Source organism: Nocardioides ginkgobilobae, from assembly GCF_054781275.1.
Genome location: NZ_BAAGUS010000008.1, coordinates 112174 through 168490, shown reverse-complemented (window position 1 = coordinate 168490; position 56317 = coordinate 112174). Strand labels below are relative to the sequence as shown.

Below are 56317 nucleotides of genomic sequence, written 5' to 3'. Positions count from 1 at the left end.
AGGCGGGGCACACGACACCGTCCTGGTGACCGACCTCCTCGGGCGTCGCGGCCTGGCAGGGCGCGTCCTCGCCCTGGACGTAGCGCTCGTAGTAGTTCTCGTTGTTGCTGTAGATCAGGTTGTCCTCGAACCAGCCGTGGTCCTGCGGCATGCCGGGGTGCCCGCCGAGGATCGACTCGACGATGAAGCCGAGCCCGTTGTGGTGGATCCGGTTGTCGTGGACGTAGACCGAGTTGCCCGCGGTGCCGGAGTAGCCCAGGGCGTTGTGGTGCATGTCGCAGCGGTAGACCTCGACCGCCCAGCGGTTCAGCGGGCCCGTGGTGGTGCTGGTGGAGTTCACGTCCGCCGAGGAGCCGGGGTAGACGCCGGAGTCGCCGTTGTGGTGGGTGTCGCAGCGCCGGATCACGCCGTGGTCGGAGGCGAAGGTCAGCACGCCGTAGAGGTCGTTGTACGCCGACTCGAAGTCCTCCAGCACGTAGCCGTCGGTCTCGTGCACGTAGAAGGCGTTCTCGCGGAAGAGCGTGGCCTTCATGTTGCCGAGGTAGAAGCCGTCGGCCCGGTCGGCCTTGATCCCGTTGTGCTTGAGCCAGTCGCCCTCCTCGGTGAAGCCGCCCTTGAGGTGCACGTCGCCGGGCCGCGCGCCGGTGCCGAGCAGCTGGAGGTCGCAGAGCTGGTTGTCGCACGTGATGTCGGGGTCAGCAGGGTCGTCGCCGGCGATGGTCACCAGGTTGAGGATCTCCCCGCACGACACGATCTGGTCGTACTCCACGATCCCGCCGTCGTAGCCCTCCATGCACGGGACGTCCCAGCTGGGCTGCTCGCGGTAGACGCCGGGCAGGACGTAGATGTTCGTGCGCTGCCTGCGCACCGCGTCGACGGCGGCCTGCATGTGCCGGTGCTCGCAGCGCTGGAGCAGTCGCTGGTTGAAGACGCGCAGCCTCCTGTCGCGGATCTTCGCGATCCGGCGGCCTGAGTCGGGCTTGCAGACCACGATCACGTCGGCGGCCTGCCTCAACGAGCGTTTCTCCGGCACGGTGCCGTCGCCGGCGGGGAACTGGGACTCGCGCTCCTCGTGCGCCGAGGCCGGGACGACCGGCAGCAGCAGCGCGAGGAGCAGGCCCAGGAGGGCGAGCAGTCCGGGGAGGGCGGGGGACAGGGCAGCGGGACGGCGCACGGGGACTCCAGGGGAGGAGGGAGCAGTGCTGCGACAATATGAGCGATGTTCACGTATGGGAAGAGGGGGCGCCCGCCGCGGTGAAGCCGACTGTCGGTGGTCCCTCGTAGGCTCGAGCCCATGCGTCCAGTCACCGATCTCGAGCGCCGCGTCGCCCCGTTCAAGGTGGTCTCGGACTACCAGCCCTCCGGCGACCAGCCGGCGGCGATCGCCGAGATCAGCAAGCGCATCCGGGGCGGGGAGAAGGACGTCGTGCTGCTGGGTGCCACCGGCACCGGCAAGACCGCGACCGTGGCGTGGGTGACCGAGCAGCTGCAGCGCCCGGTGCTGGTGCTCCAGCCCAACAAGACGCTGGCCGCGCAGTTCGCCAACGAGCTGCGCCAGCTCTTCCCCGACAACGCGGTGGAGTACTTCGTCTCCTACTACGACTACTACCAGCCCGAGGCCTACGTCCCCCAGACCGACACCTACATCGAGAAGGACTCCTCCATCAACGAGGAGGTCGAGCGGCTGCGGCACTCCGCGACCAACTCGCTGCTGACGCGCCGCGACGTGATCGTGGTCAGCACCGTGTCCTGCATCTACGGCCTGGGCACCCCGCAGGAGTACGTCGACCGGATGCTGCGGCTGCGGGTCGGGGAGGAGCACGACCGCGACTCGATCTTGCGCCGGCTGGTGGAGATCCAGTACACGCGCAACGACATGTCCTTCACCCGCGGCACCTTCCGGGTCCGCGGCGACACCCTCGAGATCTTCCCGGTCTACGAGGAGCACGCGGTGCGGATCGAGTTCTTCGGCGACGAGGTCGAGCGGCTGATGACCCTGCACGCGGTCACCGGCGAGGTGCTCACCGAGGACGAGGAGCTCTACGTCTTCCCCGCCACCCACTACGTCGCCGGCCCGGAGCGGATGGAGCGCGCGATCGCCGGGATCGAGAAGGAGCTGGAGGAGCAGCTGGCGGTCTTCGAGCGCGAGGGCAAGCTGCTGGAGGCCCAGCGGCTGCGGATGCGCACCACCTACGACATCGAGATGATGCGCCAGGTCGGCTCGTGCTCGGGCATCGAGAACTACTCGATGCACATGGACGGCCGCAGCCGGGGCAGCGCACCCAACACGCTCCTCGACTACTTCCCCGAGGACTTCGTGCTGGTGGTCGACGAGTCGCACGTCGCGGTCCCGCAGATCGGCGGCATGTACGAGGGCGACATGTCCCGCAAGCGCAACCTGGTCGAGCACGGCTTCCGGCTGCCCAGCGCGATGGACAACCGTCCGCTGCGCTGGGAGGAGTTCCTCGAGCGGATCGGCCAGACGATCTACCTCTCCGCCACGCCCGGTGACTACGAGCTCGACCTGGTGGGTGGCGACAAGCCGCCGCACGTGGTGGAGCAGATCATCCGGCCCACCGGCCTGATCGACCCCGAGGTCGTGGTGAAGCCGACCAAGGGCCAGATCGACGACCTCATCCACGAGATCAGGCTGCGCACCGAGAAGGACGAGCGGGTCCTGGTCACGACGCTGACCAAGAAGATGTCCGAGGACCTCACCGACTACCTCCTCGACGCCGGCATCAACACCCGCTACCTCCACTCCGAGGTCGACACCCTCAAGCGCATCGAGCTGCTGCGCGAGCTGCGGATGGGCGCCTACGACGTGCTGGTCGGCATCAACCTGCTCCGCGAGGGCCTCGACCTGCCCGAGGTCTCGCTCGTCTCGATCCTCGACGCCGACAAGGAGGGGTTCCTGCGCTCGGACAAGTCGCTGATCCAGACGATCGGTCGCGCGGCCCGCAACGTTTCCGGACAGGTGCACATGTACGCCGACAAGATCACGCCCTCCATGGAGGCCGCGATCGACGAGACCAACCGGCGGCGGGCCAAGCAGATCGCCTACAACACCGAGCACGGCATCGACCCGACGCCGCTGCGCAAGAAGATCGCCGACATCACCGACATGCTCGCCCGCGAGGACGAGAACACCCAGGCACTGCTGGAGACCTGGGCCGGCACCGAGGCCAAGGGCCGCGCCGGCAAGGTCGGCAAGCGCCAGCCGGTCCCTGTCCTGGCCTCCGGCGACGCCGGCAAGCACGCCAAGGACCTCGCCGGCATGCCCAGTGCGGACCTCGCCCAGCTCGTGCAGGACCTCACCGACCAGATGAAGGAGGCCGCCGCGGAGCTGCAGTTCGAGGTGGCCGCCCGCCTCCGCGACGAGATCCAGGAGCTGAAGAAGGAGCTCCGCCAGATGATCGAGGCGCAGAAGTAGCTCAGTCCTCCGGCCCCTCCTCGACCACCTTCATCGCCTGCCGGCTGACCACGAGCCCGACCAGGCGCGAGACCACCAGCGCGACGTACAGGACGCCGGCCACCATCTCGACCGCCACGATCGAGCGTGCGTGCGCGGCGACCGGCACGACGTCGGACAGCCCGACGCTGGTGAGGACCGAGAAGGAGAGGTAGAGCAGCTCGAACCAGCTGCGCTCCGCCGTCTCGCCGGTGCCGACGAAGGCGCCTGGGTCGAGGACCTGGACGGCGGCGTAGAGGTAGGCGAACGCCCAGGCGACCACGGTGAAGGCAGCGCCGGTGGCGTAGAGCTCGTCGCTGGTGACCCGGTCGTCGTGGAAGACGTAGCGGATCATCGAGTAGGAGACGTAGAAGTAGAACGGCGCGTGCAGTGCCGCACTGACCAGCAGCACCCACGCCGTGTCGCTGGCGAGGGCTTCGGCCACGCTGAACGCCGCTGCGGGGGCGCCCAGGGTCAGGGCGACCCAGGACAGGGCGGGCGTGCGTCGTACGGCGGCGACGGCCGCGCCCACCGCGAGGATCTGGAAGACCCCGAGGACGGCCCGACCGGCGGCGCTGTCCTCGAGGAACGGGTAGGCCAGGACGACCAGCAGCTGGGCACCCAGCAGGACCGCGGAGGGGTGCCGGCCGAGCAGGCCGTCGGGGTGCGGGCCGGGTGCGGGTCGGGTCACCCCGCGACCCTAGGACAGCGCGGAGGACAATGGGCGGCGTGACGCCCCCCGCCGACGCCGACGACGAGACGTCCCGCGGGGGCTGGCTCGTGTGGGGCAGCGCGCTCTCGCTCTACCTCCTGGCGGTCTTCCACCGCTCCTCCCTCGCGGTCGCCGGACTGGCCGCGGCCGAGCGCTTCGACATCACCGCCGCGCAGCTGGCGACCTTCACGATGCTGCAGCTGCTGGTGTACGCCGGGATGCAGGTGCCCGTGGGCCTGCTGGTCGACCGGTTCGGCCCGCGCAGCGTGATCCTGACCGGCGCGCTGCTGATGGCGGTGGCCCAGGTGGGCTTCGCGCTCGCGGAGACCTTCGTGCTGGCGCTGCTGGCCCGGACCCTGGTCGGGCTGGGGGACGCGATGACCTTCATCTGCCTGCTGCGGCTGGTCGCGACGTGGTTCCCGCCGCGGCGCATCCCGTTCCTCACCCAGCTCAGCGGCACCCTGGGCCAGAGCGGCGCCCTGCTCGCGGCCGCCCCGATGACCTGGGCGTTGGGCAGCCTGGGCTGGACGGGGGCCTACCTGTCCTCGGCGGCCATCGGCGTGGTGCTCAGCCTGGTCGCCGTCGTGGTGCTCCGCGACGGGCCGTCCGGGCGCCACCACCGCGGCGCCACGATGGCGTGGGCGTCGGTGCGCGCGAGCCTGCGCGCCTCCTGGGCGCACCCCGGCACTCGTCTGGGCTTCTGGATCCACTTCAGCACCCAGTTCAGCGCCACCGCGCTCGGCCTCCTGTGGGGCTACCCCTTCCTCGTGCGCGGCGAGGGGCGCAGCGCGGCCGAGGCGGGCCTGCTGCTCAGCCTGCTCGTCGTGGCGGTCGTCGTGGCGGGCCCGGTGCTCGGCTGGCTGGTCGGCCTGCACCCGTGGCACCGCTCGTCGATGGCGCTGGTCATCGTCGGGTCGATCGTCACGGTGTGGACGGTGGTCCTGCTGTGGCCGGGCGACGCGCCGACCTGGCTGCTGGTCCTGCTCGTCGTGGTCGTCGGCATCGGGGGACCGGCCTCGATGATCGGCTTCGACGTCGGCCGCACCGCCAACCCCGTCGAGCGGCTGGCCTCCTCCAGCGGCATCATCAACGTCGGCGGCTTCTCCGCCAGCCTGCTGCTGGTGATCGCCATCGGGCTCGTGCTCGACTGGCGCACCCCCGGCTCGGGCACCGACTACCCGCCGGAGGCGTTCCGGTGGGCGATGTCCACGCAGTACGTCCTGTGGGCGGTCGGGCTGACCCAGCTCGTGCGCTACCGCGTCCGCGCCCGCCGCGTCTTCGACCGCGCGGCGCTCCAGGCCGAGGTGCGCGCGCGGTGAGGGAGCCGGAGCGCACCCCCGACGGCAGGCACGTCGTCATCGACGGCCGCCGCTGGCGCGCCACCGACCCCGACGTCCCCGAGGAGCGGGCCGCCGAGCTGCGCAAGATCCTCATGGCCTGGCGCCGCGAGGTGCGTCGTACGAAGGGCACCGACGAGGAGCGGGCCGCACGCGACGGCGTCCAGGCGGCGAAGGTCGCGCTCGGCGAGCGGGGCACCCCGTGGTGGGAGCAGACCGACGCCGAGCGCCGGGCCCGCTGGGAGGCCGACGTCCCCGGTCCGGGCGAGCGCTCCTGACCGAGGCTGGCCGACCCGGAGGGTCAGCCCGAGCGACGGCGCCACAGCCGCCACCGGCGGGGCGCGCGCTCGGCACCGGATTCGTCGGGAGCCTCAGGCGGTGAGAGCCAGGCCGCGATCTCGGGTGCCGGGTGCCCCATCAGCGTGGTGCTCACCGACGTGTCGATCGCCGATCTCGGGGAGCGCACCATCGTCAGCAGGGGCGGGCCGAACGACCGGCGGGCGGGCGTGCTCGAGCGGACGCCCAGGACGTCGTTCCCAGCATGGTCACCGTCGTCCCAGCCCTGCACCCGGACCACGTCGGCGCGCGCGACCCGCGCGCGACCTCGCTCGGAGTCGTGGACGATCTCGGTCGCGGTGACCCAGAGCGCCTCGCGCCGGCAGCGCCCGGCAACCCTGATCGACCAGCGCGCAGCGAAGTACGTGAACGGCACGAGCGCCAAGCCGATCGAGAAGAGCCGGTCGATGGTGGCGTTCCACGCCAGGTAGACCCAGAAGCCGCTCAGGACGAGCAGTCCCAGGTCCAGTGCTGAGTTGAACCACCATCGCCACGGCCAGGTCGGGAGCAGCACCGCTGGCTGGCCCGCGAACCGCGCGGAGCGTGCGGTCGGGAACCGGCGCACGCACACCACGGCGAGGGAGTAGGCAAGGCAGAGGACCGCGGCACCGACGGAGTACCACACCACCGACCGGAACAGGAGCGCGTCGTCTGGGAGGTCTTGGCTGTGCAGCACGTAGGAACCGGTGAGGCCCGCGATGCCGGTGGCCAGGAAGGTCCCCGCCTCGCGCCTGCGCCACGACGGGTTGACCGGCTTGGCGGTCAGGCCCGGGACGGTGCTCATGTGGACCTCCGAGAATGGGCGAGCGGGGTCACGCTAACCGACGGCGCACCACGGTTTGCTGGGTCCTCCCGAGCCCCGGCACGATGGCCCGGACCGTGCACCCGACGACAGCGGCAGGTGGGGCGATGAAGCAGCCTAAGACCCAGCTGGGCGCAGGGGAGACCCTCCTGGAGCGCTGGGGCGCCAACCGCACCCAGAGCGACCAGCGGGCCGTGGGCGGGCACCTCTACCTCACCGACCAGCGCCTGCTCTTCGAGCCGCACCGCTTCGACGCCAGCCTGTCGGGGCGCGGCGCCTCGGTGCCGCTGCGCGACATCACCGACGTCGTCCGTGTGCCGCGCGACCTGAAGCATTTCTTCGGCGGGGGACTGCGCGCTCGGCTGGGTGTGGTGACCGCCCGAGGGACCCACCTGTTCGTCGTTAACGACCTCGCCGGCAAGGCGCGCAGGATCCTGGAGGAGCGCGACCGGTTGAGGAGCTCGGGCTAGAGGGGGCCAGCGGGTCGGGTCATCCGGGAAGGACCGCGCGCAGCACGCGCGAACGCACCGCGAGCAGGACGACCGCCACCACCGCGAGGGTGGCGAGCGCCCGCACCCAGCCGGTCGCCAGGTCCAGCGGCAGGGCTGCCAATGCGACCAGCAGCAGCACGTGCACCGCGAGCACGGTGGTGCCCGCGGAGCCGACGGGCGCCAGTACCGGCGCGAGCACCCGTGCGAGCGGGCGCCAGCAGGCGGTGAGGAGCAACCAGGCGACCAGGGCGACGAGGACCAGCGCGACGAGCCGTCCCGCGGGCAGGTCGCGACCGTCGGTCAGGTCCAGCAGGCGCTCGGCCGGTTCGCCGCCGGCCACGGCCGCTGCCGTGGTGACGCCGGCCCAGGCGAGCCCGAGCACGACCGCGACGGCGAGCAGGGCGCGGCGCAACCAGGCGCGGTCGAGCAGGGCACGGACCTCGCGCCGGTGGTGGGCCAGCACCAGGCCGTGGACGAAGACGACCTGCCACAGCAGCGGCGGGTACGCCGCCTCCCAGGTGCCCCGGGTCCAGTCGGGCGTCCACACCACGTCGGCGGCGTACGTCGCCCAGGAGCCGAGGAGCACCAGCCACCAGGCCCGCCGCCGCAGCAGCGCGACGAGCAGCGGCGTGACGAGGGCGAGCACCACGAGCAGGCCCAGCATCGACAGCGGCCAGGGGATGGTGCGCAGCACGAAGAGCTCGCGCACCGCCCACCAGGGCGGCGGGTACTCCAGCAGGGGAGCGGCATCGACGTACAGGTCGGTGCCGCCTGTGCGCCCGGCGCCGCCGGGGAGCCAGTGGGTGACCGCGCTGTCGGCGGTGCCGGGCAGGTAGCGCAGGCCCAGCACCACGAGGGCGACGACGACGGTCACCATCCACCAGGTGAGGGCGCGACGCCAGCGTGCCGACGCGGCCGCCAGCGCACCGCCGGCCTCGACGAGCGCCTCGTGGCGCAGGCCGACCGCGAGCCCGGCGACCAGGACGAACGCCTCGGGGCCGACCAGCCCGCCCATGAGGCGGGCGACCGGCCCGTCGGTGGTCGTCAGCAGCTCGACGTGCGCGGCGACCAGACCGACCAGCAGCACGCCGCGCACGACGTCGAGGCGCAGGTCCCGGTTTCCCGTGACGGCGTAGTCGTGGCCGTCGGCGGCGTAGCCCCAGTCGGGCCGGCGTCGGGCGGCGAGCGCGGCGAGACCGGCCAGCAGCAGCAGCGAGAGCGCGCTGCCGGCCAGCCACCAGGGGCGGGGGACCGGCAGGACGGCGGTGGCCAGGCCCGGGTCCGGGCTCGGGCCGGCCTGGTCCTCACCTCCGGTCCCCTCCACGCCGCCGCCCTCCACGTCCTCGGGGTCGAGCTCGACCACGGGCGTCACGGGGCCGAGGTCGACCTCGCCCACGAGGTCGCGCAGGAGCGCGGCAGCCAGGTCCGGGTCGCGGGTGGCCCGCCAGTCGACGACGCGGTCGCGGGCCTCCGCCTCGCGGCGGCGCTCCTCCAGCCAGAGGATGCCCGCGATCCGCGGCCAGTCCCCGTCCGCCCGGAGCACCTGACGCCACCACGCCCGCTTGATCTCGTCCTCCGGGTCGCCGCGACGGTCGGCGATCCACAGGGCACCCGTGTCCATGAGGAAGGGCTTGTCGAAGCCGTCGGCGAACCGGTCGTAGAAGGGCCGGGTCGGGGCCTGCTGACCGTAGTTGTAGACCTCGTTGAGGCGCGCCCGCAGCGCGCCCTCGCCGGGGACCCGGTCGATGTCGAACCCGGTCGCGGACTCCTCCTCACCGGTCTCGCCGCCGGTGCCCGGGTCCTCGAGCTCGTTGTCGACGCGTCCGCGGTCGGGCCCGTAGTGGTAGAGCGTGAGCCCGACCCAGTCCACGGCCTCGGGCCCGGGCCAGTACGGGCCGTAGGGGTCGTCACCGCTGCCCAAGCGGCCGTCGCCGTCGGTGTCGAGGGTCTCGACGTCGGCGTTCCGCTCGGGGTCCACGTCGCCGAACGCCGCGCCGTAGGGGTAGCCGGCACCGTAGACCGGCGACCAGACCATGGCCGCCGAGGGCAGCCGGTCGTGGACGACGTCGGCGAGCTCGCGGAAGGCCTCGACGTAGGCGCCGGGCTGCTGGCCCCAGGAGTACCAGGTGCCGTTCATCTCGGGGGCGAAGCGCAGCAGGTAGCGGGTGCCGAGCTCCTCCTGCAGCGCCGACAGCTCGTCGGTCAGCGCCGTCGCGTCCTCGGTGTCCAGGTCGTCGAGGGCGACGCTGGGCTCGAGGCTGAGCACCGGCACGGCGCCCTGCGCGGCCGACTCGGTGACGAGGCGGCGCAGGAAGAACGTGGAGTCCTGGGTCAGGGGGTAGGCCACGCGCTGGCCGTAGAGCGCGGCGCTGCTGCCCAGCCGCTTGCGGTAGTCCTCCGCGGAGTCGGTCAGCCAGTCCAGCTGCGGGCCGAACCAGGGGCGGCCGGGTGTCGGGAGGGGGAAGTCGCCCTCGCCCCCGTCCTCACCCGACGCGGCCGCCCCGGGCGCCAGCCACACGAGGGGGGCGATCACGCCGAGGAGGGCCAGCAGCACCCCGATCGTCCGCCCCACGACGTACGCCGGGACGCGGGTCATCCCAGGTTGCACGCGAGGCACCAGTGGTTGCGACCCTCGACCCGCTCGAACCACAGCGTGTCGAGGGCGGAGGCGGCCAGGGCCAGGCCGCGGCCGGACTCGGCGAGCTCGTCGGGCATGGACAGGTCGCCGAGGTCGAGGCTCACCGGCATGCCGTTGTCGCTGAGGGTGGCGACGACCTCGCGGTCGGTGGCCAGCAGCTGGATCTCGAAGCGGCGCGCCTCGGACGGGTCCACGGCAGGCAGCGCTGAGTCGTGCGCGTAGGCGTGCTCGACGATGTTGCCGAGGATCTCGATGACCGACATCTCGAACTTCATCCGGACCGGGTCGGTGACCTGGGGGTGGTGCGCGAAGAGGTGCTCGAGCAACGAGTGGACCAGGTCCATCACCTCCGGGTCGGCTGCCGCCGAGAGCACCAGGCGGTGCGGCGCAGCAGCGAGCTCGTCGAGGACGGCGGGACGGCCCGCCTCCCCGCCTCGCCCGGCTGCGCTCTCAGGCATCGAAGGCCGTCTCGACGCTCTCGCGCGCCCGCAGCACCCGGTCGAGGTTGGTCAGCTCGAAGACCGAGACCACCGCCGGGGTGGGCCGGGCCACGCGCAGGTCGCCACCGGCCTGGCGAGCGGCCTTGAGCCCACCGATGAGCGCGCCGAGCCCGGAGGAGTCCAGGAAGGTCGTCTCCCCGAGGTCGACGACGATCCGGGCGCTGCCTCCCGCCACGAGGTCGGAGAGGGTTTCCTTGAGCTGGCGTGCCGAGACCATGTTGAGCCGGCCGCGCGGGACGACCACGGCGATGCCGTCGTCGCGGGTGGAGACGTCGAGTTCCATCAGGTTGCTCCTTCACGGGCGGGTGCCGCGATGTCGGTCGGTGGATCGGTCTGGGGATCGGACGAGGACTCCGCGGGCTCGAAGCCGCGGTAGCGGGCGGCCTTGATGATGACGGAGAAGATGAGCAGGTCGAAGGCGACCCACACCATGTTGAACAGCGCTCCAGCGGTGTTCGCCTGGCCGGCGAGGATCCGGATGGTGCCGACGACCATGGCCGCCAGGAGCAGCCCGATCGCCCACAGCTGGGGGCGGACGAGGTGCCAGGCCGGCCCGGTGGGTTCCTGCTTGGTCTTGGGGGTGACCGCGAAGTCGAGGGGGCGGTTGAGGAAGACGTTGCCGAAGGCGGAGGTGAAGGACTTGATCCACACCGGGAAGAGCGCCAGGGAGTACTGCTGGCCGCGCCAGGTCGGTCTCCCGTCGGCCACGAGCCAGAACAGCAGCTGGTTGACCACGAGGAACGGCACGAGTCGCAGGAAGAACTCGGTGGAGAGCGCCTGGACCGGCAGCACGCCGATCATGAGGTAGACCACGGGGGCGCCTATGTAGACGATCGCGGCGAAGCCGGAGAGGTAGCTCCACATCGTCGCGAAGTACATGAGCCGCTGCGCCAGCGTGAGGCCCTTCTGCACCAGCGGGTTCTCCCGGAACATCACCTGCACGGTGCCCTGGGCCCAGCGCAGCCGCTGGACCAGCATCGTCTGCAGGTCCTCCGGCGCCAGGCCGTGGGCCAGCACCTCGTCGTGGTACGCCGAGTGCCAGCCCATCGTGTGCAGCCGCATGCAGGTCGCCATGTCCTCGGTGACCGAGATCGTGGCCAGCGGCATGATCGGCTGCGCCTCGCCCCCGCGGTCGACGTCGATGGCGCGCACCAGGGTCTCGACGGCCTCGACCGCCGCGAGGGGCGAGAGGTCGCGGGCCAGCACCTGGCCCAGCTCGCCGGCGTCCATGGAGCCGAGGTGGATGTCGGGGTCCTCGGCGATCTCCTCGAGCTCGGCCAGGACGGCGAGGTCCTCCTGGAGCGTGGCCAGGTCCTCGGCCACCAGCGACGCGCGCACGGCGGCGACCCGCTGCTGGAAGGCGAAGGTGACGTCGAAGAGCGGGACGTCCCGGGCGAGGTCGCGCCGTGCTCCCTCGATGTCGGCCAGGATCGTGTCCAGCGCCGCCCGGACCTCGTGCTCCTCCGGGCCGAGGCCGGCACGCGAGCGGCGCACGACGCTGCGGGCGGTGCGCAGGGCCCGCTCGACGCCGGTCTCGACCTCCTGGACGTAGCGGCTGATGCCGAGCTGCATCAGGGCCTCGCGCCGGATCACGGCGTTGGAGCCGCAGAAGAACGCGGAGTTCCAGCCGTCCTTGCCTTGCTGGATCGGCCCGTAGAACAGCGGCGCCTGGCTGCCGAGCGGGTCGTCGTCCGGCACGTTCACGAACCACTGCGGCGTCTGGACGAGGGCCATCTTCTCGTCGGTGAAGTAGCCCAGGGTCCGGTCGAGGATCTCCGGCATCGGGATCTGGTCGGCGTCGAGGATCAGCATGAACTCGCCGTCGGTGTTGAGCAGCGCGTTGTTGAGGTTGCCGGCCTTGGCGTGCCGCGGCATCCCGACCCAGTCCGCGGAGCGGGTGAGCCAGCCGATGCCCTCGGCCTCGGCGGCCGCCCGCATCTCGGGCCGGTTGCCGTCGTCGAGCACCCACGTGCGGTGGGGGTAGGTGATCGCCTTGGCCGCCCGCGCGGTGGTCATCACCAGGTCGATCGGCTCGTTGTACGTCGCGATGAACACGTCGACCGTCAGGTCGGGCGGGGCCGGGGGCGGCTCGCCGCGCTCCCGCAGCCTCCACATGCCCAGCCCGAAGAGCAGCGAGTCGATGAGGCTGTAGGTCTCGGCCAGCACGAGCGGCACGCCGATCCACCAGGCGTCCCAGTTGACCGAGAACAGCCAGCGCCAGGTGACGTAGTTGAGGCCCAGCAGCGCGGTCAGCACCACGACGATGCGGATCTGCAGCAGCCGGTGCCGCCGGCGCCGCTCGGCGGCCTCGGGGGAGAGGGCGGCCAGGTCGGCCCGGCGACGCCTCACCCGATCTCCTCCACGCCCTGGCGGAACACCGCCACGACCGTGATGTCGTCGAGCGGAGTCTCCTCGGTCGCGTGGCGCGCCATCGCGGTCAGGAAGGAAGGCAGGTCGTCGGCCTCGGCGACCCAGGCGCCGACCGCGCGCGGCCAGTCATCGGGGTCCTCGAGCAGGTCCAGGACGCCGTCGCTGAACAGCACGAGGCGGTCGCCGGTCCCCAGCTCGACCTCGACCTCCTCCCAGTGGTCGTCGGGAAGGATGCCGAGCGGCCGGTCGCGACCCGACAGCCGTACGGGCGTGCCGTCGGCGCGGACGAGCAGGAGCAGGCCGGAGCCGGCGTCGACGTACCGGGCGACGCCCGACTCCAGGTCGAGGGCGAGGTCGATGAGGGTGACGAAGGACTCCGCGCGCTCCAGGTCGTCGAGCATCGAGCGGGCCACGTGGGTGACCGTGACGCCCAGGTCGACGCCTGCGGACACCGCGGAGGACGTGCCCCGGAGCGCGGTCCGGGTGGCGGCGCCGATGAGCGCGGCGCCGGTGCCCTTGCCCATGACGTCGCCGAGGCTGACGTGCAGGACCCCGCCGCTGACCTCGTAGTCGTAGAAGTCGCCACCGACAGCGAGCGCCGGCAGGCACAGCCCGTCGACGTCCCACTCGCCGACCCGCACCGGGCGGGAGGGCAGCAAAGAGGCCTGCACCCGGCTCGCCTGCTGCATCTCGGTGGAGGCGACGAGCTCGCGCTCGGCCCAGGCGGCGAGGTCCTCGAAGGCCTCGCGCTGCTCGGGGGTCAGCTCGCGCGGCTGGGTGTCGAAGACGCAGAAGGTCGCCACCGCCGTGCCGGTGTGGTCGCGCAGCGGCAGCCCGACATAGGCGTTGACCCCCTCGTGGACGACGGGCAGGTCCTGGAACCGGGGATCGGCATGGGCGTCGACGACCGCCAACGGCTCGTCGCCGTCCTCGGCCAGCGTGGTCGAGCAGAAGGTGTCCTCGGCAGGCATCGGGCTCGGCTCGAACCCGGCGGCACTGGGGAACCACGCGCGGCCGCGGTCCAGCACCGTCACGGCGGACATCGGGACGTCGAGCGCCAGGCAGGCCAGCCGCGTGATCCGGTCCAGGCGTGGGTGGCTGCCCACCTCGGCCAGCCCGAGACCGTCGACCGCCCGCTGGCGGCGCTCGTCCTCGACCCCCCCGACCACTCGCAACCTCCCCAATCGGCGCGTCTCGTCCACTTGGTGGCTGGACGCTACCGCTTCGACCGCTAGTTTGTGGGCGACCGCCCGGGTGTGCCGCGGCGGTGCGTCGAGAGGCCGCGCCGAGAGCCGCGGTCGGGAGGTGGCAGACGTGACCCAGGTGCGGCACCGGGCCCTGGTGGTCGACGACGACCCCGACATCGCCGACCTCGTGGTCATGGTGCTGGAGGCCCTCGACCTGGACGTCGTCGTCGCCCCGACCGGCGCGGCGGCGCTGACCCTGGCCCGCGAGCGCCAGCCCGACCTGGTGACCCTCGACCTCACGCTGCCGGACATGGACGGCACCGAGGTCTGCGAGCAGCTGCGCGCCTTCACCGACGCCTACATCATCATGATCACCGGCCGCGACGCCGAGATCGACCGGCTGGTCGGCCTGGAGGTCGGCGCCGACGAGTACCTCTCCAAGCCGTTCTCCCCGCGGGAGCTGCGGGCCCGCGCCGCGGCGCTGCTCCGGCGCCCGCGGATGGGCCTGCCCGGTGCGGGCGAGGGCGAGGAGCAGGACCGCACGACCGTGCGTGCCTCCGGCGTCGCCATGACCGACCTCGGCCACGGCCTGCTGCTCGACCCGCTCACCGGCGCGACGCGCTACCGCGACGAGTCGGTGCCGCTCACCCCCACGGAGGGTCGCCTCCTCATGACGCTGGCCCGGCACGTCGGCGAACCGTTGGAGCGCGGCGCCCTGGTCAAGGAGGTCTGGCAGGGCGAGTTCATCGAGTCCGACTTCCTCGTCGACGTCCAGGTGGCCGGGCTGAGGCGCAAGCTGCGCAGCACCACCGGGCGCGACTGGATCGCGGTCGTCGGCGGCACGGCGTACCGGCTCAGGACGGCCCAGGAGGCCTGAACCGCTCGTTGAACCGGCGTACGACGTCCTGCTCGACGGTGCGCGCCGCCTCCCTTGCCTTGCGCCGGGCCAGCTCGGAGGCCGCCTGCAGCGCCTGGGGGTCCAGCCGCTCGCGCGCTGCGGACTCCTTGGCCAGCGCCTTGGCCTCCTTGGCCCGCTTCTTCTCCAGCGCGGCGAGCTCGGAGGCCACGATGTCCTCGCGGGCGACGTGCACCCGCACGACGTTGAGGAAGGTGACCACCGTGACGATGAGGGGCCACGGCAGCTGCCACTCGCCCGGGGACTCGCCCCAGGCGAGGGTCGCGTAGACCGCCCAACAGATGAGGCTGGGCGCCAGGAACCCGAGCACCGCCTGGCGCCGGTCGCTGGCCCACTCCTGCTCGGCGCGGGTCCGCAGCTCGGCGGGGGTGGCTCGCACGAGCCCGCGGCCCTGCGGCGCCGTGAGCCGGGGGACCAGGTCCTCGAGCAGCGGCACGAGGTCGCCGAGCACCCGGGCCCCGCGGGCGTGCTCGGTCCGCTCGTCGTGCTCCTCCAGGTCCAGACGTCCCTCGGCGTAGGCCTCGCCCAGCAGGTGCGTGGCGGTGAAGCGGTCGGCGTCGCTGGCGCGCAGTCGGGCGTGGGCGGGGTCGCGCGGGTCGTGCTGGAACGCGCTCCAGGCATCGGCGTCGAGTCCCACGGGCCCTCCTCCGCTCCTGGCCGGTCGCTCGTCGGTCGCTGGTGGTCCCAGCCTATGTCCCGCGGCGGAGCGCAGCGCGCGGACCGGGTGGGTCGGTGGCGCCGGACAACTAGAACACGTTACAGTTCCGACGCGGTCACCGCCCGGTGGGCGCACGACGAGACGGACCCTGGCGGGGCCGCTCGGGGGAGGGGAGGATCACCCGCTGTGACCACACCCTCACCCCCGTCGCCCGCGGGCCAGGACGTCGAGGTCGACGTCGTCGTCGTCGGCGCGGGCCCCACCGGCCTGTTCGCCGCCTACTACGCCGGCTTCCGCGGCCACCGCATCGCCGTCGTCGACTCGCTGCCCGAGCTCGGCGGCCAGGTGACCGCGATGTACCCCGAGAAGCAGATCCTCGACGTGGCCGGCTTCCCGTCGGTCAAGGGCCGCGACCTGGTCGCCGGCCTGGTCGCGCAGGCCGCGACCGCCGACCCGGTCTACCTCCTGGGTCGCACGGCCACCGACCTGGAGCACTCCGAGGACGGGGTCGTGCTCAGCCTCGACGACGGGACGGTCGTGCGGGCCGGCGCCATGCTCATCACCGCCGGCATCGGCAAGTTCAGCCCCCGGCCGCTGCCCGCCGGGCACGAGTTCCTCGGCCGCGGCCTGGAGTTCTTCGTCCCCTCCTTCGCCCCGTACGCCGGCAAGGACGTCGTCATCGTCGGCGGCGGCGACTCCGCGTTCGACTGGGCGGTCCACCTCGAGCCGGTCGCCCGCTCGGTCACCCTCGTGCACCGCCGCGACGCCTTCCGCGCCCACGAGCGCACCGTGGAGCAGGTCCGCGCCTCGTCGGTCCGGATCGTCACCAAGGCCGAGCTGACCGCCCTGCGCCCCGGCCCGGACGGTCACCTCGGCGAGGTCGACATCACCGACCCCGACGGCGTGACGACGTACCCCTGCCAGGCCGTGGTGGCCGCGCTCGGCTTCGTCGCCGACCTCGGACCGATCCAGCAGTGGGGCGTGGAGGTGCAGAAGCGGCACGTCGTCGTGGACTCCTCGATGCGCACCAACCTGTCCCGGGTCTTCGCCGCCGGCGACATCACCGAGTACCCCGGCAAGGTGCGGCTCATCGCCGTCGGCTTCGGCGAGGCGGCCACGGCCGTCAACAACGCGACCGTGGCGATCGACCCGACCGCCAAGGTCTTCCCTGGACACTCCTCGGAAGGTGGCTGACATGGGTGGCGGACGCGACGGCGTGAAGATGAGCGACGCGGAGGTGCAGGCGCTGCTGGGGGAGAACCTCAAGGTGCAGATCGCCAGCAACGGCCACGACGGGTTCCCGCACCTCTCGACGCTCTTCTACGTCCTGCACGAGGGCAACATCGCCTTCTGGACCTACGGCCGCAGCCAGAAGATCCGCAACCTCGAGCGCGACCCGCGGGTCAGCGCCCTGGTCGAGGACGGCGTGGACTACTTCGAGCTGCGCGGCGCCTCCATCACCGGGCGGGCGGAGATCATCCGCGACCGCGAGGGGATCCTCGAGATCGGCTCGGCCGTCGCCACCCGGATGCTCGCCGCCGAGTCCTTCGAGGCGCTGGGCGACTTCGGTCGAGAGACCGTCGAGAAGCAGGCCACCAAGCGGGTCGCCGTGGTGGTCCATCCCGAGCACGTCGCGACCTGGGACCACCGCAAGATGGTCTGACCCGAGCACCCACCGAACCCCACCGACCCCCTCCGAGGAGAGTCACGATGAAGATCAAGGTCGACTTCGACCTGTGCGAGTCCAACGCCCTGTGCGAGGCCATGGCCCCCGAGGTGTTCGAGCTCGACGACGACGACTACCTGGTGGTCAAGACCGACCAGACGACCGACGAGAACATCGAGGACGTGAAGCGCGCCGTGGCGGCCTGCCCGCGCGCCGCCATCACCCTCGTCGAGGACTGATCCGGTGGCCGAGAGCACGAGCACGTCCCTCGACGGCAAGGTCGCCGTCGTCACCGGTGCGGGCGCGGGACTGGGTCGCGCCGAGGCGCTGGCCCTGGCCGACGCCGGGGCCCGCCTGGTCCTCAACGACCTCCCGGGTGCCGCCGACGCCGTCGCCGAGGAGATCCGCGGCCGGGGCGGGGAGGCGGTCGTGGCCGCGGGTGACGTCTCCGAGCGGTCGACCGCCGACGCCATGGTCGCCGCGGCCGTCGACGGCTTCGGCTCCCTCGACGTCGTGGTCAACAACGCGGGCATGACCCGCGACCGGATGCTCTTCAACCTCTCCGACGAGGAGTGGGACGACATCATCCGGGTCCACCTGCGCGGGCACTTCCTGCTCTCGCGCAACGCCTCGGCCTACTGGCGCGCCAAGGCCAAGGAGACCGGTGCGCCGGTCGACGCCGCGGTCGTCAACACCGCCTCCGAGGCGTTCCTGTCCGGGCCTCCGGGCCAGGCCAACTACGCCGCCGCCAAGGCCGGCATCGCGGCCCTCACCGTGAGCACCGCGCGGGCCATGGCCTCCTCCGGTGTCCGTGCCAACGCGATCTGCCCGCGCGCTCGCACCGCGATGACCGCCCAGGTCTTCGGCGAGGACACCTCCGGGCAGGAGGTCGACCCCTACTCGCCCGAGCACGTCGCGCCGGTCGTGGCCTACCTCGCCAGCCCGGCGGCAGCACGGATCACCGGCCAGGTGTTCGTGGTCTACGGCGGGATGGTCGCGCTGGTCGCGGCGCCGGTGCTCGAGGAGCGCTTCGACAAGAGCGGCACGCTCTGGACGCCCGAGGACCTCGACAAGCAGCTCGGGAGCTACTTCGCCGACCGGGACCCGTCCGTCGGCTTCGCGGCCGACTCGATCATGAAGCTGAGCGCACAGTGATGGCCGGGACCACCGGGGCCGCGGCCACGCCCGGCACCGGCCGGCTCCAGGGCAAGGTCGCCATCGTGACCGGCGCGGCCATGGGCCAGGGCGCGGCCATCGCCCGCGCGTTCGTCGAGGAGGGTGCCCTTACCGTCCTGGCCGACGTCGCGAAGGACGAGGGCCAGGCGCTCGCCGCCGAGCTGGAGTCCAGCCACCCCGGGATGGCGGTCTTCGCCCACCACGACGTCTCCGACGAGGGCGCGTGGGCCACCCTGGTCGAGGAGACGAACGAGCGGTTCGGTCCCGTGAGCGTGCTGGCCAACAACGCCGGCATCCTGCGCTTCGGCCAGGTCGGGCGCCTGGACCTCTCCGACGTGGAGCTGATGTACCGCGTCAACCAGCTCGGCACCCTGCTCGGGATGAACGCCGTCACCAAGACCATGCGCAAGAACGGCGGGGGCTCCATCATCAACGCCTCCTCCACCGAGGGCCTCGGCGGGATGTCGGGCTGCGTGGCCTACGGCGGCACGAAGTTCGCGATCCGCGGCATGACCAAGGGCGCGGCGCACGAGCTCGGCCCGATGGGCATCCGGGTCAACTCCGTGCACCCCGGGATGATCGACACCCCGATGACCCGGGTGCACGGGGGAGACGCGGCGATGGAGTACGGCGCGTCCAAGGTCCCGCTGCGGCGGGTCGGCCACCCGCACGACGTCGCCCCGCTCTACGTCTTCCTGGCCAGCGACGAGTCGTCGTACATCAACGGCGCGGAGATCGCCGTCGACGGTGGCGTGACCGCCACCCACGGCTTCGGCGGCTGAGCGGACCGCTCGGCACAGCGGCTCACCAGCACGGCCGTCGGGCAGGACCCGGCGGCCGTGCTGCGCGTCAGTCGCGGAGCAGGAGCTTGACGGCGACCTCGATCTGCTGCCCGGTCTCCGCCGCCGTGGAGCGGCCGGTGACCCACCCCATGAGGGCGGAGAGCCACACGTCGCCGATCACTCTGGCGATGGCGACGTCCTGGTCGTCGAACTCGGTGCGCCCGGGGTGCATCGCCCGGGTGACCATCGAGGTCATGTACATCCCGACCTGGTTGATCTCGGTCTGGACCGAGGAGTCGGCGAACATGAACGCCCGCGTGAGGGCCTCGGTGAGGTGCGGGTCGCCCTGCAGGCCGCGGCTGGTGAGCTTGAGGACCTCGATGACCCGCTCGGCGGGGGTCTGGCCGGTGAGCTGGCGCGCACGCAGCGCCGACTCGGTCTTCTCGAACTCGCGGCCCAGCGCGGAGACCAGCAGGTGGATCTTGGAGGGGAAGTAGCGGTAGAGGGTGCCCAGGGCGACCTCCGCCTGGTCGGCCACGGCGCGCATCTGCACGGCGTCGAACCCGCCCTGCGAGGCGAGGTCGATCGTGGCGTCGAGGATGCGCTTGCGGCGCTCGCGCTGCGCGGAGGAGCCCAGCTCCTCGGTCGCCAGGCTGTGTGCGGTGCTCATGTGGCCCCCATGGTCGGGTGGTGGAACGTTCCAACGGTAACGGTCCGCGGCGCCCGTCCAGGTGAGCGACCCGGCAGCGTGACCGGGCCTCCTGCGTCTAGGCTGGTGCCGCGTGGTCCATAATAGGAACACGTTTCACTTCTTCGGCTCGTCGCCGCGCCCAGCGGTGTCGACCAGCAGTCCGGCCCAGCAGTCCGGGGGAAGTGCTTCCGGACCGTCGTACGACCCGTCGAAGGAGATCCAGCAGGTGCGCATCGCAATGCTGTCCTACCGCTCCAAACCGCACTGCGGGGGGCAGGGGATCTACCTGCGCCACCTCAGTCGCGAGCTAGTGGCCCTGGGGCACGAGGTCGAGGTCTTCTCCGGCCAGCCCTACCCCGAGCTCGACGAGGGCGTGCGGTTGACGAAGGTGCCGAGCCTGGACCTCTACCGCGAGCCCGACCCCTTCCGCGTCCCGAGGCTGCGCGAGTTCCGCGACCGGGTCGACGTGGAGGAGTTCGCGACCATGTGCGCGGCGGGCTTCCCCGAGCCCAAGACCTTCGGCACCCGCGTGGCCCGGCTGCTGCGCGAGCGTGCCGGTGAGTTCGACATCGCCCACGACAACCAGGTGCTGGCCTACGGCATGCTCGACATCGAGCAGCAGATGCCGCTGATCACCACGCTGCACCACCCGATCACCTTCGACCGGCGCATCGACATCGCCCAGACCCGCAACCCGTGGCGCAAGTTCACCCTCAGCCGGTGGTACGGCTTCCTGCGGATGCAGGGCCGCGTGGCCCGCTCGATGCGGCACATCATGACGCCCTCGGAGACCTCCAAGCGCGACATCGCCACCGACTTCGGCGTCGACCCGGCGCGCATGCAGGTGATCCTGCTCGGTGTCGACGACGGGTTCGTGCCGCCGACGGTGCCGCGGGTGCCCGGCCGGATCCTGGCCATGGCCAGCGCCGACGCCCCCATGAAGGGCATCGCGACCCTGCTGGAGGCCTTCGCCAAGCTTCGCACCGAGCGCGACGCCGAGCTGGTCCTGGTGACCAAGCCCAAGCCGGGCGGGCGCACCGAGAAGCTCATCGAGAAGCTCTCCATCGGCGACGCGGTCCGCTTCGTCCACGGCGTCTCCGAGGAGGAGCTGGTGGCGCTGATGGGCTCGGCCGAGGTCGCGTGCGTGCCGTCGTTCTACGAGGGCTTCTCCCTCCCGACCGCCGAGCTGATGGCCTGCGGCACCCCGCTCGTCGTCTCCCGTGCCGGTGCGATCCCCGAGGTCACCGGCCCCGACGGGGAGTGCGCCGACCTGGTCACGCCCGGCGACGTCGGCGAGCTCGAGCAGGCGCTCGCCGCGCTGCTCGACGACCCGGAGCGCCGCGAGCGGATGGGCCGCGCGGGTCGCCGGCGGGTCGAGGAGATGTTCAGCTGGCGGGCCGTGGCCGTGAAGGTCGCCGCCGCCTACGAGCAGGTCGTCGCCGAGTGGCACGAGCAGGGTCCGATGCCCGTCCAGGGGCGCAAGGGCCGGCGTACGAAGAAGTGGAGTGCCTAAACCATGCTGACCGTTGACTTCGACCGCCTGGGTCTGCGCCCCGGTGAGCGCATCCTCGACATGGGCGCCGGCGCGGGCCGCCACGCCTTCGAGGCCTACCGCCGCGGCGGCGACGTGATCGCCTTCGACATGGACGCCGAGGAGCTGGGCCGCGTCCGCGACCTGTTCGTGGCGATGAAGGAGGCCGGCGAGGCACCGGCCGGTGCCGAGGCCGACGTGAAGGAGGGCAACGCGCTGGCGCTGCCCTTCGCCGACGGCGAGTTCGACCGGATCGTCTGCGCCGAGGTGCTCGAGCACATCCACGAGGACGTCGCCGCGATCAAGGAGCTGGTCCGCGTCCTGCGTCCCGGGGGCACCATGGCGATCTCGGTGCCGCGCTGGCTGCCCGAGGTGGTGAACTGGAAGCTCTCGCCGGACTACCACCACGCCGAGGGCGGGCACATCCGGATCTACACCGACCACGAGCTCATCGACAAGGTCACCAAGGCCGGCCGGTTCAACGACGGCACCCCCGGCGACGCGATGGTCTACGAGGGCCGCGGCTACGCGCACGGCCTGCACACGCCGTACTGGTGGATCAAGTGCGCCGTGGGCGTGGAGAACGACGAGCACCCCGCGGTCAAGGCGTGGCACAAGCTGCTGGTCTGGGAGATCATGAAGCAGCCGACCGCCCTCAAGCTGGCCGGCAAGGTGCTCGACCCGCTGATCGGCAAGAGCCTGGTGCTCTACTTCCGCAAGCCGGAGGCCGGCGGCTCGTCCGGGGCCACCGCGTGAGCGTGCCGTACGTCGAGGGGCTGCTCACCGCGGACCAGGTCGCCGACACGGCTGCGGCGATCGCGGCGATGCAGGAGCCCTGCGGTGCCGTGCCCTGGACCACCGGCGAGCACGTCGACATCTGGAACCACGTCGAGGCCGCCATGGCCATGCTGGTCGGCGGCGAGGTGGAGGCCGCGGAGCGGGCCTACGCCTGGGTCCCCACGATGCAGCGCGCCGACGGCTCGTGGCCGATGAAGATCGTGGCGAACACCGTCGAGGACGACCGCGGCGAGTCCAACATGTCCGCCTACCTCGCCGTCGGCGTGTGGCACCACTGGCTGGTGCGCCGCGACCTCGACTTCGTGCGCACCTACTGGCCCTCGGTCCGGGCGGGCCTGGACTTCGTGGTCTCGCTGCAGACCGCGTGGGGCGGCATCGCCTGGACCCCCGTCGACGACTTCTGCCTCCTCACCGGCTCCTCGAGCATCTACCACTCGCTGCGCGCCGGCGTCGCGATCGCCGAGCTGCTCGACGAGCCCCAGCCGGGGTGGGAGCTGGCCGGGGGGCGGCTGGGTCACGCCGTCCGGGAGCACCAGGACCTCTTCGCCGACAAGTCGACCTACTCCATGGACTGGTACTACCCGGTCCTCGGCGGCGCCGTGCGCGGCCCGGCCGCGTCCGACCGCCTGGCCGAGCGCTGGGACGACTTCGTGGTGCCCGGCCTCGGGATCCACTGCGTCGACACCAACCCGTGGGTCACCGGTGCGGAGACCTGCGAGCTGGCGATGGCCCTCGACGCGGTCGGCGACCACGCCCGCGCGCTGGCGCTGGTGCGCGACATGCAGCACCTGCGCGAGTCCGACGGCCGCTACTGGACCGGCTGGGTCTACGACACCGGCCGCACCGACGAGCCGTCCGACGTCTACTGGCCGCACGAGCACACGACGTACACCGCCGCCGCGGTCGTGCTGGCCGTCGACGCGCTGGGGGAGACCCACGGGCACGCGACCCCGGGCTCGGGGATCATGCGCGGGACCTCGCTGGCCCCGCACTTCGCCGAGATCGCGCTGGAGTGCGGCTGCGCGTCCGCCGACGTCTCAGCCGACCGGCTCTCCCGCTGAGCCGGAGGTCCGCCGCAGCACCCGCATGGACCCCAGCGCCTCCTCCTCGGTGAAGGCGCCGGAGGCCAGCGCCCGCTGGAAGACGTGGTACGGCGCCTGCCCGCCGTCCTCGGGGTGCTCGAAGACGTCGTGGATGACGAGCAGGCCGTCGCGCTCCACGTGGTGCGCCCAGCCTGAGTAGTCGTTCTGGGCGTGCACCTCGGCGTGCCCACCGTCGATGAAGAGCAGCGACAGCGGCGTGCGCCAGTGGGCGGCGACGGTGGTGGACTGGCCGATGACGGCGACCACGACGTCCTCGAGGCCGGCGTCCTCGATCGTGCGGCGGAAGACCGGCAGGGTGTCCATCCGGCCGGTGCGCTGGTCGACGAGGCTGGCGTCGTGGTGCTCCCAGCCGGCCTGGTTCTCCTCCGACCCGTGGTGGTGGTCGACGGTGAAGACGACCGCCTGGGGGCCGCCGACGGCGCGGGCCGCGGCGCCGAGGTAGACCCCGGACTTGCCGCAGTAGCTGCCCACCTCCAGGACCGGGCCGTGCGCGAGCCGCTCCAGGGCGCGGCGGTGCAGCAGCATCCCCTCGTCCTCGGGCATGAAGCCCTTCGCGGCCAGGGCGTGGCTGATCCAGTCGTCACTCACGGCGGCAGCCTATAGAGTGAGAACACGTTCTAGTTTTTGCGGTCAGGCACCCGCCGTCGCTGGAAGGGACACGCATGTCGATCGGCATCTCCGAGGAGCACACCGAGCTCGCCGCCAGCCTGCGCGGCTGGGCCGCCGACGCCGGGGGGCTAGCGGCCGCCCGGGCCGCGGAGGGCGACCCCGGCGCGCGGTTCGACGACGCCTGGAAGGCCAGCGTTGAGATGGGCCTGGTGACGATCGCGGTGCCCGAGTCCCAGGGCGGCGGGGGCGGCACGACCCTCGACCTGGCCGTCGCCCTCGAGGCCTGCGCGGAGGAGCTGGTCGCCGGCCCGCTGCTCGGGCCCGCGGTCGTGGCCGGGGTGCTGACCCGGTGCGGTGCCGGTTCGGCGGTCGAGGCCGGTCTCGCTGAGCTCGCCAGCGGGTCCGTGGTGTCGATCGCGCTGCCGACCGCCTCGGCGGACGTCCTGCTCGACGCGCCGTCGGTGGAGCACGCGCTGGTGCGGGGTGGTGACGGCTGGCTGCTGCTGCCCTCCTCCGCGCTGGGGTTCGAGGCGGTCACCGGGCTGGACCTCTCGCGCCGTGCCGCTGCGCTGGTCTCGTGCGAGGAGTCGGCGGGGGAGCGCGTCGACGTCGACGACGCTCTCGTCCGTCGCGTCGCGGTCACCCTGGCCGCTGCCGAGGCCTCGGGGATCGCCCGCTGGTGCCTGCGCACGGCCGTGGCGTACGCCGGGGTGCGCGAGCAGTTCGGGCGCAAGATCGGCTCGTTCCAGGCCGTGAAGCACCTGTGCGCCGAGATGCTGGAGACCGCCGAGGCGGTCACCGCCGCGGCCTGGGACGCCGCGGCCGCGGCCGACGCGACCGGACCCGACGCCGAGGCCCAGTGGGCCTTCGCCTGCGACGTGGCCGAGGCAACCTGCTTCGAGGGGGCTGTCGAGGTGGCCAAGACCTGCATCCAGGTGCTCGGCGGCATCGGCTTCACCTTCGAGCACGACGCCCACCTCTACCTGCGCCGGGCACTGTCGCTGCGGGCCGCGCACGCCCGGCCCGAGGCCGCCGCGGAGCGGCTGGCCGCCCAGGCCGTCGACGGTCGCCGCCGGCGGGTCGAGGTCGACCTCGAGGGTCGCGACGAGGCGGTCCGCCCCGGCCTGCGCGCCGACGTCGAGGCGGTCGCGGCCCGGCCCGCCGCCGAGCGCCGGGCCGCCCTCGTGGACACCGGCCTGCTCATGCCGCACTGGCCGACGCCGTACGGGCGGGACGCGGACGCGGTGACCCAGGTCGTCATCGACGAGGAGCTGGCCCGGGCCGGCATCGAGCGGCCCGACATCGTCATCGCGGCGTGGGCGCTGCCGACGATCCTGCAGCACGGCACCGAGGCCCAGCGCGAGCGCTTCGTGCGGCCCTCGCTGCTGGGGGAGCTGGTGTGGTGCCAGCTCTTCTCCGAGCCCGGTTCGGGCTCCGACCTGGCCTCGCTGCGCACCAAGGCCGTGCGGGTCGAGGGCGGCTGGCGGCTGACCGGGCAGAAGGTGTGGACCTCGGTGGCCGACCAGGCCGACTGGGCGATCTGCCTGGCCCGCACCGACGCGGACGTGCCGCAGCACAAGGGGATCACCTACTTCCTCGTCGACATGCGCAGCGAGGGCATCGACGTGCGGCCGCTGCGCGAGATCACCGGCGAGGCGCTCTTCAACGAGGTCTTCCTCGACGACGTGTTCGTGCCCGACGACTGCGTCGTGGCCGAGCCCGGCGACGGGTGGAAGCTGGCCCGCACCACGCTGGCCAACGAGCGGGTCGCGATGGCCACCACCCGCCTCTCCGCCGCCACCGAGCGGGCCGTCGAGCTGGCCGCCGACGGCCTCGACCCGGCACAGCGGGTGGCCGTCGGGCGGGCCGTCGCGCTGTCGACGGTCTGCACGCTGCTGGGGGTCCGCTCGACCCTGCGGTCGCTGGCCGGTCAGGGCCCGGGCGCGGAGTCGAGCGTCGCCAAGCTGCTGGGGGTGCGCAACCGCCAGGACGCCGCCGAGCTGGTCGTCACCCTCCAGCAGGAGCGGCTGCTGCTCGTCGACACCACGGCCCGCGGCGAGGACCGCTTCGCCGCGGACGTCTGGGAGATGCTCAACACCCGCTGCCTGTCGATCGCTGGCGGCACCACCCAGATCCTGCGCAACATCGCGGGCGAGCGGATCCTGGGGCTGCCCCGATAGGGGTCACCGCTTGCGGTACTGGTTCCAGTGCCAGTGCAGGTAGCGGTCGATCGCGCGGACGATGTGGGCGCTGCGGATCGAGGGGAAGACGTCGAAGGCGTGCTGGGCGCCGGGGAGCTCGGCGTAGACCACCGAGCGCTTGGAGGTGCGGCGCAGCTCCTCGACGAAGAGCCGTCCCTGCTCCACCGGCACCAGCGTGTCGCGCTGCCCGTGGAGCACGAAGAAGTCGGGGGCGTCCTCGGTGACCTGCAGGATGGGGGAGGCCGCCTCGAAGGCCTCGGGGTCCTCCGACCAGCGCCGCTGGAGCACGCGCGGCCCGAGGAACCGGTCGCGCATGAGCTCGGCCGAGCGCAGTCCGGTGGAGCCGGCGAAGTCGTAGACGCCGTAGTGGGGGACCGCGACCTGCACCGAGGTGTCGACGTCCTCGAAGCCAGGCTGCCACTCGCGGCGGTCCGGGGTGAGCGCGGCGAGCGCGCAGAGGTGGCCGCCCGCGGAGCCACCCGTGATGGCGACGTAGTCGGGGTTCCCGCCGTACGCCGCGATGTGCTCGCGGATCCAGGCGATCGACTTCTTCACGTCGATGACGTGGGCCGGGAACGGGTCGCGGGGCGCGAGCCGGTAGTTGATCGCCACGCAGACCCAGCCCTTGGCGGCCAGGTGCTGCATCAGGGGGATGCCCTGCTGGTCCTTGTTGCCGATGGTCCAGCCACCGCCGTGCACCTGGAGCAGGACGGGTGCGCCCTCCAGCGGGGTGTCGGCCGGGACGTACACGTCGAGCAGGCCGCGACGGCCGGTCTCGTCGTCGTAGGCGATGTCCTTGTGCACCGTGACCCGCGGCTCGCGCATCCGGAACGGGTAGACCAGCTTGCGCCAGGGCACCGCGAGGTCGGCTGGCGTGGGGACGCTGTCGAGCTGCTCGACGTAGTCGGCACCGAGCGCGTCCGCCAGCGCCTCCTCGGCCGCGACGCCGACCCGGCGGCTCTGGTCGATGAGGTAGGCCAGCCCGGCAGCGCTGCCGGCGGCGAGCGCGAGGCCGCGCAGGTCGCGCTTCTCGCTGCGAGCATTGGCCAACGCGTCGGCGGTCGTGGCCGCCAGGACGTGCGGGGCCAGCTCGCCGGTGAGCCAGCCGGCGAAGAACGCCGGGATGCCGGCGCGGAAGCCGGGGACCGGGCGGATGGCGTTGGCGGTGAGGGCCGTGGTGATGACCTGGCGGCGCAGGAACGACATGCCGCGATCGTAGGGGCACGCACCGGTCGCCGTGTCCGAGCCGTCCACCCGAGGCCGTCGCCTCCGGGTCCGTCGCTCGTTGAGAGGGCGACCCCGCAGCGCCACCCCTTCGGAGATTGACAGTGGACCGACTCTCAGGGCTCGACGCGAGCTTCCTCTACCTCGAGACCCCCGAGCAGCTGATGCACGTGTGCGCGCTGTTCGTGCTGGACCCGAGCACGATGCCCGAGCCGTACTCCTTCCGCCGGCTCCAGCAGCAGATCGAGGACGCCGTCAGCGACGTGCCGACCTTCACCCGCAAGCTGCGCCGCGTGCCGCTCGGCCTCGACCACCCGATCTGGGTGCGGGACGCGCGCTTCGACATCGAGCGGCACGTGCACCGCCTCGCCGTGCCGCCTCCCGGCGGCTACGAGGAGCTGACCGCCCTGACCTCGCACCTGGCCGGCCTGCCGCTGGACCGCTCGCGGCCGCTGTGGGAGATGTGGGTCATCGAGGGGTACGCCGACGAGGACGGCGAGAAGGTCGTGGTCTTCTCCAAGATGCACCACGCGACGGTCGACGGCGTGTCCGGCTCCAACCTCGTCAGCGCCCTGTGCAGCCTCTCGCCGACCGACCCGCCGCTGCGCCTGGAGGAGGTCGGCACCCACGGGCGCGAGCCCGGGCGCCGCGAGCTGCTGGGTCGCGCGGTCCTGACGAACCTCACGCGCCCGGTCGCGGCCGCCCGCCTGGTCCAGCCGACGACGCAGATGATCACCCGCACGGTGGCACGGGCCCGCGCCGGCACCGCGATGGCCGCGCCGCTCACCGCCCCGCGAACCTCGTTCAACGGCACCATCACCGGGCACCGCAGCATCGGCTTCCTCGACCTGGACCTCGAGGAGGTGCGCGCGGTCAAGAACGCCACCGGGACGACGGTCAACGACGTCGTGCTGGCCATCGCCGGGGGAGCCCTGCGGGCCTACCTCGCCGAGCACGACGACCTCCCGGAGGAGTCGCTGCTGGCGACCGTCCCGGTCTCGGTGCACGCCTCGACGCGGCACTCGACCGGCGCCAACAAGGTCTCGGCTCTCTTCACCAAGCTCGCCACGCACCTCGACGACCCGCTCGAGCGGCTGGCCGACCTCGCGGAGCGCAACCGGCACGCCAAGGAGCACCAGCAGGCGATCAGCGCCGACGCCCTCCAGGACTGGGCGGAGTTCGCGGCCCCGCGGACCTTCGGGCTCGCCGTCCGGGCCTACGCCGGTCTCGGGCTGGCCGACCGGCTCCCGGTCGCGCACAACCTGGTGATCTCCAACGTCCCCGGGCCGCCGATCCCGCTGTACCTGGCCGGCGCCCGGATCCAGGCGCTCTACCCGCTCGGCCCGGTCTTCCATGGCGCCGGGCTGAACGTCACGGTGCTGTCCAACGCCGGTCGTCTGCACGTGGGCGTCATCGCCTGCCGCGAGTCGGTGCCGGACCCGGACGTCCTGGTGGGCCACTTCCCGAACGAGCTCGCGCGGCTGCGGGCCGCCGTGGAGGCCCAGCACGTCTGACCCGCGGCACGCCCTCCCGCGGCGAGGTAGAACACGTTACAGTTTCGGGTGACGACCCCGCCCCAGAGCAGCAGGAGGCACCCGTGACGAACGGCTACGACCCGCAGGAGCACGCCGAGCAGACCGAGGCGGTCCGCTCGGTGGTCCGCGAGGCGCTGGACCGCGACGCCGACTGGGCCGCCCTGGCCCAGGCAGGCCTGCTCGGCCTCGGCATCCCCGAGGAGCACGGCGGCGACGGCCTTGGGCTGCTCGAGGTCGGGGTGCTGCTGCGCGAGGCCGCTTCCCGGGCCCGCCACCTGCCGCTCTGGGAGACGCTGGTCTGCGGCGGGCTCGTGCTCACCGCCCACGGCACCGACGCCCAGCGCAAGGAGCTGCTCCCGGGCATCGCCTCCGGCGAGGTCCTGCTCACGCCGGCCCTGCGGGAGGTCGGTCGGGGCCTGGGCGCCACGCCCTCCACGACGTACGCCGAGGGGCGGGTGACCGGCCGCAAGATCGCCGTCACCCATGCCGCCGACGCGACGCGCCTGCTCGTGACCGCCGTGGACGGCGACCTCCCGGTCGTGGCCCTGGTCGACCCGCACGGTCCCGGTGTGGAGCTGCACGTCTCCCCGTCCTCCGCGCGGATCGACCGCCACACGGTGGTGCTCGACGGCGCGCCCGCCGACCTGCTCGAGGGCGACGCCGCGCAGGCGCTGCTCGACCACGCCGTCGCCGGGCTGTGCCTGGTGGGTGCGGGCGCCCTGGCCGGTGCGCGCGACCTGACCGCGGGCTACGTCAAGGGCCGCACCCAGTTCGGCCGCACCCTGGCGGAGTTCCAGGCGGTCGCCATGCAGGTCGCCGACGTCTACATCGCCGCGCGCACCACCGACCTGGCCGCCGACAACGCGGCCTGGCGGGTCGCGGCGGGCCTCGACGCCGGCGACGACCTCGCGGTGGCGGCGTACTGGCTGTGCCAGGAGGGGCCGCGAACGCTGCGCACCTGCCACCACCTGCACGGCGGCATGGGCGTCGACGAGACCTACCCGCTGCACCACTACTTCTCGCTCGTCACCGACCTCGTCCACGACCTCGACGTCGCCGCCGCCCAGGTGCCGGTCGAGACCGCCGCGGCCAAGAACCTCGAGCTCACCGCCGACCAGCGCGCGCTCAAGGAGGAGGTGCGTGCGTACTTCACCGGCCTCGCGGCCGAGAACGAGCACCGCGACTCCACCGACGAGGGCGCACGGGACCGGCACGGCGAGACCTACCAGCGCGTCATCCGGCAGATGGGTGCCGACGGCTGGATGGGTGTCGGCTGGCCGACGGAGTACGGCGGTCGCGGGCTCGGCGAGGTCGAGCAGACGATCTTCGCCAACGAGGCGCAGTGGGCCGACGTGCACCTGCCGGCGGTGACGCTGCAGACCGTGGGCCCGACGCTGATCCGCTACGGCACGCCAGTGCAGAAGGAGATGTTCCTCGAGCGGATCCTGGCCGGCGACGTGCACTTCGCGATCGGCTACTCCGAGCCCGATGCCGGCACGGACCTGGCCTCGCTGCGCACCACCGCGCGCCGCGACGGCGACCACTACGTCGTCAACGGCCAGAAGCTGTGGACCACCGGCGGCCACCAGGCCGACTACGTGTGGCTCGCGGTGCGCACCGACCTCGACGCGCCCAAGCACAAGGGCATCTCGATCCTCATCGTCGACACCACGGACCCGGGCTACTCCTGGACCCCGATCATCACCGCCGACGGCTCGCACCACGTCAACGCCACCTACTACAACGACGTGCGCGTGCCCGTCGACATGCTGGTCGGCGAGGAGAACCAGGGCTGGAAGCTCATCACCACCCAGCTCAACCACGAGCGCGTCATGCTCGGCCCGGCCGGCCGGATCGAGGGCCTGCGCGACAAGGTCGCCGCGTGGCTCGGCGAGCGGGACCTGCTGGACCGTCCCGACGTTGCCGACGTCCTGGGTCGCGTGACCGCGGCCTTCCGCGTCAACGAGCTGCTCAACTGGGAGGTCGCGCGGGCCGCGGCCACCGGCGAGCTGTCCGTCGCCGACGCCTCGTCCTCCAAGGTCTTCGCCGCCGACCAGGTCCAGCACCTGCTGGCCGACCTGGTCTCCCTGGTGCACCGCCACGGCGACCCGGGGGAGCCCGCGACGCGTCAGCTCCTCACCTACCTCGACGCCCAGGCCAAGCGGAACCTCGTGCTGACCTTCGGTGGTGGCGTGCAGGAGGTGCAGCGCGAGCTGATCGGCATGTTCGGCCTCGGGATGCCCCGGGTGCCCCGATGAGCGCCGGCACCGACGAGCTGTTCGGCGTCGACGAGGCCGTCCACGCGGAGGTCATGGCCGAGGCCGAGCGGATCAAGGCGCTGGGCGAGGCCGCGGAGCGCGAGGCCCGCGACCCGGTCAACCAGCCGACGATCAACAACTGGCTCGAGGCCATGGGCTACGACGACCCTCGCTGGAAGGCGGGCGAGGCGCCGCCCTCGATGGCGCAGGTGTGGACGATGTACGGCCTGGGCGGCAGGCCGCCAGCTGACGACCCGCTGCACGGGATGATGCGTGTGCTCACCGACGCCGGCTTCACCGCCGTGCTGGGCACCAACTGCGAGCAGGAGTACGTCCGCACGCTCAGGGTCGGCGAGCAAGTCCGTGTCACGACCGCCCTGGACTCGGTCGTCGGACCCAAGCGCACCGGGATGGGCGTGGGCTACTTCGTGACCTCGCGCAACACCTGGTACGTGGGAGACGAGGTCGTCGCCACCATGCTGTTCCGGGTGCTCAAGTTCGTCCCGCGCGCCCGCGAGACCCGGGCGGCCACCGCGTGAGCGGCGTCCTGCGCCCGCAGCAGAACCGCGACACGGCGTACTTCTGGGAGGGGACCGCGGCCGGAGAGCTGCGCCTGCAGCAGTGCAACGCCTGCGGAGCCCTGCGGCACCCGCCCGGTCCGGCCTGTCCCGAGTGCGGCGCGCTCGACCGCGGCCACGTGCGGGCCTCCGGGGACGGCGAGATCTTCTCGTGGGTCGTCCACCGCCACCCGCAGGTGCCGGGCCGGCAGACCCCGTTCGTCATCGCGCTCGTGACCCTCGCCGAGGGTCCGCGGGTGCTGGGCGAGCTGCTCGGGGTCGACCCGGACACCACGGACGACCTGATCGGCGCCCCCGTGCGCATCGACTTCCAGCGCGTCGACGACGAGCTGACCTTGCCCGTGTGGAGGCTGGCGTGACCACGACCCTTCTCGAGCCCGGCACAACCCTCCCGGAGTGGGCCGTGCCGCTGACCCCGACGCTCATCGTCTCGACGGCGATCGCGACCCGCGACTTCCAGGACGTCCACCACGACCGCGACATCGCGCAGGCGGCCGGGTCGAAGGACGTGTTCATGAACATCCTGACCTCGACCGCGTTCGTCGAGCGGTACGTCAACGACTGGGTCCGCTCGTCCACGGGCGATGGCGCCGTGGTCAAGGGCATCGCGATCCGGCTCGGCGCCCCGGCGTACCCCTACGACACGCTCACCTTCACCGGCTCGGTCGAGTCGGTCGAGGACGGCGTCGCGGTGCTCAAGGTGACCGGCGCGGTGTCCCTGGGCGACCACGTGATCGGCACCGTGAAGGTGGCGCTGGCCGACGGAGGACGGGGATGACCCTGTCCGGCAAGGCGGCCATCGTCGGCATCGGCGCCACCGAGTTCTCCAAGGAGTCCGGCCGCTCCGAGCTCCAGCTCGCGGTCGAGGCGGTCGGGCACGCGTTGCGCGACTGCGGCATCGCGCCCTCCGAGGTGGACGGCCTGACGACGTTCACGATGGACAACAACTCCGAGATCGCGGTCGCCCGCGAGCTCGGCATGGGCGAGCTGCGCTTCTTCAGCCGCATCAACTACGGCGGCGGCGCCGCCTGCGGCACCATCCAGCAGGCGGCGATGGCGGTGGCGACCGGGGTGGCCGACGTCGTGGTCGCCTACCGCGCGTTCAACGAGCGCTCGGGCATGCGCTTCGGCCAGGTCTCCTCGTGGGCCAACGCCCAGGTCAACACCAACGGCCTCGACAACGCGTGGTCCTACCCGATGGGTCTCTCGACACCCGCGGGCACGGTGGCGATGCAGGCGCGGCGCTACATGCACGAGTACGGCGCCACCTCCGAGGACTTCGGCCGGGTCGCCGTCGCCGACCGCCGGCACGCGGCGACCAACCCGGAGGCGTTCTTCCACGGCAAGCCGATCACCCTCGAGGACCACCAGGCCTCGCGGATGATCGTCGACCCGCTGCACCTGCTCGACTGCTGCCAGGAGACCGACGGCGGGCAGGCCTTCGTCATCGTCTCGGCGGAGCGCGCCAAGGACCTGCCGCAGGTGCCGGCGTACATCACGGCGGCGGCCCAGGGCTCGGGCACCGACCAGTTCGTCATGACGTCGTACTACCGCGACGACATCGGCATCCCCGAGATCGGCGTCGTGGGTCGCGAGCTGTGGCGGCAGAGCGGGCTGCGTCCCGACGACATGCCGATGGCGGTCCTCTACGACCACTTCACGCCCTACGTCCTCATGCAGCTGGAGGAGCTCGGCTTCTGCGGGCGCGGGGAGGCGAAGGACTTCGTCAAGGACGGCGCGATCCTGGTCGGTGGGCGCCTGCCGCTCAACACGCACGGCGGGCAGCTCGGCGAGGCCTACCTCCACGGCATGAACGGCATCGCCGAGGCGGTGCGCCAGGTGCGCGGCACGTCGGTGAACCCGGTGTCGCTGGACGAGAAGCCGCACGTGCTGGTCACCGCGGGCACCGGCGTCCCCACGTCGGGCTGCATCCTCTCGCGTCACGGCGGTTGAGGAGGTTGCTCTGCAACCGTCTCGAAACCCCGTGATGTCCGCCGTCCGCACCCCCGACGAGCGGTTCGCCGACCTGGCGGGGTGGAGCCGGGAACCGTCGTACGCCGAGGTCGAGGCCGGCGACGGCTCCGGCCCGCTCCGCATGGCGTACGTCGACGCCGGTCCGTCCGACGGGCCGACCGTCCTGCTGCTGCACGGCCAGCCGACCTGGTCCTACCTCTACCGGCACGTCATCGACGTCCTGGTCGCCGGCGGCGCGCGCGTCGTCGCGCCCGACAACATCGGGTTCGGACGCTCCGACAAGCCGGTCTTGCCCTACGACTACACGCTGGCCCGGCACGTCGGTTGGACCCGCTCGCTCGTCGCCGGGCTCGACCTGCGCGACGTGACGCTGGTCTGCCAGGACTGGGGCGGCCCGATCGGGCTGTCCGCGCTGGCGGCCGATCCCTCGCGCTACCGGGCCGTGGTCGCCGCCAACACCATCCTGCACACCGCCTCGCCCGACCTGGCCGGTCGGCTCACCTGGGCCGTCCACGGCGAGGGCGAGTCGCGGGTGGTCATCGAGGAGTGGCTGCTGGACTACCTCCTGCACACCCAGCGGGCCGCGCGCCTGCGCGCCTCCGACTTCGTCGCGGGTGGGACGGCGGTCCGGCCGTCGAAGGAGGTGCTGGCGGCGTACGACGCCCCGTTCCCCTCGGAGGAGCACTCGGCGGGGCTGCGGCAGATGACGGCGCTGCTGCCGCTGACCCGCAACGACGTGGGCGCCGAGATCGGTCGCCGCACGATGGCGTTCCTGGGGGAGTGGGAGCGACCGTTCCTGACCTGCTACTCCGACGGCGACCCGGCGACCCGTGGTTGGGAGACGGTGTTCCGCGACCACGTCCCGGGAGCGGCCGGGCTGCCGCACCGGGTCCTGGAGGGAGCCGGGCACTTCCTGCAGGAGGACGCCGGCCCGGAGTTCGCGCGGAACGTGCTGGACCTGCTCGGCTGAGGTGTGCCTGGATGGGCGCATGACCGGTGTGCGGACCGTCCAGGTGACCTTCGACTGCGCCGACCCCCGCGGGGTCGGGGAGTTCTGGCAGGAGGCGCTGGGCTACGTCACGCCGCCCGTGCCGCCCGGCTTCGACAGCTGGGACGACCTCGACGCCTCGCATGGTCGAGGGTCAACCCGGCGCTGCTCGTCGAACGGCTGCATGAAGCCGACCGTACCCAGACGCGGCAGCAGCGGACGTTCCTGGACGCGGACACCGTGGAGCGGCATGCTGGATGGGCGGCACTGGTGGCCGCATCTCGGATCCAGCGCACGCTCGGAGGCGTGATGAGTTTCGACATCTCGCTCACAGGCGACACCGGTCAGCGGTCTCGCTGCGAGCAATGTGGAGCAACGGGCTCATGCTCGTACACCCCCATGGGACGCCTGCTGTGCGGCTCCTGCCAATCAGCGTTTTCCGCTGGAGTCGTCACCGCGGGAATGACCGGTGGCTCCGGGGCGTCAAGCGACATCGGTGAAGCCGTCGTTGTCGAAGGATTCTTCCGGCGGCTCACGGCGCGGTTCCGCAAGCGCTGAGGCCAGACTGCGGCACAAGGGCGCGCGGGCAGCGCACGTGAGGCGGCATCTGCGGATCCAAGCCGTCGGTCGTAGCCAAACGGTCATAAGGGCTCGCTCGTCGCCGAGGTGAGGCGTTCCCAAGCGGCGGGTGCGTGGCCAGCCGCGCGGTATGACCGTCTGGCTACGTCAGCGACCGCGCTCTCCACGGCATGAGAGTGCCCTCCGGTGGCGTCCAGCGACTGTCCCTGTGAGGTCTCAGGAGACCGGTGACAGTTGTGGATCGGGACATCGGTGACAGTTGATGTCTCAGGACTTCGGTGACAGTTCGGGCGGTCGGGTTCGTTGGCCTGGTCGGCGGCCGTTGCCGACGTAGCGGACCCCGACTGGTGGGCGGGTGAGTTCGGCGAGGATCTGGCCACCGAGGTCGGTGACGGTCAGGGTGTCACCGGGATCGGTCCCGTTGGTGATGACCAGGACCTGCTTGAAGGCATGGGTGACGTCGAGTTTGTAGACGACCCGGTCCACGCCGATGGTGCCGCCGCTGTTGACGGTGCGGATCTTGGTGTCCGGGTCCAGGTTCTCGGGAACTGTGGGCCGCGGGCGGCGCACCGGCTTTGAAGGCTCGAAGATCGGCCGGTCGGGCTTCGGGCGAGGCGGTCTGCTTTGAGGGTGGCCCGCCAGGCCGTTTCGGGTGTCACGCGCCCCGGGAGCCCTTGGTGGGGGCGTTCGGTGTTGTAGATGACGTCGAAGGCGTCGACCTGGGCCTGTAGTTCGGCTAGGTCCTCGGCGAGGGGTTGTTTGTCGAGGTAGCGGAACAGGGTCTGGTGGAACCGTTCGTTCTTGCCCTGGGTGGTCGGATTGTAGGGCTTGCCGGTGATCGCATCGACGCCGAGTTCGGCCACGTGCGCCACGAGCTGGCCCAGGAAGCCGCGTCGCGTGGGGTTCAGGGCGCTGCCGTTGTCTGAGAGCAACCGCTGCGGCACCCCGTGGGCCGCTACGGCCTTATCGAAGACCGCGATCGCGTCCTTGGCCTTCTCGCCCCAGGCGACGTGGGAGGCGACTGCGTAGCGGGAGTGGTCATCGATGAGCTGGAAGATCACGCACGTGCGTCCCCGAGTCAGCACGTACTCGGTGGCGTCGAGCTGCCAGCAAGCGTTCGGGGCGGGGTAGACGAAGCGGCGCCACGAGGAGCGGGGCTTCTTCTTCGGCTCTGCGCGTGCGACACCTGCTTCGCGGAAGATCCGACCCAACGCAGCGATCGAGGGCACCACCGGCATCCCCATCGCTCGCATCTTGTCGTGCACGCTGATCGGGCCGTGGTCGAGCCCGGAGGCCTCGAGCGCGGCCCGCACTGCGACCGCCTGCTTCTTCACCTCCTCGGTCAGCTTGGTCGGCGATGTGGCCGGTCGTTTCGACTTCGGCTCCAGCACCGCAGCCGGCCCTTCCTCGCGAGCGCGTCGCCGCAGCTCGTAGAACGACTTGCGACTGATGCCGTGCTCGGAGCAGAACGTGGACACCGCGCCGCGTGGAGCATCAGCCGGCGACTGGGAGATAGCGAGGCGGACACGGGGATCGATGGGTGCGTTGGCTGCCACCACCGCAGCCTGAGGACCGAAGTGTCACCACCAAGATCCTTCGAAGTGTCACCGATGTCCCGATCCACAACTGTCACCGGTCTCCTGAGACATCACACCAGCGACTGTCCCCAAACTCTTGCGATTCGAACGGATGTTCGAATAGAATGGAGCATGGACTCGACCACCAGTCTGCAGGGCCTGCGGGAGCAGGTGCTCAGTCGCGCACGGGCGGTAGGAGACACGGATCTGGTCGACCGGGACGTCGCGGCGGTAGAGCTCTTGAGTGAGCTGGAGTCGTTGAAGAACACGATCGCTGCGGCCCAGGCGTCGCTAGCGGTGACTCTCAAGGAGTCGCGGATCGCTGGGCGTGCGCACCAGCCGGCCGCTACCCGGGAGCGGGGGATCGGCGCGGAGGTCGCGCTGGCGAGGCGGGAGTCGCCGCACCGGGGCGGCATCCACCTGGGGTTGGCGGTGGTGCTGTGCGCCGAGCTGCCGCACACGTTGGCGGCGATGGAGGCGGGCTGGTGCTCGGAGTGGCGAGCGGTGCAGGTCGCGCAGGGCACGGCGTGCCTGTCGCTGGCCGACCGCACGAGCATCGACACGGAGCTGATGGCGGACCCGGCGACGACGCAGGGTTGGGGTGATCGGCGGTTCCGGGCGGAGGTGGACCGGCTCGCGTACGCCGCGGACCCGGTCGCGGCTGTCGAGCGCCGCGCCAAGGCGGTCGCTGAGCGGCACACCAGCCTGCGCCCGGCACCGGACGGGATGACCCGGTTCAGCGCGGTGCTGCCGCTGGAGCAGGGTGTCGCGGTCCACGCCACCCTGGGCCGGGCCGCGGACACCGCACGTGTGGCGGGGGACGAGCGCGCACGTGGTCAGGTGATGGCTGACGCGCTGGTCGCGGCCGTCCTCGGGAACCGGGAGGGAGCAACCGACCAGCGCGCCGGCTCGGTCGCGGAGTCGGTCGCGGCCCGGGCCGGCACCTGGAACACGACGGTCGCCCCGACCGCACCGCGGGCGCCGGTGGTGCCGGTCGCGGTGCAGGTGACGCTCTCGGACGCCACCCTGTTGAACCTGCCCGGCGAGGCGGGTGACGAGCCCGGCTGGGTCGCCGCACCCGGCGTAGCCCCGGTCCCGCTGCCGGCCGAGGACGTCCGCGACCTGGTCGCCTGCGCGAGCAAAGCGGGCTTGGCCAGCCTGCGGCGCCTGTACACCGACCCCGGCGGGCAGCTGGTCACCATGGAGTCCCGCTCCCGGACGTTCCCCGCCGGCTTGGCCCAGTTCCTGGCCGTGCGCGACCGGTCGTGCCGCACGCCGTACTGCGACGCACCCGTCCGCCACCGCGACCACGTCACTCCGTGGGCCGACGGCGGCGCCACCACCGCGGAGAACGGCCAGGGGCTGTGCGAGGCCTGCAACCAGGCCAAGGAAGCCACCGGCTGGATCGCCCAGGTCACCGACACCGACCCCCACGAGGTCGAGACCACGTCGCCCAGCGGCCACCGCCACCGGTCCCGGGCGCCAGGACTCCCGCCACCACGTGCGCACCTGAACCGGCTCGAGATCTACCTCGCCGACATCGTCCTCGCCGCCTGAGCACGCCTTCCCGCGCCCTCCTAGGCTCTCCGTCGTGCCCACCGTGAGCGCCCTGCACGTCGCGAAGGCGACCCGCCTCCCCATGCGCGCCGTCGAGAGCGTCGAGATCGAGGCGGGCAAGGGGATCGTGGGCGACCGCTACCACGGGACGAAGCACCGCCACGTCACCGTGCAGAGCCAGGACGACCTCGACACCGCCAGCGGCATCCACGGCGCGGAGGTGCGCGCCGAGCTGACCCGGCGCAACATGACGATCAGCGACGGGCCCGTGCCCCGCGAGCCGGGCGCCCGCATCCGGATCGGCGAGGTCCTGCTGGAGGTCGTCCGCGTCGCCGCACCCTGCAAGCTGCTCGACGACACCATCGGCCGCGGCGCCCAGGAGGCCCTGCGGCGGCGCGGCGGGTCGGTCTGCCGCGTGCTGGAGGGCGGGGCGGTCTCGCTCGGGGACCCGGTCGAGCTCGTCGCGCGACCCGCGTCCGGGTGACGTGACGAGCCGGACCCGGGTGCCAGGATCGGCCGCATGGCGATCGACCCGCGAGGCACGGACCTCAAGCGCTACCTGGCCGAGGACCCCGGCGGCCCGGTGGTGATGCTCAACCTGCTCCGCTTCACCGAGGACGGACGCGCCTCCTACGAGCAGTACGCCGCCGCCCTGGAGGAGACCTTCCTGCCGCGCTACGGCGCCGAGGTGCTGTACGCCGGTGACGGCTCGACCACGCTGGTGGCTGAGCCCGGCCAGGACTGGGACGTGGTGCTGCTCGTGCGCTACCCCTCGCGGCAGGCGTTCAGCCAGATGGTGGCCGACCCGGAGTACCAGCAGGTCACGGCGCTGCGCAGCGGGGCACTGACCGAGGCGGTGCTGCAGGCGACCGTCCCCTGGACCTGAGGCAGGGCGGCGTCACGCCTCCGCGTGCAGCCGCTCCCCGAAGAACTCCAGCACGCGGTCGACGGCCACCTGGGAGCGCTGCTCGGTCACGACCGAGTGCCCCTTGCCCGGCAGGTCGACGCGGATGAAGCCGTCGCCCAGCTCGCGGTCGAGGGTGTCGAAGCGGGTGCCCGTGAGCGGGTCCGAGGCGTACTGGATGCCGAGGACCGCGCAGCCGCCCGCCGCCCGGCGGCGTACGACCTCGAGGTCGGCGGGGGAGAGGTTCACGTCGGCCGAGCGCGCCTTGCCGACCGTGAAGGGCACCGACGGCTGGCACAGCACGGGCGCGGCGACCGAGTCGTCGACCATCATCGCGAGCGCGAACCCACCGGTGAAGCACATGCCGAGCGCGCCGACGCCGGGCCCGCCGAGCTCGGCGTGCAGGTCACGGGCGAGCGAGCGCAGCCAGCCGGCGATCGGCGTCGTGACCCCGGTGGCGAGCTTGGTGAACTCCGAGCTGATGCAGACCTGCGCCATCGCGCGGGCCACGTTGACGCCGTTCCAGTCGCCGCCCGCCTTCCCGAACAGGTGCGGCAGGACCACGGTGTAGCCCGCGTCCACGAGCTCCTGGCCGAACCCGATCACCGACGGCGTCGGTCCGGGGATCTCGTGGATGACCACGACGCCCGGGCCGCTGCCCTTGCGGTACGTCGGGTGGCTGGTGCCCTCCCAGGTGTGCTCGCCCCGGGTCCAGCTGTCGAGGATCGTCATGCCCGCACCCTAGGGCCCCGCACCCCAGGGGTGGCCGGGTTCCGCGGACGGGGTGCCTACGCTCGCGAGGTGGCAGCCTCCCGGGTCCGACTGGTCCTCCCGCACCAGCTCTTCGAGCAGCACCTCTCCGCCGCCGACGGCACCGTCTTCGTGCTCCTCGAGCACGACCTGCTCTTCCGGCAGTACCGCTTCCACACCCAGAAGCTCGTCCTGCACCGGGCCTCGATGCGTCGCTTCGCCACGCGCCTGGAGGAGGCGGGGTACGCCGTCGAGCGGGTCGACACCGACGGCCGCACCACCTCCGCGGCCGCGCTGCGGCGGGTCATCGACGGGCTCGGCGGCCGGGGGGACGTCCACGTGACGGCGTACGACGTCGTGGACGACTGGCTCTCGCGCGACCTGGAGCCCTTCGTCGACGAGTGGCTGGAGACCCCCAACTTCCTCTGCACGCGCGACGAACTGGCCACCCACTTCGATGGCGTCAGCGGACCGCGGGGCCGCCGGGCGCGGATGCAGCACTTCTACTCCTGGCAGCGCCAGCGCCTCGACGTGCTCGTCACGGACTCCGGTGACCCCGTCGGCGGCAAGTGGTCCTTCGACGAGGACAACCGCAAGAAGCTGCCCAAGGGCCACCCGGTCCCCACCATCGACCGCCCCGGCCAGGGCGAGCGGCACCCCGAGGTCGAGGAGGCGATCGCGTGGGTCAAGCGGTCCTTCCCCGACAACCCCGGCGACGCCGACGCGTTCGCCTGGCCGACCTCGCACGCCGAGGCGCGGGCGATGCTCCGCCAGTTCCTCGACGAGCGGTTCGAGGAGTTCGGCCCCTACGAGGACGCCATCTCCGCCCAGCACCCCCACCTGTTCCACGCGCTGCTGACCCCCGGTCTCAACATCGGGCTGCTGGACCCGCGCGACGTCCTGCAGGGCGCGCTGGAGGCGGGGGAGCAGGGCGACGTGCCCCTTGCCAGCCTCGAGGGCTTCGTGCGCCAGGTGATCGGCTGGCGGGAGTACATGCGGGCCACCTACGTCCTGTGGGGGCGGAAGATGCGCACCCGCAACCACCTCCAGCACACCCGGCCGCTCGCCGAGGGCTGGTGGACGGCGAAGACCGGCCTGGAGCCCGTGGACCTGGTGCTGGAGAGGGTGCTGGAGCACGGCTACGCCCACCACATCGAGCGGCTGATGGTGCTCGGCAACGCGCAGTGCCTGCTGCGCACCGACCCGGACGCGGCGTACGAGTGGTTCATGGAGCTCTTCGTCGACGCCTACGACTGGGTGATGGTGCCCAACGTCTACGCCATGTCGCAGTTCGCCGCGGGGGAGTCGATCACGACCAAGCCCTACGTCTCGGGGTCGAACTACCTGCGCAAGATGAGCGACCTCCCGCGCGGGGACTGGGAGGGCGACTGGGACGCGCTCTACTGGACGTTCGTCCGGGACCACCGCGAGGTCTTCGAGCGAAACCCGCGCAGCGGCTTCGCCGTCCGCACGTACGACGGCTTCGACCCCGCCAAGAAGGCGACCCTCACCCGCCGCGCCGCGCCGTGGCTGGGCTGAGCAGGAGCCGCTCGGGCTAGGTTCGGGTCATGACCTCGGACGGCTCGGGAGCCCTGGACGACGACGGCCTGCGACGTGCGCTGCAGCGGCTGGTCAAGCAACTGCTCAAGGAGGAGCCGGAAGCGGGTCGACGTGGGGACGACCTGATGCCGATTCTGGACACGCACCTCGGGATCGACGCCGACCAGCTGCCCGTCGTCGTTGAGCCCGTCGCCAGCCACCGCTGGGCAGACACCGACCTGGCGATGGAGGCCCTGACCTCCCGCGACCCGGATGCCCGGCTGATGGGCGTCGGCGGCGGAGAGCAACGCCACCACAACTCGCTGGGCGACCTGATGGCCCAGGCCGAGTGGGGTCGGTTCCGCTCCGGCCAGGTCGACCGCCTCAACGTCGCGACCGGCCCGGACTCCGAGCGGGCGACGGTCGGCTTCGGTCTGCACCTCTTCCGGCACCACGGTGCACCCCTGGTGGTCGTGCAACGGGTCGGCAACCCGCAGTACGGCTCGTCCTCGCGCCTGGAGGTGCTGGCCACCCAGCCCGAGGCCGCCACGGCGTTCCTGGCCGAGCTCCGCGAGGAGGCGATGCGTCGCAGCGTCCTGCGCGGGCAGGTGGTCAGCTTCGGGGGCAATCCCTACGAGCGGGCCATGGCCGAGCTGACGTTCCACCACCGTCCCGACGTCCCCGTCGACCGGGTGGTCCTGCCCGCCGGGACGCTGGAGCAGGTGCGGGCCCACGTGATCGGCCTGGCCGAGCACCGCGACCGGCTGCGCGAGCAGGGGCAGCACCTCAAGCGCGGCATCCTGCTCTACGGGCCACCCGGCACCGGCAAGACCCACACCGTCCGGCACCTGGTGGGCGCCGCGGCCGACGCGACGGTGGTGCTGCTGACCGGGACGCAGATGGCGCACGTGGGCGCAGCCGCCCAGATCGCCCGGGCGCACCAGCCGGCGATCGTCGTGATCGAGGACTGCGACCTCATCGCGGAGGACCGTGACCACCACTACGGCGGCGGACCCTCGCCGCTGCTCTTCTCCCTGCTCGACGCGATGGACGGGCTGGACGAGGACGCCGACATCGTCTTCCTCCTCACCACCAACCGGGCCGAGGCGCTCGAGAAGGCGCTGGCGCAGCGACCCGGCCGCGTCGACCTCGCCGTCGAGGTCCCGCTGCCCGACGAGACGGCGCGGGCTCGTCTCGTCCGGCTGTACGGACCGACCCTCGAGCTCGGCGACGCTGCCGTCGCCCAGGTCGCTCGTGAGTCGGCGGGCACGACCGCGTCGTACGCCAAGGAGCTGGTGCGCCGCACGGTGCTCAACGCCGCGCTGGCCGGTCACGCGCCCGGCGATGCCGACCTGGTGGCGGCCAACGCAGAGCTGCAGTCCGACACCGAGGCGCTCACGCGCTCGCTGCTCGGCTCCGGGGCAGCACACCATGACTGACCGATCGTGGCTCGAGGATCCGGACTCGGTCGAGGACTGGAGCCCGGTGAAACGTCGCCTCCTGTTCTGGCGGCTGGTCAGGATCTCCGCGGGCCTCCTCCCCCTGTGCCTGGTCACGACCGTGCTCTACGGGCGGCTGGCCGCCACCTCCGACCAGGAGCTGTTCTGGATCGGCCCGGCGCTCGGTCTGCCGGCGCTGGCGCTGGCCGTCGTCGGCGTGTGGCGAGGCTTCCGCATGATCGACTCGCCGGACCCCGCGCAGACCGGCCCGTACTGGTTGCTCCTGCTGTCCGGGGTCATGGCGCTCCTCGGGCTGGTGCTGCCGGGCTACCTCTACGCCTGAGTCGGGCTCGCGCCTGGCAGGCTGGCCCGATGCCGAAGCTGCACTCCCTCGAGCTGGTCCCCGACGACGCCGGCCGGGCGGCGGTCCGCGCGCTGTGGGACGCGCTGCGCGGGGCGGGCCTGCCGAGCCAGGCCGACCACACCGGCGCGAGCAACCAGCCGCACGTGACGGTGGTCGAGGCCGAGGACCTGCCGGACGCAGCCATCGACGTGGCGCGGGCGCGGCTGCGCGGGATGCTGCCGGTGACGGCCACCGCCCGCGGGCTCCTGCTGCTCGGCGGGGGGAAGGTCACCGTCGCTCTGGGCGTCGACCTCGACGACGACGTCGTTCGCCGCGTGCTGGCCGTGCGCGTGCAGGTGCCCGACCGCGCGCACCGCGGCTGGCTGCCGCACGTCACCCTGGCCCGCCGCGTGCCGCGGGCCGACCTGGCCCGCGCGCTCGAGGTGGTCGGGACGCCCGAGCTCGAGCTGCGGCTCACCGAGGTCCGGCGCTGGGACCCCGAGCGGGGCCACACCACCACGCTCTAGACGAGCTCCTTGCGCAGGTGCACGTCGGCCTGGCCGACGACCGGCAGGTCCTGCCAGCGGAACAGCTCGACGTACCCGTGCCGCTCGTAGAACCCCGGCGCCTGGAAGGTGAACGACGTTGTGAAGACGTGGGTGCAGCCCCGCGCCCGCGCCTCGGTCTCGAAGGCGTCGAGCAGCCGCGCCCCGGTGCCGTCGCCGCGCCGGTCGCCGCGCACCCACGTCATCCCGATGCCGGCCGCGACGCCCCAGGTCCAGCCGCTGAGCCCGCCGACGAGCCCGTCGTCGTCGTGCAGCTGGACCGTCAGCTCGCGGGCGGCGGGCGTGCCGGTCGTCGCCGCGGCGTTCACCTCGTCGAGCTCGTCGGAGAGCCGCTGGTCGAGGTCGGGGTCGCCGTCGCCGACGAGGATCTGATCCCTCTGCTCGCTCACCCGACGACCCTCTCACCGTCGTCCCCGCTGGCTAGGGTCGGGCCGTGGCCGACCTCGTACCCGACCTCCAGCTGACCCCGACCGAGCAGCGCGTCCTCGGCAGCCTGCTGGAGAAGCAGGTGACGGTGCCGGCGTCGTACCCGCTCACGCTCAGTGCGCTGCGCACCGCGTGCAACCAGACCTCCAGCCGCGAGCCGGTCATGGACCTGGCCGAGCAGGAGGTCGAGCAGACCGCCAAGGGGCTCAAGGAGAAGGGCGCCCTGCGGATCGTCTGGTCCGACACCGGTCGCCGGACCCTGAAGTACCACCAGGTCCTGACCGACCTGCTCGACCTCGAGGACGACGAGCGCGCCCTCCTCACGGTGCTGCTGCTCCGCGGACCACAGACGCCCGGCGAGCTCCGGCCGCGCACCGAGCGGCTGCACGCCTTCGAGGGGCGCGACGACGCGGAGTCCTGCCTGGTCGGGATGGCCGAGCGCGGGTTCGTGCGCCGGCTCGAGCGGCGGCCCGGTGACCGGGACCACCGCTGGGTGCACCTGCTGGGGCCCTCGGGTGCCCCGGAACCGGCCCCTGGTGCGGCGGTGGACCGCGAGGCGCCGATCGCCGACTCGCCCGAGGCGCGCGACGAGCGGGTCCGGGCGACGTACGCCGCCGTCGCCGAGGTCTACGCTGACACGCTGACCGACGAGCTTGACCACCTGCCGTTCGAGCGCTGGCTGCTGGAGCGGGTCGCGGCCGAGGCCGACGGCCCGGTCGTCGAGGTCGGCTGCGGGCCGGGCCACGTCACGGCCCACCTCGCCGCCCTGGGTGCCGAGGCCCGCGGGCTCGACCTCACGCCGGAGATGGTCGCGGTGGCGCGCTCGCGCTTCCCCGGAGTCCGGTACGACGTCGGCGACCTGCGCCGGCTCATGCGGCCCGAGTCCGCGGCCGGCTGGGGCGCGGTGCTCGCGTGGTACTCCCTCATCCACCTCGCCGACTCCGAGCTGCCCGGCGCCCTCGAGGCACTGGTCCGTCCGCTCGCCCCGGGCGGCCTGCTGGTGCTCGCGATGCAGGCCGGTGACGACGTACGCCGGATCAGCGAGTGGCACGGCGTGGAGGGGCTGGCCCTTGACCTGGTCCACCGTGACCCGGACGCGGTCCTCGGTCTCGTGGCGGCCGCCGGCCTCACCGACGTCGAGTGGTTCGTGCGCGGACCGCTGAGCGGCCTCGGTGAGACGGCCCGCCGCCTCTACGTCCTGGCGCGCCGACCCTGACGTGTCCGCCAGCGGACGTCATACGTTCCGCGGGGGCGGACGTCCCGACCGTATGACGTCCTGTTAGCCCGGTCGGGGACGTCATACGGCCCGCGGGAGTGCACGTCCCGCCCGTATGACATCCCGTGCGCGTCAGGCCAGGTCGACGGCGCAGTCGGCGAGGACCGGCGAGCCGTCGCGCTCGCCACCGGCGATGGTGGCCGAGGCGACGATCCGCCCGTCCTCGTGCCAGCCCTGCACCCGGATCGTCTCGCCCGGGAACACGACGCCGGCGAAGCGCGCGCCGAAGCCCGAGACCCGCGTGGCGTCCCCGCCCAGGAGCGCGTCGGTGAGCTCGCGCAGCACGATCCCGTAGGAGCACAGCCCGTGCAGGATCGGCGCCGGGAAGCCGGCGGCCTTGGCGAAGTCGGGGTCGGCGTGCAGCGGGTTGCGGTCGCCGCAGAGGCGGTAGAGCAGGGCCTGCTGCGGCGTGACGGCGTACGACGTCTCGCAGTCCGGCGCGCGGTCCGGCACCTCGACCGCGGTGCTGGTGCCGCGGTCGCCGCCCCAGCCGCCCTCGCCCTTGACGAAGATCGAGGAGCGGACCCGCCACAGCTCCTCACCGCTGGGGGCGGTGGCGACGCCCTCCTGCCAGATGACCGCGGCCTTGCCCTTGTCCCACACGTCGGTGAGCGTCGTGCGGATCGTGGCGGTGCCCGAGGTGGGCAGCGGCGCCGCCAGGGAGATGGACTGGGCGCCGTGGACCACCTGCGCGAGGTTGATGTCGCAGCCCGGGAGGTCCAGCGGCGGCGGGTCGGTCATGTGGAAGGTGGGCACGACCACGCCGAAGGACGGCAGCACCTGCAGCGCGGGGCCGTCGAGGGTGTAGCGCAACGCGTCGGGCGAGAGGTTGTCGCCCGGCTTCGAACCGGCCCCGATCCCGAGGTGGTAGAGCAGGACGTCGCTCTCGGTCCAGGAGAAGCTCGTCTCCCCGACGGGGGAGCCGATGGCGACGGACGGGTCGATGGGCATCAGGCGGTCTCGCTCTCGATCGGGACGGCGGCCGGAGCGGTCGCGGACGCCGCGATGTCGTCCGCGGCCAGGTAGCCGAAGACCAGTGCGGGGCCGATCGTGCCGCCGGGGCCGGGGTAGGTGTGGCCCATGACCGCGGAGGAGGCGTTGCCGGCGGCGTACAGGCCGGGGATGGGGGAGCCGTCGGGGCGCAGCACGCGGGCGTGCTCGTCGGTGACCAGGCCGCCCTTGGTGCCGAGGTCGCCCGGGACGATCTTGACCGCGTAGAACGGGCCCTGGTCGATCACGCCGAGCGAGGGGTTCGGCTTGACGGTGGGGTCGGAGTAGTACTTGTCGTAGGCGGACTCGCCGCGGCCGAAGTCGGCGTCGACGCCACTGCGGGCGAAGCCGTTGAACCGCTCGACGGTGGCCTCGAGCTCGGCGGCGGGGACCCCGATCTGCTCGGCCAGCCCGGCGATGGTGGAGGCCTTCTTGATCGTGCCGAACTTGTACCAGCGACCGGGGAAGGGCTGGCGCGGGAAGAGCCCGGCGAACAGGTAGCGGTTGCGGTAGCGGGTGTCGATGATCATCCAGCTGGGCACGTGGCCGACACCGGTGGCCTCGCCCTCGTAGATCTTGTGGGTGGCCTCGACGTAGGGGAGCGCCTCGTTCATGTAGCGCTTGCCCGCCTGGTTGACGATGATCGAGCCGGGCAGGTTGCGCTCGGCCAGGCAGAACCACGGGCCGCTCGGGAGCGGGATGGTCGGACCCCACCAGGAGTCGTCCATCAGGCCGACCTCGGCACCGGCCGCGATCCCGGCCAGGATGCCGCCGCCGGTGTTGAACTGCGAGCCGGTGGTCCACTCGACCGAGGTGGGCTTGGGCTGGTACTTCTCGCGCATCTCCAGGTTGCGCTCGAAGCCGCCGGAGCCGATGACCACGCCGCGCCGTGCGCGGACCGTCTGCGAGGCGCCGTCGCGGGTCACGACGACACCGGCCACCCGGCCGTCCTCGAGGAGCAGCTCGGTGAGCTCGGCGCCGTGGACGACCGGGACGCCGGCGTCCATGAGGCCCTTGCGCAGGCCGATGGCGATGGCGTTGCCCATGCCGAAGAGCCGCTGGCGCCGGATGCCGGCCAGCGTGCGTCGCAGCAGGACGCGCAGCATCGTGATCGGGCCGCCGAGGGTGCGCAGGCCCAGGCTGATCTTCCGGAAGTCGCGCTGCAGCACCACCATGTTGGCCGGGGCCTTGGTGTACTGCGGGTGCAGGCGCTCGAGCTCGGCGCCGATGATGCGCCCGTCGATCGGGTCCGGCTCGACCGAGCGCCCGCGGGCCCGGCCGCCCGGCTGTTCGGGCTGGTAGTCGGCGTACTCCGGCACCCAGCGGAAGCGCACGGGGGAGTGGTCGCGGATGAAGTCCATGACCTCGGGCCCGCGCTCGAGGTAGGTGTCGCGGCGCTGCTTGGGGACCACGTCGCCGACGATCGCGTCGAGGTAGGTCTTGGCGTCCTCGATGCCGTCGGACTCCCCGGCCGCACGCAGGGCGTAGTTGTCGGGGATCCAGACGCCGCCGCCGCTGCGGGCGGTGGACCCGCCGAAGTAGTCGCTCTTCTCCAGCAGCACGGTGTCGAGGCCGTGGGCGGCGGCCCGCAGGGCCGCGCTCATCCCGGCCGCGCCGGCGCCCACGACGACCACGTCGACCTCGGTCGGCAGGGGGGTTTCCTGGGTACCCGTCATGGCGCGAAACTGTAACAGGTTCTAGTATCCAGGGGTGACGTCCAGCGATGCTGTTGCCGACCGGATCCGCGCCGCCAGCGAGCGCCTGGTCCGGGCCCAGGAGACCCGCACCCCCTGCGCCCCCGTCCGGGACCTGATCGGGACCGAGGACCTCGACGCGGCGTACGCCGTGCAGAGGGGCGTGGTCGAGCGTCGCCTCGCCTCGGGCGCGGTCGTGGTGGGTCGCAAGATCGGGGCCACCTCGAAGGCGGTCCAGGACCAGCTCGGGGTGGACCAGCCCGACTTCGGCTACCTCCTCGACGACATGGACGTCAGCGCGCACGACCCGATCTCGATGGCCGGGCTGCTCCAGCCCCGGGTCGAGGCCGAGGTCGCCTTCGTGCTCTCCCAGGACATCGACCCGGGCAGCCCCGACGACATCACCCTCGAGGCGGTCCGCGAGTCCGTCGAGGTGGCGCTGCCCTCGTTGGAGATCGTCGACTCCCGCATCTCCGGCTGGGACATCGGCTTCACCGACACCGTGGCCGACTGCGCCTCGAGCGGTCTGTACGTCGTGGGCCGCGACGCCCGCACGCTGGCCGAGCTCGAGCCGCGCGACGTGGACATGACGCTCGCCATCGACGACGAGGTCCGCTCGAGCGGCAACGGCGCGGCCTGCCTCGGGGACCCGCTCGAGGCGCTGCGCTGGCTCGCGGTGCAGGCCGCCCGCTTCGGCGACCCGCTGCGCAAGGGCCACCTCGTGCTCTCCGGCGCGCTCGGCCCGTTCGTGCCGTTCGCGCCCGGCGACCGGGTTGTCGCCACGATCAGCGGCTTCGCCCCGCTGGCCGTCACCTTCACCGACTGACCCGCACCACCAGACCTGCTGAACCGCACGAAGAACCAGGGAGACCCATGACCGAGAACAAGCTGACGGCGGCGATCGTCGGACCGGGGAACATCGGCACGGACCTGATGTACAAGCTCATGCGCTCGGAGGTGGTCGAGCCGCGCTGGATGATCGGCGTCGACCCGTCGTCGGAGGGGCTCAAGCTGGCTGCGGCCCAGGGTCTGGAGGCCAGCCACGAGGGCGTGGACTGGCTGCTGAAGCAGGACGTGCTGCCCGACCTGATCTTCGAGGCCACGTCTGCCTACGTGCACCGCGAGTACGCCCCGCGCTACGAGGAGGCCGGCATCCGGGCGGTCGACCTGACGCCCGCCGCCATCGGCCCCGCAGTGATCCCGCCGGTCAACGGCGAGACCCACGTGGACGCGATGAACGTCAACATGATCACCTGCGGTGGCCAGGCCACGATCCCGATGGTCGCGGCGGTCTCCCGGGTCGCCCCGGTGTCGTACGCCGAGATCGTCGCCTCGGTGTCCTCGATGTCCGCGGGCCCCGGCACGCGCGCCAACATCGACGAGTTCACCCGCACCACCTCGGCCGGGGTGCGCGACATCGGCGGCGCGACCGAGGGCAAGGCGATCATCATCCTGAACCCGGCCGAGCCGCCGATGATCATGCGCGACACCATCTTCTGCGCCGCCGACCCCGACGCCGACCGGGACGCGATCATCGCCTCGGTCCACGCGATGGAGAAGGCCGTCCAGGAGTACGTGCCGGGCTACCGCCTGCTGCAGGAGCCGCAGCTCGACGAGCCGTCGGCCGCCACCCGCGGCGCGCTGAAGGTCTCGATCTTCGTCGAGGTCGAGGGCGCGGGCGACTTCCTGCCGCCGTACGCCGGCAACCTCGACATCATGACCGCCGCGGCCGCCCGCGTCGGCGACAACATCGCCCGCTCGATCCTGGCCGGAGGCACGAAGTGAACGACCTGAACACCCTCACCCGCACCTGGTCCGGCACCCACGGTACCGAGCCGTTCGGCGAGATCGACCTGCGGCTGACCGACACCTGCCTGCGCGACGGGTCGCACCACAAGCGCCACCAGTTCACCGCGACCGAGGTCCACGACATCGTCGAGGCACTCGACTCCTCGGGCATCCCGGTCATCGAGGTCACCCACGGCGACGGCCTGGGCGGCTCCTCGTTCAACTACGGCTTCTCCCGCACCCCCGAGCAGGAGCTGATCCGGATCGCCGCGGAGACCGCGAAGCGCGCCAAGATCGCCTTCTTGATGCTCCCGGGCGTCGGCACCAAGGACGACATCCGCGCCGCGCAGGACAACGGCGGCCAGATCTGCCGCATCGCCACGCACTGCACCGAGGCCGACACCTCGATCCAGCACTTCGGGCTGGCGCGCGAGCTGGGTCTGGAGACCGTCGGGTTCCTCATGATGTCCCACACCCAGGCCCCCGAGGTGCTCGCCAAGCAGGCGCGGATCATGGTCGACGCCGGCTGCCAGTGCGTCTACGTCGTCGACTCCGCCGGCGCGCTGATCATGGAGCAGACCAGCGACCGGGTCGCCGCGGTCGTCGCCGAGATCGGCGACGTCGCCGACGTCGGGTTCCACGGCCACGAGAACCTCGCCCTCGGTGTCGCCAACACCGTCGCCGCGGCGCGCGCGGGTGCGACCCAGATCGACGGGTCGGTCCGCCGCTTCGGCGCCGGAGCCGGCAACACGCCCCTCGAGGCGTTCATCGGCGTCTGCGACAAGCTCGGCTGGCGCACCGGCGTGGACTTCCTCCAGATCGTCGACGCGAGCGAGGACGTCATCAAGCCCGCGATGCCGGAGGAGTGCGAGCTCAACCGGATGACGCTGATGATGGGCTACGCCGGGGTCTACTCCTCCTTCCTCAAGCACGCCGGCAACGCCGCCGAGCGCTACGGCGTCTCGGGCGCGAAGATCCTGCTCGAGGCCGGGCGCCGCAAGCTCATCGGCGGCCAGGAGGACCAGCTCATCGACATCGCCCTGCTGCTCAAGGCCGAGCAGGACAAGCAGGCCGCCAACGCCTGAGACACCTCTCACCCCCGATGTCCTTGGCCAAAACTGGAACGTGTTCTAGTCTTGGTGCAACAGGTTCCACCGACCCAGGAGTTGTGCGATGTCCCAGGCAGTCCTCGACGGCGTCCGCGACCTGCTCCCGACCTTCCGGGAGCGAGCCGAGGAGACCGAGGCACTCCGTGTTGTGCCGGAGTCCAACATCAAGGAGCTGGAGGAGACCGGCTTCTTCCAGCTGCTCCAGCCCAAGCGGTTCGACGGCTTCGAGTCCGACCCGGTGGACTTCTACACCGCGGTCCGCGACATCGCGAGCGCCTGCGGCTCGACCGGCTGGGTCTCCAGCGTGGTCGGCGTGCACCCGTGGCAGGTCGCCCTGTTCGCCGACGAGGCCCAGCAGGCCGTCTGGGGCGAGGACACCAAGACCCGCCTCTCCTCCTCCTACGCCCCCACGGGCAAGGCGACGGTGACCGAGGGCGGTTACATCCTCAGCGGCAAGTGGAGCTTCTCCTCCGGTGCCGACCACTGCCAGTGGGTGCTGCTCGGTGGGCTCGTCTTCACCGAGGAGGGCCAGATCGTCGACTTCAAGACGTTCATGGTCCCGCGCGACAAGTACACGATCATCGACGTCTGGAACATGGTCGGCCTCGCCGGCACCGGCTCGAACGACATCCTGGTCGAGGACGTCTTCATCCCCGAGGCCTTCACCCTCTCCATGGGCGAGACCGGCCAGTGCCGCGGCCCGGGCCAGGAGCAGAACACCTCCGACCTCTACAAGCTGCCCTTCCACTCGATCTTCACGGGCACCATCACCACGCCGATCATCGGCATGGCGATGGGCGCCTACGAGGAGCACATCGAGATGCAGCAGAAGCGCACCCGCGCCGCCTACCTCGGTGAGAAGGCCAGCCTCGACCCGTTCGCCGCCGTGCGCATCGCCCGCGCCTCGAGCGAGATCGACGCCGCCTGGGCCCTGCTGGTCAACAACATCCGCGAGGAGCAGGACTACGTCGCCAAGGGCGAGAAGATCCCGCTCAAGACCCGGCTCAAGGTCCGCCGCGACCAGGTCATCGGCTCGCAGCGCGCCATCGAGGCCATCGACTCGCTGTTCGAGGCCTCCGGCGGCCGGGCCCTGACCAAGGGCACCTACCTCCAGCGTGCGTGGCGCGACGCCCACGCCGGTCGGGTGCACGCGGCCAACGACCCCGAGCGCGCCCTGCAGATGTTCGGCGCCCACGAGTTCGGGCACAAGATCGACCCGGGGATGTACTGATCACATGACCTTCACCAAGGAGGACACCCGCCGCACCGTCGCGGTGAAGACCGAGGCGGCGGGTGACCTCTCCCTGGCCTACTACGAGGCCGACGCCCGGGGCGACGACGCCGGCAAGGCCGAGCGCCTGCCGCTCGTGATGCTGCACGGCGGCGGCCCCGGGGCCTCGTCCTGGTCCAACTTCGGGCCGGCGCTGCCGGGCTTCGCCGAGGAGTTCCGCACCCTGCTGGTCGACCAGCCCGGGTTCGGCGCCTCCGACAAGCCGCCGGTGGTGGGCAACTACTACCGCTTCTCCGCCGACGCCGTCGTGGCCCTGCTCGACCAGCTCGGCATCGCGAAGGTGCACCTGCTCGGCAACAGCCTGGGCGGCGGTACGGCGATGCGACTGGCGCTGTCCCACCCCGAGCGGGTCGGCCGGCTGGTGCTGATGGGACCGGGCGGGCTCTCGCTCAACCTCTTCCACGCCGACCCCACCGAGGGCGTCCAGCGACTCATGGACTTCGGCGCGGAGCCGACCCGCGAGAAGCTGCGCGCCTTCATCTCCTGCATGGTCGTGGACCAGTCCCTGGTCACCGACGAGCTGGTCGAGGCGCGCTTCGCCGACGCCACGGCCCCGGGTGCCCAGGAGGCCATGCGCTCCATGGGCATGTCCTTCTGGAACCCGGAGACCGCTGAGGACGGCATGCTCTGGCGCGAGGCGCACCGCCTGCGCAAGCACACCCTGCTCACCTGGGGGCGCGAGGACCGCGTCAACCCGCTCGACGGCGCGATGGTGGCCCTCAAGACCATCCCGCGCGCCCAGCTCCACGTCTTCCCCAACTGCGGCCACTGGGCGCAGATCGAGGCCGCCGAGGAGTTCCGCGAGGTGGCGACCGCCTTCCTCGCGCGCCACGTCGAGCGCACCCGCTGACCGCAGTCTCCGCCTCGGGAGGGGCGCACCGATGATCGACATCAAGTCCATGGGCTACGTCCGGGTCTCCAGCACCGACCTCGACCAGTGGCGCACCTTCGCCGGCAAGGTCCTCGGCCTCGCCGAGGGTCGCGGCCCGACGCCCGGCCACCTCTACTACCGCATCGACGAGGTGTCGGCGCGGCTCGTGGTCGTGCCGGGCGAGGTCGACCAGCTCGACTGCGTCGGGTGGGAGGTGGCCGACCACCGGGCCCTCCAGGAGTGCCGCGAGCACCTGCAGAAGGCGGGCGTGGACTTCGTCGAGGGCACGAAGGAGGAGCTGGACGAGCGCCGCGTGCAGGAGCTGGTCCGGTTCACCGACCCCTTCGACAACGTCTTCGAGCTGTTCCACGGCATCACCTACGAGGCCCGTCCCGTCGTGACGCCGTACGCCGCGAGGTTCGTCACCGGCGACCAGGGGATGGGTCACATCGTGCTGCCGGTCACCGACGACGTGGAGGCCCTGCGCTTCTACACCGACGTCCTGGGCTTCCGGCTGCGCGACTCCATGAGCATGCCGGGCGAGTTCGTCGGCAAGGAGCCCGGCTCGAAGGTGTGGCTGCGCTTCCTGGGCGTCAACCCGCGCCACCACTCGCTGGCGTTCCTGCCGATGCCCAACCCGGCCAAGTGCGTCCACATCATGCTCGAGGTCGACGAGCTCGACGACGTGGGTCGAGCGCTCGAGCGCGTGCGCAAGCACGGGGCTCCGCTCTCGGCGACGCTGGGCAGGCACATGAACGACGAGATGGTCTCCTTCTACGTCAAGAGCCCGGCAGGCTTCGACGTCGAGTTCGGCACCGACGGCCTGCGGGTCGAGGACCGGTCGTGGGTCGCGCGCGAGTCGACCGCGGTCTCCTACTGGGGCCACGACTTCGGCGGCGGTCGGTAGACCCCGTCGTGCTGGAAGGCATCGAGGTACCTAGGCTGGCACGCATGGAGTCCCACGAGATCCCCGAGGGCATGCGCGCGGACGCACGCGCCACGTGGCCCAGCCCCGAGCTGATCGACTCCTGGCTGGGCGACTCCCTCTTCGGGCTGCGCCCCGGCGACGAGGTCGAGGTCCCGGCCGACGACGGGGAGGCCGTGGCTGCCGCCCGGCGCTTCCGCGACGTGCTCTCGCAGTTCGCCTCCGGCGTCACGGTGGTGACCTCGATGAGCGGCGGTGAGCCGGTCGGCATGACCTGCCAGTCCTTCTCCAGCGTCTCGCTCGACCCGCCGCTGGTCACGTTCATCCCGGCCAAAGCCTCGCGTGCGTGGCCGCTGATCCACCGCTCCGGCAAGTTCTGCGTCAACGTCCTGGCCGCCGACCAGGACTGGCTGTCCAACCAGATGGCCAGCCGCGGTGCCGACAAGTTCGCCGGCGTCGACTGGGTGCCGACCGAGGCGACCGGGTCGCCGCTGATCCGCGGGACGCTCGCGCACCTGGACTGCACGATCCACGCGGTCCACGAGGCCGGTGACCACTACATCGTGGTGGGCCGGGTGCAGGCGCTGGAGACCGGCGACGTCGAGGACCCCCTGCTCTTCTTCCGTGGTCGCTACTCGACCACGGAGCGGGTGACCGACGGGGCCTGAGAGAGCCAGCACGCAACTCCCAGGCACCGCAGAGCCCCCCAAGCCGGCTGACGCCCTCCGGGGGTGGGTAGAGGACCCAGCCGTCGGCCCGGGTCGATCCCGCGTGCTGCGCGGGCCCTGGGCCATGACAAGAAACTAGGCGGGGGCACACCACACGTCCGCCACCTCGACCTCACGTAGGCACCACGGCTCGGCAACAGCTGCCGGGAGGGCGGTGTTGCCGAGCCGTGGGGTGAGGTCGCCGGCGTGGGGGCGGGGCCGGGGGTCGTTGCCCGGCTAGGGCAGCACCAGCGCGGCGCGGTGCTCGTGGGGCGCCCCGAAGAGCCGTCCGAGCGCGTGCGCTCGCTTGAAGACCAGGTGCGCGTCGTGCTCCCAGGTGATGGCGATGCCGCCGTGCATCTGCACGGTCTCGGCCGCGACCCGGGCCACGGCCTCGCCGACGTAGGACTTCGCGGCGTGCACGACCTGGCCGGCCTCGGGGTCGCCGGAGGCGACGGCGTACGCCGCTCCCCACGACGCCGAGCGGGACATCTCCAGGAGCACCAGCATCTCGGCCATCCGGTGCTTGAGCGCCTGGAAGGAGCCGATGGGGCGGCCGAACTGCACACGGTCCTTGCTGTAGGCCACCGTCATGTCCAGGCCGCGCTGGGCACAGCCCACGGCGAGTGCCACGGCGCCGACCGCGCCCACGAGGTCGGCACGCTCGACGGCCGGTGCCGCGGACCCGATGCGGGTCGCGCCCGCGGTGTCGACGGTCAGGCTGCCCAGCCGAAGGGTCTGGTCCATGGAAGGGGTCCAGGTGGCCGCGGCGCCCGGGACCTCCAGCAGGTCCGCGCCCGAGGCGACGACCAGGACGTCGGCGAGGTCGGCGTCCAGCACGACCCGTGCGTGGCCGTCGACGAGGACCGCGAAGGCCCCGACCTCACCGGCGGCCAGGCGGGGGAGCAGGCGCGCCTGCGCGTCGCTGTCCGCGCCGGCCAGGACCGCCTCGGCGGTCACCAGGGAGGAGAGCATCGGCACCGGCGCGAGGGCGCGACCCAGCTCCTCGAGCACCAGCACGGCCTCGACCAGCGAGGCGCCGACGCCGTCGTGCTCCTCCGGGACGGCCAGCGCCGCGATCCCGATCTGCTCGCACAGGAACCGCCACAGGTCGGCGTCGTAGCCGGCCTCCGAGGCGATCGCCGCCCGCACGGCCCGGCTGTCGCAGCGCTTGTCGAGCACCGCGCGGACGGTGCTGACCAGCTCGGTCTGCTCCTCGGAGAGAGAGAGGTCCATCAGCGCACCTCCGCCCCGGTGCCGGTCAGCTGCTGGAGCAGCCGCTCCCGGTGGAAGGACGCGGTGCCCCACGCGCCGACCAGGGCGCGGATCCGACCCAGCCACAGGCTCAGGTCGAACTCCTGGGTGTAGCCGATGGCGCCGTGGACCTGCAGGCCCGTGCGCGAGGCGAGGTACGCCGCGTCGCCGGCCGCCACCTTGGCGGCCGACACCGGCACGTCGCCGAGGGCCGCACCCA

At 72.2% G+C, this 56317-nt stretch carries 55 protein-coding genes and 1 pseudogene (2 of these 56 running past the window's edge); 37 read left to right on the top strand and 19 right to left on the bottom strand.

All coding sequences use genetic code 11. The features are described 5' to 3' along the window. On the bottom strand, positions 1–1174 hold the 5' portion of the coding sequence (locus ACYVID_RS10115) for a right-handed parallel beta-helix repeat-containing protein (protein ID WP_460736608.1). 638 nt of this gene lie to the left of the window's left edge; 1174 of the gene's 1812 nt are visible here — the first part of the coding sequence; the start codon lies at positions 1172–1174; its stop codon lies beyond the left edge, outside the window. 120 nt (positions 1175–1294) lie between these two features. Here ACYVID_RS10115 and uvrB point away from each other — a divergent pair, with 120 nt between their 5' ends. Then, the gene (gene uvrB / locus ACYVID_RS10110) at positions 1295–3433 is read left to right on the top strand and encodes an excinuclease ABC subunit UvrB (protein WP_460736606.1); all 2139 of its coding nucleotides are present in this window, start codon (positions 1295–1297) and stop codon (positions 3431–3433) included. Position 3434: 1 nt separating this feature from the next. On the opposite strand, the gene ACYVID_RS10105 is transcribed toward uvrB, so the two are convergent. Next, positions 3435–4142: an ion channel gene (locus tag ACYVID_RS10105; protein WP_460736604.1), complete on the bottom strand. Its 708-nt coding sequence runs from the start codon at positions 4140–4142 to the stop codon at positions 3435–3437. Between the two features lie 38 nt (positions 4143–4180). Between ACYVID_RS10105 and ACYVID_RS10100 the strand changes: the two genes are divergently transcribed. Together ACYVID_RS10100 and ACYVID_RS10095 are read left to right on the top strand one after the other, a co-directional pair. Further along, positions 4181–5482, top strand: coding sequence for an MFS transporter (locus ACYVID_RS10100; RefSeq protein ID WP_460736602.1), 1302 nt, complete (start codon positions 4181–4183; stop codon positions 5480–5482). After that, a complete protein-coding gene (locus tag ACYVID_RS10095; protein ID WP_460736600.1) occupies positions 5479–5778 on the top strand; it encodes a hypothetical protein in 300 nt (99 codons plus the stop codon). Before ACYVID_RS10100 ends, ACYVID_RS10095 begins: the two co-directional genes overlap by 4 nt. Before the next feature lie 23 nt (positions 5779–5801). On the opposite strand, the gene ACYVID_RS10090 is transcribed toward ACYVID_RS10095, so the two are convergent. Next, the gene (locus ACYVID_RS10090) at positions 5802–6620 is read right to left on the bottom strand and encodes a hypothetical protein (RefSeq protein WP_460736598.1); all 819 of its coding nucleotides are present in this window, start codon (positions 6618–6620) and stop codon (positions 5802–5804) included. 125 nt (positions 6621–6745) lie between these two features. Here ACYVID_RS10090 and ACYVID_RS10085 point away from each other — a divergent pair, with 125 nt between their 5' ends. Continuing rightward, complete coding sequence (locus tag ACYVID_RS10085) at positions 6746–7108, top strand: GRAM domain-containing protein (RefSeq protein ID WP_460736596.1); 363 nt, start codon at positions 6746–6748, stop codon at positions 7106–7108. A gap of 19 nt (positions 7109–7127) precedes the next feature. Here the strand turns inward: ACYVID_RS10085 and opgC are convergent, their stop codons facing one another. The 5 genes from opgC to ACYVID_RS10060 are packed head-to-tail and all read right to left on the bottom strand — an operon-like array spanning position 7128 to position 13806. Beyond that, positions 7128–9725: an OpgC domain-containing protein gene (gene opgC, locus ACYVID_RS10080; RefSeq protein WP_460736594.1), complete on the bottom strand. Its 2598-nt coding sequence runs from the start codon at positions 9723–9725 to the stop codon at positions 7128–7130. After that, positions 9722–10225 (bottom strand): ATP-binding protein, encoded by a 504-nt coding sequence (locus tag ACYVID_RS10075; RefSeq protein ID WP_460736592.1) that lies wholly within the window; start codon positions 10223–10225, stop codon positions 9722–9724. The genes opgC and ACYVID_RS10075 overlap by 4 nt, the downstream gene beginning before the upstream one ends. Beyond that, a complete protein-coding gene (locus tag ACYVID_RS10070; protein WP_300643432.1) occupies positions 10218–10550 on the bottom strand; it encodes an STAS domain-containing protein in 333 nt (110 codons plus the stop codon). Before ACYVID_RS10070 ends, ACYVID_RS10075 begins: the two co-directional genes overlap by 8 nt. Further along, positions 10550–12616 carry a glycosyltransferase gene (locus ACYVID_RS10065; RefSeq protein ID WP_460736589.1) on the bottom strand — a complete coding sequence of 689 codons (2067 nt, stop codon included), beginning with the start codon at positions 12614–12616 and terminating at the stop codon, positions 10550–10552. The genes ACYVID_RS10070 and ACYVID_RS10065 overlap by 1 nt, the downstream gene beginning before the upstream one ends. Continuing rightward, positions 12613–13806, bottom strand: coding sequence for a PP2C family protein-serine/threonine phosphatase (locus tag ACYVID_RS10060; RefSeq protein ID WP_460736587.1), 1194 nt, complete (start codon positions 13804–13806; stop codon positions 12613–12615). Before ACYVID_RS10060 ends, ACYVID_RS10065 begins: the two co-directional genes overlap by 4 nt. A gap of 145 nt (positions 13807–13951) precedes the next feature. On the opposite strand from ACYVID_RS10060, the gene ACYVID_RS10055 reads away from it, so the two are divergent. Beyond that, positions 13952–14701, top strand: coding sequence for a response regulator transcription factor (locus ACYVID_RS10055; RefSeq protein ID WP_460736585.1), 750 nt, complete (start codon positions 13952–13954; stop codon positions 14699–14701). Here the strand turns inward: ACYVID_RS10055 and ACYVID_RS10050 are convergent. Further along, positions 14679–15377 carry a DUF1707 SHOCT-like domain-containing protein gene (locus ACYVID_RS10050; RefSeq protein ID WP_460736583.1) on the bottom strand — a complete coding sequence of 233 codons (699 nt, stop codon included), beginning with the start codon at positions 15375–15377 and terminating at the stop codon, positions 14679–14681. The genes ACYVID_RS10055 and ACYVID_RS10050 overlap by 23 nt on opposite strands. A gap of 207 nt (positions 15378–15584) precedes the next feature. Between ACYVID_RS10050 and ACYVID_RS10045 the strand changes: the two genes are divergently transcribed. From ACYVID_RS10045 to ACYVID_RS10025, 5 genes are read left to right on the top strand one after another with little or no spacing between them, the layout of a single operon-like run. Next, positions 15585–16592, top strand: a complete 1008-nt coding sequence (locus tag ACYVID_RS10045; RefSeq protein ID WP_460736581.1) for an NAD(P)/FAD-dependent oxidoreductase — start codon at positions 15585–15587, stop codon at positions 16590–16592. Between the two features lies 1 nt (position 16593). Beyond that, positions 16594–17061 (top strand): pyridoxamine 5'-phosphate oxidase family protein, encoded by a 468-nt coding sequence (locus ACYVID_RS10040; RefSeq protein WP_300643444.1) that lies wholly within the window; start codon positions 16594–16596, stop codon positions 17059–17061. A 47-nt stretch (positions 17062–17108) separates the two neighbouring features. Further along, positions 17109–17303: a ferredoxin gene (locus ACYVID_RS10035; RefSeq protein ID WP_300643446.1), complete on the top strand. Its 195-nt coding sequence runs from the start codon at positions 17109–17111 to the stop codon at positions 17301–17303. Between the two features lie 4 nt (positions 17304–17307). Beyond that, positions 17308–18219: a 3-oxoacyl-ACP reductase gene (locus ACYVID_RS10030; protein ID WP_460736578.1), complete on the top strand. Its 912-nt coding sequence runs from the start codon at positions 17308–17310 to the stop codon at positions 18217–18219. After that, on the top strand, positions 18219–19022 hold the full coding sequence (locus ACYVID_RS10025) for an SDR family NAD(P)-dependent oxidoreductase (RefSeq protein ID WP_460736576.1): 804 nt from the start codon (positions 18219–18221) through the stop codon (positions 19020–19022). The genes ACYVID_RS10030 and ACYVID_RS10025 overlap by 1 nt, the downstream gene beginning before the upstream one ends. A gap of 67 nt (positions 19023–19089) precedes the next feature. Here ACYVID_RS10025 and ACYVID_RS10020 read toward each other — a convergent pair whose 3' ends face one another. Beyond that, positions 19090–19692, bottom strand: a complete 603-nt coding sequence (locus tag ACYVID_RS10020; RefSeq protein WP_460736574.1) for a TetR family transcriptional regulator — start codon at positions 19690–19692, stop codon at positions 19090–19092. A gap of 247 nt (positions 19693–19939) precedes the next feature. Between ACYVID_RS10020 and ACYVID_RS10015 the strand changes: the two genes are divergently transcribed. From ACYVID_RS10015 to ACYVID_RS10005, 3 genes are read left to right on the top strand one after another with little or no spacing between them, the layout of a single operon-like run. Further along, entirely contained in the window at positions 19940–21226 is a 1287-nt protein-coding gene (locus ACYVID_RS10015) for a glycosyltransferase family 4 protein (RefSeq protein WP_460736572.1), read from the top strand. A 3-nt stretch (positions 21227–21229) separates the two neighbouring features. After that, positions 21230–22000, top strand: a complete 771-nt coding sequence (locus ACYVID_RS10010) for a class I SAM-dependent methyltransferase (RefSeq protein WP_300643456.1) — start codon at positions 21230–21232, stop codon at positions 21998–22000. Beyond that, positions 21997–23103: a prenyltransferase gene (locus ACYVID_RS10005; protein ID WP_460736570.1), complete on the top strand. Its 1107-nt coding sequence runs from the start codon at positions 21997–21999 to the stop codon at positions 23101–23103. The genes ACYVID_RS10010 and ACYVID_RS10005 overlap by 4 nt, the downstream gene beginning before the upstream one ends. Here the strand turns inward: ACYVID_RS10005 and ACYVID_RS10000 are convergent. Beyond that, positions 23080–23733 carry a class I SAM-dependent methyltransferase gene (locus ACYVID_RS10000; protein WP_460736569.1) on the bottom strand — a complete coding sequence of 218 codons (654 nt, stop codon included), beginning with the start codon at positions 23731–23733 and terminating at the stop codon, positions 23080–23082. The two genes, ACYVID_RS10005 and ACYVID_RS10000, sit on opposite strands and share 24 nt — an antisense overlap. A gap of 74 nt (positions 23734–23807) precedes the next feature. On the opposite strand from ACYVID_RS10000, the gene ACYVID_RS09995 reads away from it, so the two are divergent. Next, positions 23808–25934 (top strand): acyl-CoA dehydrogenase family protein, encoded by a 2127-nt coding sequence (locus ACYVID_RS09995; protein ID WP_460736567.1) that lies wholly within the window; start codon positions 23808–23810, stop codon positions 25932–25934. 3 nt (positions 25935–25937) lie between these two features. On the opposite strand, the gene ACYVID_RS09990 is transcribed toward ACYVID_RS09995, so the two are convergent. Next, a complete protein-coding gene (locus ACYVID_RS09990) occupies positions 25938–27161 on the bottom strand; it encodes an alpha/beta hydrolase fold domain-containing protein (protein ID WP_460736565.1) in 1224 nt (407 codons plus the stop codon). Positions 27162–27283: 122 nt separating this feature from the next. On the opposite strand from ACYVID_RS09990, the gene ACYVID_RS09985 reads away from it, so the two are divergent. The 8 genes from ACYVID_RS09985 (at position 27284) to ACYVID_RS09950 (ending at position 34822) form a co-directional block, all read left to right on the top strand. Next, the gene (locus ACYVID_RS09985; protein ID WP_460736563.1) at positions 27284–28693 is read left to right on the top strand and encodes a WS/DGAT/MGAT family O-acyltransferase; all 1410 of its coding nucleotides are present in this window, start codon (positions 27284–27286) and stop codon (positions 28691–28693) included. An 83-nt stretch (positions 28694–28776) separates the two neighbouring features. Beyond that, positions 28777–30972, top strand: coding sequence for an acyl-CoA dehydrogenase (locus ACYVID_RS09980; RefSeq protein WP_460736561.1), 2196 nt, complete (start codon positions 28777–28779; stop codon positions 30970–30972). Further along, on the top strand, positions 30969–31511 hold the full coding sequence (locus ACYVID_RS09975) for an FAS1-like dehydratase domain-containing protein (RefSeq protein WP_460736559.1): 543 nt from the start codon (positions 30969–30971) through the stop codon (positions 31509–31511). The genes ACYVID_RS09980 and ACYVID_RS09975 overlap by 4 nt, the downstream gene beginning before the upstream one ends. Next, positions 31508–31909, top strand: a complete 402-nt coding sequence (locus ACYVID_RS09970) for a Zn-ribbon domain-containing OB-fold protein (RefSeq protein ID WP_460736557.1) — start codon at positions 31508–31510, stop codon at positions 31907–31909. Before ACYVID_RS09975 ends, ACYVID_RS09970 begins: the two co-directional genes overlap by 4 nt. Further along, on the top strand, positions 31906–32328 hold the full coding sequence (locus tag ACYVID_RS09965) for a MaoC family dehydratase (RefSeq protein WP_460736555.1): 423 nt from the start codon (positions 31906–31908) through the stop codon (positions 32326–32328). Before ACYVID_RS09970 ends, ACYVID_RS09965 begins: the two co-directional genes overlap by 4 nt. Continuing rightward, a complete protein-coding gene (locus ACYVID_RS09960) occupies positions 32325–33503 on the top strand; it encodes a lipid-transfer protein (RefSeq protein ID WP_460736553.1) in 1179 nt (392 codons plus the stop codon). Before ACYVID_RS09965 ends, ACYVID_RS09960 begins: the two co-directional genes overlap by 4 nt. A 34-nt stretch (positions 33504–33537) precedes the next feature. After that, a complete protein-coding gene (locus tag ACYVID_RS09955; protein WP_460736552.1) occupies positions 33538–34494 on the top strand; it encodes a haloalkane dehalogenase in 957 nt (318 codons plus the stop codon). A 19-nt stretch (positions 34495–34513) separates the two neighbouring features. Beyond that, positions 34514–34822, top strand: coding sequence for a VOC family protein (locus tag ACYVID_RS09950; RefSeq protein ID WP_460736551.1), 309 nt, complete (start codon positions 34514–34516; stop codon positions 34820–34822). A gap of 880 nt (positions 34823–35702) precedes the next feature. Here ACYVID_RS09950 and ACYVID_RS09945 read toward each other — a convergent pair. Then, positions 35703–36647 (bottom strand): annotated as a pseudogene (locus ACYVID_RS09945) (integrase core domain-containing protein); the annotation flags it as partial. Positions 36648–36800: 153 nt separating this feature from the next. Between ACYVID_RS09945 and ACYVID_RS09940 the strand changes: the two are divergent. From ACYVID_RS09940 to ACYVID_RS09930, 3 genes are read left to right on the top strand one after another with little or no spacing between them, the layout of a single operon-like run. After that, positions 36801–38225, top strand: coding sequence for an HNH endonuclease (locus ACYVID_RS09940; RefSeq protein ID WP_460736550.1), 1425 nt, complete (start codon positions 36801–36803; stop codon positions 38223–38225). A gap of 34 nt (positions 38226–38259) precedes the next feature. Next, positions 38260–38709 (top strand): MOSC domain-containing protein, encoded by a 450-nt coding sequence (locus ACYVID_RS09935; RefSeq protein WP_460736549.1) that lies wholly within the window; start codon positions 38260–38262, stop codon positions 38707–38709. 36 nt (positions 38710–38745) lie between these two features. Then, entirely contained in the window at positions 38746–39111 is a 366-nt protein-coding gene (locus tag ACYVID_RS09930) for a DUF1330 domain-containing protein (protein ID WP_460736548.1), read from the top strand. A gap of 12 nt (positions 39112–39123) precedes the next feature. On the opposite strand, the gene ACYVID_RS09925 is transcribed toward ACYVID_RS09930, so the two are convergent. Next, on the bottom strand, positions 39124–39861 hold the full coding sequence (locus ACYVID_RS09925) for a dienelactone hydrolase family protein (RefSeq protein WP_460736547.1): 738 nt from the start codon (positions 39859–39861) through the stop codon (positions 39124–39126). 69 nt (positions 39862–39930) lie between these two features. Between ACYVID_RS09925 and ACYVID_RS09920 the strand changes: the two genes are divergently transcribed. Genes ACYVID_RS09920 through ACYVID_RS09905 form a run of 4 tightly spaced genes read left to right on the top strand, consistent with a single transcriptional unit; the run spans position 39931 to position 43727 of the window. Next, positions 39931–41418 carry a cryptochrome/photolyase family protein gene (locus ACYVID_RS09920; protein WP_460736546.1) on the top strand — a complete coding sequence of 496 codons (1488 nt, stop codon included), beginning with the start codon at positions 39931–39933 and terminating at the stop codon, positions 41416–41418. Between the two features lie 29 nt (positions 41419–41447). After that, the gene (locus tag ACYVID_RS09915) at positions 41448–42857 is read left to right on the top strand and encodes an AAA family ATPase (protein ID WP_460736545.1); all 1410 of its coding nucleotides are present in this window, start codon (positions 41448–41450) and stop codon (positions 42855–42857) included. Then, complete coding sequence (locus ACYVID_RS09910; protein ID WP_300641726.1) at positions 42850–43200, top strand: hypothetical protein; 351 nt, start codon at positions 42850–42852, stop codon at positions 43198–43200. Before ACYVID_RS09915 ends, ACYVID_RS09910 begins: the two co-directional genes overlap by 8 nt. A 29-nt stretch (positions 43201–43229) precedes the next feature. Then, a complete protein-coding gene (locus ACYVID_RS09905; protein WP_460736544.1) occupies positions 43230–43727 on the top strand; it encodes a 2'-5' RNA ligase family protein in 498 nt (165 codons plus the stop codon). On the opposite strand, the gene ACYVID_RS09900 is transcribed toward ACYVID_RS09905, so the two are convergent. Next, complete coding sequence (locus ACYVID_RS09900; protein WP_460736543.1) at positions 43724–44155, bottom strand: GNAT family N-acetyltransferase; 432 nt, start codon at positions 44153–44155, stop codon at positions 43724–43726. The genes ACYVID_RS09905 and ACYVID_RS09900 overlap by 4 nt on opposite strands. A 44-nt stretch (positions 44156–44199) precedes the next feature. Between ACYVID_RS09900 and ACYVID_RS09895 the strand changes: the two genes are divergently transcribed. Next, a complete protein-coding gene (locus ACYVID_RS09895) occupies positions 44200–45408 on the top strand; it encodes a DUF480 domain-containing protein (protein WP_460736542.1) in 1209 nt (402 codons plus the stop codon). 132 nt (positions 45409–45540) lie between these two features. Here ACYVID_RS09895 and ACYVID_RS09890 read toward each other — a convergent pair whose 3' ends face one another. Then, positions 45541–46419, bottom strand: a complete 879-nt coding sequence (locus ACYVID_RS09890; protein ID WP_460736541.1) for a MaoC/PaaZ C-terminal domain-containing protein — start codon at positions 46417–46419, stop codon at positions 45541–45543. Continuing rightward, entirely contained in the window at positions 46419–48134 is a 1716-nt protein-coding gene (kstD, locus tag ACYVID_RS09885) for a 3-oxosteroid 1-dehydrogenase (protein ID WP_460736540.1), read from the bottom strand. Before kstD ends, ACYVID_RS09890 begins: the two co-directional genes overlap by 1 nt. Before the next feature lie 34 nt (positions 48135–48168). Between kstD and ACYVID_RS09880 the strand changes: the two genes are divergently transcribed. The 7 genes from ACYVID_RS09880 to ACYVID_RS09850 all read left to right on the top strand — a co-directional run bounded on the left by ACYVID_RS09880 (position 48169) and on the right by ACYVID_RS09850 (position 54804). Continuing rightward, positions 48169–48978 carry a 2-keto-4-pentenoate hydratase gene (locus ACYVID_RS09880; protein WP_460736539.1) on the top strand — a complete coding sequence of 270 codons (810 nt, stop codon included), beginning with the start codon at positions 48169–48171 and terminating at the stop codon, positions 48976–48978. Between the two features lie 47 nt (positions 48979–49025). Next, the gene (locus ACYVID_RS09875) at positions 49026–49937 is read left to right on the top strand and encodes an acetaldehyde dehydrogenase (acetylating) (protein WP_460736538.1); all 912 of its coding nucleotides are present in this window, start codon (positions 49026–49028) and stop codon (positions 49935–49937) included. After that, positions 49934–51025, top strand: coding sequence for a 4-hydroxy-2-oxovalerate aldolase (dmpG, locus tag ACYVID_RS09870; protein WP_460736537.1), 1092 nt, complete (start codon positions 49934–49936; stop codon positions 51023–51025). Before ACYVID_RS09875 ends, dmpG begins: the two co-directional genes overlap by 4 nt. Positions 51026–51113: 88 nt before the next feature. Beyond that, the gene (hsaA, locus tag ACYVID_RS09865; protein WP_300641742.1) at positions 51114–52280 is read left to right on the top strand and encodes a 3-hydroxy-9,10-secoandrosta-1,3,5(10)-triene-9,17-dione monooxygenase oxygenase subunit; all 1167 of its coding nucleotides are present in this window, start codon (positions 51114–51116) and stop codon (positions 52278–52280) included. Positions 52281–52284: 4 nt separating this feature from the next. Further along, positions 52285–53190 carry a 4,5:9,10-diseco-3-hydroxy-5,9,17-trioxoandrosta-1(10),2-diene-4-oate hydrolase gene (gene hsaD / locus ACYVID_RS09860; protein WP_460736536.1) on the top strand — a complete coding sequence of 302 codons (906 nt, stop codon included), beginning with the start codon at positions 52285–52287 and terminating at the stop codon, positions 53188–53190. 31 nt (positions 53191–53221) lie between these two features. Beyond that, entirely contained in the window at positions 53222–54118 is an 897-nt protein-coding gene (gene hsaC, locus ACYVID_RS09855) for an iron-dependent extradiol dioxygenase HsaC (protein WP_460736535.1), read from the top strand. A gap of 44 nt (positions 54119–54162) precedes the next feature. Then, on the top strand, positions 54163–54804 hold the full coding sequence (locus tag ACYVID_RS09850) for a flavin reductase family protein (RefSeq protein WP_460736534.1): 642 nt from the start codon (positions 54163–54165) through the stop codon (positions 54802–54804). Positions 54805–55080: 276 nt separating this feature from the next. On the opposite strand, the gene ACYVID_RS09845 is transcribed toward ACYVID_RS09850, so the two are convergent. Together ACYVID_RS09845 and ACYVID_RS09840 are read right to left on the bottom strand one after the other, a co-directional pair. After that, positions 55081–56079, bottom strand: coding sequence for an acyl-CoA dehydrogenase family protein (locus tag ACYVID_RS09845; RefSeq protein WP_460736533.1), 999 nt, complete (start codon positions 56077–56079; stop codon positions 55081–55083). Beyond that, positions 56079–56317 carry the end of an acyl-CoA dehydrogenase family protein gene (locus tag ACYVID_RS09840; protein WP_460736532.1) on the bottom strand. The gene runs 670 nt beyond the window's last position, so only the last 239 of its 909 coding nucleotides appear in the window; its start codon lies off the right edge, out of view; the stop codon is at positions 56079–56081. The genes ACYVID_RS09845 and ACYVID_RS09840 overlap by 1 nt, the downstream gene beginning before the upstream one ends.

Excerpts from the sequence above, each read along its gene's own strand:
- hsaD (WP_460736536.1), top strand. The coding sequence starts at position 52,285 with ATGACCTTCACCAAGGAGGACACCCGCCGCACCGTCGCGGTGAAGACC.
- ACYVID_RS09930 (WP_460736548.1), top strand. The coding sequence starts at position 38,746 with ATGGCGATCGACCCGCGAGGCACGGACCTCAAGCGCTACCTGGCCGAG.
- uvrB (WP_460736606.1), top strand. The coding sequence starts at position 1,295 with ATGCGTCCAGTCACCGATCTCGAGCGCCGCGTCGCCCCGTTCAAGGTG.
- ACYVID_RS09910 (WP_300641726.1), top strand. The coding sequence starts at position 42,850 with ATGACTGACCGATCGTGGCTCGAGGATCCGGACTCGGTCGAGGACTGG.
- ACYVID_RS10020 (WP_460736574.1), bottom strand. The coding sequence starts at position 19,692 with ATGAGCACCGCACACAGCCTGGCGACCGAGGAGCTGGGCTCCTCCGCG.
- opgC (WP_460736594.1), bottom strand. The coding sequence starts at position 9,725 with ATGACCCGCGTCCCGGCGTACGTCGTGGGGCGGACGATCGGGGTGCTG.
- ACYVID_RS10075 (WP_460736592.1), bottom strand. The coding sequence starts at position 10,225 with ATGCCTGAGAGCGCAGCCGGGCGAGGCGGGGAGGCGGGCCGTCCCGCC.
- ACYVID_RS10070 (WP_300643432.1), bottom strand. The coding sequence starts at position 10,550 with ATGGAACTCGACGTCTCCACCCGCGACGACGGCATCGCCGTGGTCGTC.
- ACYVID_RS09845 (WP_460736533.1), bottom strand. The coding sequence starts at position 56,079 with ATGGACCTCTCTCTCTCCGAGGAGCAGACCGAGCTGGTCAGCACCGTC.
- ACYVID_RS10085 (WP_460736596.1), top strand. The coding sequence starts at position 6,746 with ATGAAGCAGCCTAAGACCCAGCTGGGCGCAGGGGAGACCCTCCTGGAG.
- ACYVID_RS10025 (WP_460736576.1), top strand. The coding sequence starts at position 18,219 with ATGGCCGGGACCACCGGGGCCGCGGCCACGCCCGGCACCGGCCGGCTC.
- ACYVID_RS09955 (WP_460736552.1), top strand. The coding sequence starts at position 33,538 with ATGTCCGCCGTCCGCACCCCCGACGAGCGGTTCGCCGACCTGGCGGGG.
- ACYVID_RS09925 (WP_460736547.1), bottom strand. The coding sequence starts at position 39,861 with ATGACGATCCTCGACAGCTGGACCCGGGGCGAGCACACCTGGGAGGGC.
- ACYVID_RS09940 (WP_460736550.1), top strand. The coding sequence starts at position 36,801 with ATGGACTCGACCACCAGTCTGCAGGGCCTGCGGGAGCAGGTGCTCAGT.
- ACYVID_RS09975 (WP_460736559.1), top strand. The coding sequence starts at position 30,969 with ATGAGCGCCGGCACCGACGAGCTGTTCGGCGTCGACGAGGCCGTCCAC.
- ACYVID_RS09960 (WP_460736553.1), top strand. The coding sequence starts at position 32,325 with ATGACCCTGTCCGGCAAGGCGGCCATCGTCGGCATCGGCGCCACCGAG.
- ACYVID_RS09990 (WP_460736565.1), bottom strand. The coding sequence starts at position 27,161 with ATGTCGTTCCTGCGCCGCCAGGTCATCACCACGGCCCTCACCGCCAAC.
- ACYVID_RS10040 (WP_300643444.1), top strand. The coding sequence starts at position 16,594 with ATGGGTGGCGGACGCGACGGCGTGAAGATGAGCGACGCGGAGGTGCAG.
- ACYVID_RS09875 (WP_460736538.1), top strand. The coding sequence starts at position 49,026 with ATGACCGAGAACAAGCTGACGGCGGCGATCGTCGGACCGGGGAACATC.
- ACYVID_RS09950 (WP_460736551.1), top strand. The coding sequence starts at position 34,514 with ATGACCGGTGTGCGGACCGTCCAGGTGACCTTCGACTGCGCCGACCCC.
- ACYVID_RS09995 (WP_460736567.1), top strand. The coding sequence starts at position 23,808 with ATGTCGATCGGCATCTCCGAGGAGCACACCGAGCTCGCCGCCAGCCTG.
- hsaA (WP_300641742.1), top strand. The coding sequence starts at position 51,114 with ATGTCCCAGGCAGTCCTCGACGGCGTCCGCGACCTGCTCCCGACCTTC.
- ACYVID_RS10035 (WP_300643446.1), top strand. The coding sequence starts at position 17,109 with ATGAAGATCAAGGTCGACTTCGACCTGTGCGAGTCCAACGCCCTGTGC.
- ACYVID_RS10010 (WP_300643456.1), top strand. The coding sequence starts at position 21,230 with ATGCTGACCGTTGACTTCGACCGCCTGGGTCTGCGCCCCGGTGAGCGC.
- ACYVID_RS09850 (WP_460736534.1), top strand. The coding sequence starts at position 54,163 with ATGGAGTCCCACGAGATCCCCGAGGGCATGCGCGCGGACGCACGCGCC.
- kstD (WP_460736540.1), bottom strand. The coding sequence starts at position 48,134 with ATGACGGGTACCCAGGAAACCCCCCTGCCGACCGAGGTCGACGTGGTC.
- ACYVID_RS10090 (WP_460736598.1), bottom strand. The coding sequence starts at position 6,620 with ATGAGCACCGTCCCGGGCCTGACCGCCAAGCCGGTCAACCCGTCGTGG.
- ACYVID_RS09905 (WP_460736544.1), top strand. The coding sequence starts at position 43,230 with ATGCCGAAGCTGCACTCCCTCGAGCTGGTCCCCGACGACGCCGGCCGG.
- ACYVID_RS09915 (WP_460736545.1), top strand. The coding sequence starts at position 41,448 with ATGACCTCGGACGGCTCGGGAGCCCTGGACGACGACGGCCTGCGACGT.
- hsaC (WP_460736535.1), top strand. The coding sequence starts at position 53,222 with ATGATCGACATCAAGTCCATGGGCTACGTCCGGGTCTCCAGCACCGAC.
- ACYVID_RS09890 (WP_460736541.1), bottom strand. The coding sequence starts at position 46,419 with ATGCCCATCGACCCGTCCGTCGCCATCGGCTCCCCCGTCGGGGAGACG.